52 protein-coding genes and 1 tRNA gene (1 of these 53 cut by a window edge) are annotated in these 57,671 nt (G+C 49.4%); 38 read left to right on the top strand and 15 right to left on the bottom strand.

The annotated features are described in order from the left end of the window. Together OCV80_RS03305 and OCV80_RS03300 are read right to left on the bottom strand one after the other, a co-directional pair. Positions 1 to 61: the start of a sodium:solute symporter family transporter gene (locus tag OCV80_RS03305; protein ID WP_025543855.1), read on the bottom strand. The gene continues 1,523 nt to the left of window position 1, outside the view; the window shows 61 of its 1,584 coding nt (coding positions 1-61); it begins with the start codon at positions 59 to 61; its stop codon lies beyond the left edge, outside the window. Beyond that, positions 58 to 414 carry a DUF997 family protein gene (locus tag OCV80_RS03300; RefSeq protein ID WP_025543856.1) on the bottom strand — a complete coding sequence of 119 codons (357 nt, stop codon included), beginning with the start codon at positions 412 to 414 and terminating at the stop codon, positions 58 to 60. The genes OCV80_RS03305 and OCV80_RS03300 overlap by 4 nt, the downstream gene beginning before the upstream one ends. Before the next feature lie 309 nt (positions 415 to 723). Between OCV80_RS03300 and OCV80_RS03295 the strand changes: the two genes are divergently transcribed. From OCV80_RS03295 to OCV80_RS03275, 5 genes are all read left to right on the top strand, one after another. Next, positions 724 to 2,133: a sigma-54 interaction domain-containing protein gene (locus tag OCV80_RS03295; RefSeq protein WP_158629698.1), complete on the top strand. Its 1,410-nt coding sequence runs from the start codon at positions 724 to 726 to the stop codon at positions 2,131 to 2,133. 71 nt (positions 2,134 to 2,204) lie between these two features. Beyond that, positions 2,205 to 3,149 carry an AEC family transporter gene (locus tag OCV80_RS03290; RefSeq protein WP_136890881.1) on the top strand — a complete coding sequence of 315 codons (945 nt, stop codon included), beginning with the start codon at positions 2,205 to 2,207 and terminating at the stop codon, positions 3,147 to 3,149. Positions 3,150 to 3,299: 150 nt separating this feature from the next. Then, positions 3,300 to 4,214 (top strand): hydroxymethylglutaryl-CoA lyase, encoded by a 915-nt coding sequence (locus tag OCV80_RS03285; RefSeq protein ID WP_158629700.1) that lies wholly within the window; start codon positions 3,300 to 3,302, stop codon positions 4,212 to 4,214. Between the two features lie 294 nt (positions 4,215 to 4,508). Next, positions 4,509 to 6,362 carry a sigma 54-interacting transcriptional regulator gene (locus OCV80_RS03280; protein WP_267288217.1) on the top strand — a complete coding sequence of 618 codons (1,854 nt, stop codon included), beginning with the start codon at positions 4,509 to 4,511 and terminating at the stop codon, positions 6,360 to 6,362. Between the two features lie 316 nt (positions 6,363 to 6,678). Beyond that, the gene (locus OCV80_RS03275) at positions 6,679 to 8,124 is read left to right on the top strand and encodes an SLC13 family permease (RefSeq protein WP_119311484.1); all 1,446 of its coding nucleotides are present in this window, start codon (positions 6,679 to 6,681) and stop codon (positions 8,122 to 8,124) included. Positions 8,125 to 8,529: 405 nt separating this feature from the next. Here OCV80_RS03275 and OCV80_RS03270 read toward each other — a convergent pair whose 3' ends face one another. Beyond that, the gene (locus OCV80_RS03270) at positions 8,530 to 9,444 is read right to left on the bottom strand and encodes a hydroxymethylglutaryl-CoA lyase (protein WP_119311485.1); all 915 of its coding nucleotides are present in this window, start codon (positions 9,442 to 9,444) and stop codon (positions 8,530 to 8,532) included. A gap of 22 nt (positions 9,445 to 9,466) precedes the next feature. Beyond that, positions 9,467 to 10,666 (bottom strand): CaiB/BaiF CoA transferase family protein, encoded by a 1,200-nt coding sequence (locus OCV80_RS03265; RefSeq protein WP_119311486.1) that lies wholly within the window; start codon positions 10,664 to 10,666, stop codon positions 9,467 to 9,469. 1,123 nt (positions 10,667 to 11,789) lie between these two features. On the opposite strand from OCV80_RS03265, the gene OCV80_RS03260 reads away from it, so the two are divergent. Next, complete coding sequence (locus OCV80_RS03260) at positions 11,790 to 12,836, top strand: Fic family protein (RefSeq protein WP_136890884.1); 1,047 nt, start codon at positions 11,790 to 11,792, stop codon at positions 12,834 to 12,836. Positions 12,837 to 12,982: 146 nt separating this feature from the next. Here OCV80_RS03260 and OCV80_RS03255 read toward each other — a convergent pair whose 3' ends face one another. Beyond that, positions 12,983 to 13,597 (bottom strand): LIM domain-containing protein, encoded by a 615-nt coding sequence (locus OCV80_RS03255; protein WP_267288216.1) that lies wholly within the window; start codon positions 13,595 to 13,597, stop codon positions 12,983 to 12,985. A gap of 279 nt (positions 13,598 to 13,876) precedes the next feature. On the opposite strand from OCV80_RS03255, the gene OCV80_RS03250 reads away from it, so the two are divergent. The 12 genes from OCV80_RS03250 to OCV80_RS03195 all read left to right on the top strand — a co-directional run bounded on the left by OCV80_RS03250 (position 13,877) and on the right by OCV80_RS03195 (position 25,262). Further along, on the top strand, positions 13,877 to 14,095 hold the full coding sequence (locus OCV80_RS03250; RefSeq protein WP_136890886.1) for a helix-turn-helix domain-containing protein: 219 nt from the start codon (positions 13,877 to 13,879) through the stop codon (positions 14,093 to 14,095). 34 nt (positions 14,096 to 14,129) lie between these two features. After that, on the top strand, positions 14,130 to 15,602 hold the full coding sequence (locus OCV80_RS03245) for an ATP-binding protein (RefSeq protein ID WP_267288215.1): 1,473 nt from the start codon (positions 14,130 to 14,132) through the stop codon (positions 15,600 to 15,602). After that, positions 15,599 to 18,418: a Z1 domain-containing protein gene (locus OCV80_RS03240; protein WP_267288214.1), complete on the top strand. Its 2,820-nt coding sequence runs from the start codon at positions 15,599 to 15,601 to the stop codon at positions 18,416 to 18,418. Before OCV80_RS03245 ends, OCV80_RS03240 begins: the two co-directional genes overlap by 4 nt. Next, on the top strand, positions 18,402 to 19,421 hold the full coding sequence (locus OCV80_RS03235; protein ID WP_136890889.1) for a PD-(D/E)XK motif protein: 1,020 nt from the start codon (positions 18,402 to 18,404) through the stop codon (positions 19,419 to 19,421). The genes OCV80_RS03240 and OCV80_RS03235 overlap by 17 nt, the downstream gene beginning before the upstream one ends. Then, on the top strand, positions 19,411 to 21,183 hold the full coding sequence (locus OCV80_RS03230; protein WP_136890890.1) for an AIPR family protein: 1,773 nt from the start codon (positions 19,411 to 19,413) through the stop codon (positions 21,181 to 21,183). The genes OCV80_RS03235 and OCV80_RS03230 overlap by 11 nt, the downstream gene beginning before the upstream one ends. Positions 21,184 to 21,186: 3 nt before the next feature. Next, a complete protein-coding gene (locus tag OCV80_RS03225; protein WP_136890891.1) occupies positions 21,187 to 22,803 on the top strand; it encodes a DNA cytosine methyltransferase in 1,617 nt (538 codons plus the stop codon). Beyond that, positions 22,796 to 23,218 (top strand): very short patch repair endonuclease, encoded by a 423-nt coding sequence (locus tag OCV80_RS03220; protein ID WP_136891766.1) that lies wholly within the window; start codon positions 22,796 to 22,798, stop codon positions 23,216 to 23,218. Before OCV80_RS03225 ends, OCV80_RS03220 begins: the two co-directional genes overlap by 8 nt. Before the next feature lie 279 nt (positions 23,219 to 23,497). After that, entirely contained in the window at positions 23,498 to 23,821 is a 324-nt protein-coding gene (locus OCV80_RS03215) for a DUF6809 family protein (protein ID WP_249390804.1), read from the top strand. Beyond that, positions 23,818 to 24,234: a DUF6550 family protein gene (locus tag OCV80_RS03210; RefSeq protein ID WP_136890892.1), complete on the top strand. Its 417-nt coding sequence runs from the start codon at positions 23,818 to 23,820 to the stop codon at positions 24,232 to 24,234. The genes OCV80_RS03215 and OCV80_RS03210 overlap by 4 nt, the downstream gene beginning before the upstream one ends. A gap of 30 nt (positions 24,235 to 24,264) precedes the next feature. Next, positions 24,265 to 24,480, top strand: coding sequence for a hypothetical protein (locus OCV80_RS03205; RefSeq protein WP_136890893.1), 216 nt, complete (start codon positions 24,265 to 24,267; stop codon positions 24,478 to 24,480). A gap of 366 nt (positions 24,481 to 24,846) precedes the next feature. After that, positions 24,847 to 25,068 (top strand): hypothetical protein, encoded by a 222-nt coding sequence (locus OCV80_RS03200; RefSeq protein WP_136890894.1) that lies wholly within the window; start codon positions 24,847 to 24,849, stop codon positions 25,066 to 25,068. Positions 25,069 to 25,085: 17 nt separating this feature from the next. Beyond that, the gene (locus OCV80_RS03195) at positions 25,086 to 25,262 is read left to right on the top strand and encodes a hypothetical protein (protein ID WP_170180087.1); all 177 of its coding nucleotides are present in this window, start codon (positions 25,086 to 25,088) and stop codon (positions 25,260 to 25,262) included. Between the two features lie 111 nt (positions 25,263 to 25,373). Here the strand turns inward: OCV80_RS03195 and OCV80_RS03190 are convergent, their stop codons facing one another. Next, positions 25,374 to 26,243 (bottom strand): hypothetical protein, encoded by an 870-nt coding sequence (locus OCV80_RS03190; RefSeq protein WP_136890895.1) that lies wholly within the window; start codon positions 26,241 to 26,243, stop codon positions 25,374 to 25,376. Beyond that, the gene (locus OCV80_RS03185) at positions 26,236 to 29,316 is read right to left on the bottom strand and encodes an RNA dependent RNA polymerase (RefSeq protein ID WP_249390805.1); all 3,081 of its coding nucleotides are present in this window, start codon (positions 29,314 to 29,316) and stop codon (positions 26,236 to 26,238) included. The genes OCV80_RS03190 and OCV80_RS03185 overlap by 8 nt, the downstream gene beginning before the upstream one ends. Positions 29,317 to 29,444: 128 nt before the next feature. Here OCV80_RS03185 and OCV80_RS03180 point away from each other — a divergent pair, with 128 nt between their 5' ends. From OCV80_RS03180 to OCV80_RS03145, 8 genes are all read left to right on the top strand, one after another. Next, entirely contained in the window at positions 29,445 to 29,654 is a 210-nt protein-coding gene (locus OCV80_RS03180) for a helix-turn-helix domain-containing protein (RefSeq protein WP_136890896.1), read from the top strand. Continuing rightward, entirely contained in the window at positions 29,654 to 30,094 is a 441-nt protein-coding gene (locus OCV80_RS03175) for a helix-turn-helix domain-containing protein (protein WP_249390806.1), read from the top strand. The genes OCV80_RS03180 and OCV80_RS03175 overlap by 1 nt, the downstream gene beginning before the upstream one ends. After that, positions 30,091 to 30,453 (top strand): hypothetical protein, encoded by a 363-nt coding sequence (locus tag OCV80_RS03170; RefSeq protein WP_136890898.1) that lies wholly within the window; start codon positions 30,091 to 30,093, stop codon positions 30,451 to 30,453. The genes OCV80_RS03175 and OCV80_RS03170 overlap by 4 nt, the downstream gene beginning before the upstream one ends. 193 nt (positions 30,454 to 30,646) lie before the next feature. Next, entirely contained in the window at positions 30,647 to 30,952 is a 306-nt protein-coding gene (locus tag OCV80_RS03165; RefSeq protein WP_136890899.1) for a hypothetical protein, read from the top strand. After that, positions 30,945 to 31,253 (top strand): plasmid mobilization protein, encoded by a 309-nt coding sequence (locus OCV80_RS03160; RefSeq protein ID WP_136890900.1) that lies wholly within the window; start codon positions 30,945 to 30,947, stop codon positions 31,251 to 31,253. Before OCV80_RS03165 ends, OCV80_RS03160 begins: the two co-directional genes overlap by 8 nt. Beyond that, on the top strand, positions 31,214 to 32,185 hold the full coding sequence (locus tag OCV80_RS03155) for a relaxase/mobilization nuclease domain-containing protein (protein WP_136890901.1): 972 nt from the start codon (positions 31,214 to 31,216) through the stop codon (positions 32,183 to 32,185). Before OCV80_RS03160 ends, OCV80_RS03155 begins: the two co-directional genes overlap by 40 nt. Before the next feature lie 96 nt (positions 32,186 to 32,281). Continuing rightward, the gene (locus OCV80_RS03150; RefSeq protein WP_136890902.1) at positions 32,282 to 33,484 is read left to right on the top strand and encodes a tyrosine-type recombinase/integrase; all 1,203 of its coding nucleotides are present in this window, start codon (positions 32,282 to 32,284) and stop codon (positions 33,482 to 33,484) included. Further along, positions 33,448 to 34,944, top strand: a complete 1,497-nt coding sequence (locus OCV80_RS03145) for a tyrosine-type recombinase/integrase (protein ID WP_136890903.1) — start codon at positions 33,448 to 33,450, stop codon at positions 34,942 to 34,944. Before OCV80_RS03150 ends, OCV80_RS03145 begins: the two co-directional genes overlap by 37 nt. Before the next feature lie 295 nt (positions 34,945 to 35,239). Here OCV80_RS03145 and OCV80_RS03140 read toward each other — a convergent pair whose 3' ends face one another. The 5 genes from OCV80_RS03140 to OCV80_RS03120 form a co-directional block, all read right to left on the bottom strand. After that, positions 35,240 to 37,240 carry an ATP-binding protein gene (locus OCV80_RS03140; RefSeq protein WP_267288213.1) on the bottom strand — a complete coding sequence of 667 codons (2,001 nt, stop codon included), beginning with the start codon at positions 37,238 to 37,240 and terminating at the stop codon, positions 35,240 to 35,242. A 239-nt stretch (positions 37,241 to 37,479) separates the two neighbouring features. Then, positions 37,480 to 37,553: transfer RNA gene (locus OCV80_RS03135), tRNA-Val, on the bottom strand. A gap of 593 nt (positions 37,554 to 38,146) precedes the next feature. Beyond that, on the bottom strand, positions 38,147 to 38,368 hold the full coding sequence (locus tag OCV80_RS03130) for a hypothetical protein (protein WP_238045026.1): 222 nt from the start codon (positions 38,366 to 38,368) through the stop codon (positions 38,147 to 38,149). Positions 38,369 to 38,474: 106 nt separating this feature from the next. Beyond that, a complete protein-coding gene (locus OCV80_RS03125; RefSeq protein WP_267288212.1) occupies positions 38,475 to 39,113 on the bottom strand; it encodes a helix-turn-helix domain-containing protein in 639 nt (212 codons plus the stop codon). Further along, the gene (locus OCV80_RS03120; protein WP_216494642.1) at positions 39,079 to 39,771 is read right to left on the bottom strand and encodes a DUF3990 domain-containing protein; all 693 of its coding nucleotides are present in this window, start codon (positions 39,769 to 39,771) and stop codon (positions 39,079 to 39,081) included. The genes OCV80_RS03125 and OCV80_RS03120 overlap by 35 nt, the downstream gene beginning before the upstream one ends. A 957-nt stretch (positions 39,772 to 40,728) precedes the next feature. On the opposite strand from OCV80_RS03120, the gene OCV80_RS03115 reads away from it, so the two are divergent. The 6 genes from OCV80_RS03115 (at position 40,729) to OCV80_RS03090 (ending at position 46,368) form a co-directional block, all read left to right on the top strand. Further along, positions 40,729 to 40,941, top strand: a complete 213-nt coding sequence (locus OCV80_RS03115; RefSeq protein WP_267288211.1) for a helix-turn-helix domain-containing protein — start codon at positions 40,729 to 40,731, stop codon at positions 40,939 to 40,941. 82 nt (positions 40,942 to 41,023) lie between these two features. After that, a complete protein-coding gene (locus tag OCV80_RS03110) occupies positions 41,024 to 42,523 on the top strand; it encodes a class I SAM-dependent DNA methyltransferase (protein ID WP_267288210.1) in 1,500 nt (499 codons plus the stop codon). Beyond that, positions 42,513 to 43,709: a restriction endonuclease subunit S gene (locus OCV80_RS03105; protein WP_267288209.1), complete on the top strand. Its 1,197-nt coding sequence runs from the start codon at positions 42,513 to 42,515 to the stop codon at positions 43,707 to 43,709. Before OCV80_RS03110 ends, OCV80_RS03105 begins: the two co-directional genes overlap by 11 nt. A gap of 58 nt (positions 43,710 to 43,767) precedes the next feature. Continuing rightward, on the top strand, positions 43,768 to 44,805 hold the full coding sequence (locus OCV80_RS03100; protein WP_267288208.1) for a helix-turn-helix transcriptional regulator: 1,038 nt from the start codon (positions 43,768 to 43,770) through the stop codon (positions 44,803 to 44,805). An 85-nt stretch (positions 44,806 to 44,890) separates the two neighbouring features. Next, positions 44,891 to 45,877: a site-specific tyrosine recombinase/integron integrase gene (xerA, locus tag OCV80_RS03095; RefSeq protein ID WP_267288207.1), complete on the top strand. Its 987-nt coding sequence runs from the start codon at positions 44,891 to 44,893 to the stop codon at positions 45,875 to 45,877. An 11-nt stretch (positions 45,878 to 45,888) separates the two neighbouring features. Next, a complete protein-coding gene (locus tag OCV80_RS03090) occupies positions 45,889 to 46,368 on the top strand; it encodes a restriction endonuclease subunit S (protein WP_267288206.1) in 480 nt (159 codons plus the stop codon). Here OCV80_RS03090 and OCV80_RS03085 read toward each other — a convergent pair. Then, the gene (locus OCV80_RS03085; protein ID WP_267288205.1) at positions 46,365 to 47,054 is read right to left on the bottom strand and encodes a restriction endonuclease subunit S; all 690 of its coding nucleotides are present in this window, start codon (positions 47,052 to 47,054) and stop codon (positions 46,365 to 46,367) included. The two genes, OCV80_RS03090 and OCV80_RS03085, sit on opposite strands and share 4 nt — an antisense overlap. On the opposite strand from OCV80_RS03085, the gene OCV80_RS03080 reads away from it, so the two are divergent. Genes OCV80_RS03080 through OCV80_RS03055 form a run of 6 tightly spaced genes read left to right on the top strand, consistent with a single transcriptional unit; the run spans position 47,053 to position 56,189 of the window. Beyond that, on the top strand, positions 47,053 to 47,412 hold the full coding sequence (locus tag OCV80_RS03080) for a hypothetical protein (protein ID WP_267288204.1): 360 nt from the start codon (positions 47,053 to 47,055) through the stop codon (positions 47,410 to 47,412). The genes OCV80_RS03085 and OCV80_RS03080 overlap by 2 nt on opposite strands. 23 nt (positions 47,413 to 47,435) lie before the next feature. Continuing rightward, positions 47,436 to 49,259: a GmrSD restriction endonuclease domain-containing protein gene (locus OCV80_RS03075; protein WP_267288203.1), complete on the top strand. Its 1,824-nt coding sequence runs from the start codon at positions 47,436 to 47,438 to the stop codon at positions 49,257 to 49,259. A 17-nt stretch (positions 49,260 to 49,276) separates the two neighbouring features. Continuing rightward, on the top strand, positions 49,277 to 52,357 hold the full coding sequence (locus OCV80_RS03070) for a type I restriction endonuclease subunit R (RefSeq protein WP_267288202.1): 3,081 nt from the start codon (positions 49,277 to 49,279) through the stop codon (positions 52,355 to 52,357). A 35-nt stretch (positions 52,358 to 52,392) separates the two neighbouring features. Beyond that, entirely contained in the window at positions 52,393 to 55,098 is a 2,706-nt protein-coding gene (locus tag OCV80_RS03065) for an AAA domain-containing protein (protein WP_267288201.1), read from the top strand. Between the two features lie 2 nt (positions 55,099 to 55,100). Beyond that, positions 55,101 to 55,307: a DUF7695 domain-containing protein gene (locus OCV80_RS03060; RefSeq protein ID WP_267288200.1), complete on the top strand. Its 207-nt coding sequence runs from the start codon at positions 55,101 to 55,103 to the stop codon at positions 55,305 to 55,307. 30 nt (positions 55,308 to 55,337) lie between these two features. Beyond that, positions 55,338 to 56,189 (top strand): BRO-N domain-containing protein, encoded by an 852-nt coding sequence (locus tag OCV80_RS03055; protein WP_267288199.1) that lies wholly within the window; start codon positions 55,338 to 55,340, stop codon positions 56,187 to 56,189. A 90-nt stretch (positions 56,190 to 56,279) separates the two neighbouring features. Here OCV80_RS03055 and OCV80_RS03050 read toward each other — a convergent pair whose 3' ends face one another. Continuing rightward, a complete protein-coding gene (locus tag OCV80_RS03050) occupies positions 56,280 to 57,248 on the bottom strand; it encodes a DUF6076 domain-containing protein (RefSeq protein WP_267288198.1) in 969 nt (322 codons plus the stop codon). Positions 57,249 to 57,443: 195 nt separating this feature from the next. Further along, the coding region (locus OCV80_RS03045) for a hypothetical protein (protein WP_267288197.1) at positions 57,444 to 57,671 on the bottom strand (228 nt) is incomplete at its 5' end.

Below are 57,671 nucleotides of genomic sequence, written 5' to 3'. Positions count from 1 at the left end.
TGATCAACATGACCCGAGATGTGGACGCGGTTACAGAGAATCCGCCCAGATCATAACTCATGCTTGTTCCCCTCCCTCTTTCTTGTTCATACTGTCTTTCTTAAACCTTGCGGTCAGCGGAAACTCCTCCCATTTGACCAGCCAGATCATGCCCACCACAAACATGGCCAGATAAATCACGATTGCGCCAGACACCCACATGGGCATGCCCAGAAAGTACCTCATCTCTGCGGGATCGCCGGTTCCGAAGGCGTACATCCAGATGGTGGCGATCACTGTGGCCACCACCCCCAGCACGTGAAAGAACACGGCGTCTTTTTTGCCCACCTCCAGGCGGCGGTCCAGATTGCCCACCTGGGCGGGGTCATAGTCGGTACTCTCCAGATCGACATTTGACAGTTTTTTGTTTTCCATGATTCTCACTCCTTTAAAATTCTCTTCCGGCCGGCAGATTCCGGTCCGGCTTGCTGCTCTTCTTTTTAGCAAAAGATATGCCATTCATTTATTGTCCGTTTTGCCTAAATTGTCCTTGCAATTTTGTCGTTTTCCAAGATATATTAGAAAAAATGCCCTCTGATTTTCTCTGATTCGCGAATTTGTTTTTCGCATTTCGGCGAAATGCAAATTTTTCAGAAAGGAATTGACCACAGCATGGTACAGAGACCGGAAACACATCTGGCCGGGGATCTGGCTTCAACCCCCGCAGCTCAGAAGGAATATGAGTTGTTGAAGATCTTGGCGGAGCACTACTTCGGCAGCATGCTGGTCACGGATGACCGGGGCCGTTTTCTCTATGTCAGCGACGGCACCTGTCGCCTTTTGGGTGTCGACCGTGAGACGCTGCTGCAGCTCTCGATCTATGATACCCTCAAGGGCTACTGCTTTGCCACCAGCGCTTCTTCCATCAAGACGTTGGAAACAAAGCAGGAGTGTCTCAGCAACCACACGCTGACCGCCTCCGGCCGACAGGTGCTTGCCCTGTCCCGGCCTCACTTCGGCCCGGACGGGGAGCTGCAATACGTCCCTACATACAGCTGGGATGAGGAGGAGCTGTACACCTTGCTGGAGAAGTTCGACCAGGAGCGGGACAACGTCCGCAACGTCATTCGCTTCATGCAGGGCACTGACAAAACTCCATCCATGATCATCGCGGAGAGTGATGCCATGGTGAAACTGCTGGAGTATGCCGATCATGTAGCCGCGGTGGACAGCACCGTCATTCTGTACGGCGAGTCCGGCAGCGGCAAGGAGATGTTCGCCAAATACATCCATGCCCGCAGTGACCGAGCCGATCAGGTTTTCATCCCGATCAACTGCGCCTCTCTCCCCCCCTCTTTACTGGAAGAGGAGATGTTCGGTTACGAACGGGGCACCTTTACCGGCGGTTCCAAGGACGGCAGGATCGGCCTGTTCGAGTTCGCCGACAAGGGCACTATCTTTTTGGATGAGATCGGCGAAATGTCTCTGGAACTCCAGGCCAAACTGCTGCGGATCATCGAGACCGGCGAAGTCAAGCGTCTGGGCAGCAACCGAATCCAGAAATGCGACGTACGGATCATTGCCGCCACCAATCGGAATCTGCGGGAGATGGTAGAGGAAAAGGCATTCCGGGCAGACCTGTATTACCGATTGAACGTATTGACCATCCACGTGCCGCCTCTGCGGGAACGAGTGGCGGATATCGCCCCACTGACCCGGTACTTTGTCCAGCTTTTCAACAAAAAGTATGGCTTTACAAAACATCTGATGCCCGCTCTGATTCGGGCTCTGGAACAGTGGTCCTGGCCGGGCAATGTCCGAGAGCTTCGCAACACCGTGGAGCGGATGATGGTGGAGAGCCGGGATTCCATCATCGATGCGGCGGCCTTCCGGGAAATCCCACCGGGCATATCCTCTCCAAAAACCAGCGAATGCCCAGTCCCGGACCTTCTGCCCTATCAGCAGGCCATGAATATCTATGAGCGGGAATACCTCTCCGCCATGGTGGCATCCTGCGGCGGGGACCTTCGAAAAGCCGCCGGAAAGATGGAGCTCCACCTTTCCACCCTGTACCGGAAGCTGGAGAAGCTGGGTTTGAAGCCACCCCGGACATCCGGGAACTGCCAGGGCCCCGGAGAAGAACCGCTCCACTGAAAAAGCCGGCATGAAAATTGCTTAATAATTTTGACGCGGTGTTGAACACCGCGGGAGAGAAGGAACCGATTTTGCTGGAGAATCTGCTGTTCAGCCTCAATATGAGCCTGCCCCTCTTCATCGTCATGGGGCTGGGCTGTATTCTCACCCACAAGGGGTTTTTCACAGAGAATTACATTGCCCATACCACCAATCTGGTGTACTACGTACTGCTGCCTGGAAAAATGTTTCTGGACATCGCCACCAGCGATCTCAGCACCGCCTTTGACATCAGATATGTCGCGGTGGCAACGGGCGGCGTGGTGCTGCAGTTCGCGCTGGCCTGGGCAGCCGGCTGGCTGCTGTGTCCGGACCGCAGCAAGCAGAGCGCCTTTTCCCATGCCGCCTACCGGGGCAATTTCGTCTATCTGGGCACGGCTCTTCTGCGAAATATCTATGGAGTCTCCCATGTGCCCAGCGCAACGCTGATCCTGGCGCTGGTGATCCCCCTTTACAATATTCAGGGCGTTGTTCTGATGACTGTCAAGGAGCGCCAGGGCCGGTTCCGCCTGTCCACCGTGCTTCTGAACGTTCTGAAAAACCCCATGATCCTGGCTGTGCTTGCAGCCATCCCCTTCGCCTATTTCAAGATCCAGCTGCCCTTCGTGGTCTCTGAGAGCCTGGGCTATTTCCAGGCCGCCACCAATACCATGGCGCTGCTGGTGGTGGGCGGAAGCATCCGTCTCAGTGCCCTGAAGAACGATCTGCCGCTGCTCATGCGTCTCTGCGGTGTCAAGCTGTTGCTGATGCCGGCCATCTGGGCTGCCATGGGGATCGCCGCCGGCCTTCCGGCGGAGCAGCTGGTCACCCTGATCATCGTCGGCGCCATGCCGGCCGCCGTCAATGTCTACATCATCACAGACAAGATGGGCGGCGACGGAGCCCTGGCCTGCAGCGCCGTAGTAGTGACCCACTTGATGTCTCTGTTCACCATGACAGCCATCATCTTTGCCATGCGCACAGCGCGGCTCATATAGGGCGTACGCCGTAACGTTTTGAAACATTGTCTCTGTTACATAAGACACGCCATGCAACTCTCCGGTGGTCAAGCGTATCCTCTGCGGACTATATCCGCAGGTCGAACAAATATCATGCCAATCAGCAAATATGGAAAGGAGTTTTTCACAATGGATCTACCGAAACGCATTGAGCTGATCGAAGTCTGCCCCAGAGACGGCTTCCAGAACGTCCATGATATCATTCCCTTTGAGGGCAAGGTCGCTATTATCAAGAAGCTGGCAGAGGCCGGCTTCAAGCGGCTGGAGGTTGTCTCCTTCGTCAGCCCCAAAGCCATCCCCCAGATGGCCGACGCCAAGGAGGTTGTGGCCGCTGTGCGGGATACGCTGAAGGCGCACGGCGTCCGCACGGTAGCGCTGGTCCCCAACGCCCAGGGCGTGGAGACCGCCGTGGAGTGCGGCATCAACGAACTGACCTATGTCATCAGTGTCAGCCGCTCTCACAACATAGCCAATGTCCGCCGGACGCCGGAGGAATCCATGGAACAGTTCAAGACCCTGATTCAGGAGTACGGCCACAAGATCGACTTCCGCCTGGCTCTGGCTACCGCTCTGGGCTGTCCTTTTGGAGAGGAGATCCGCACCGAGCGGGTGGCGGAAATGGTGCAGTTCGGCCTGGATCTGGGCTGCAAGGAAATCTCCATTGCCGACACGGTAGGCATGTCCAATCCCAAGCGCACCTATGACCTGATGAATGCGCTCACCGCCCAGTTCGGAGCGGACAAGTTCGTCATGCATCTCCACGACACCCGGGGCCTGGCTCTGGCCAACACCCTGGCCGCCATGCAACTGGGCGTCCACAAGTTTGAAACCGCGGCCGGCGGCCTGGGCGGCTGTCCCTTCGCCCCCGGCGCAGCCGGTAATGTTGCCACAGAGGATACCCTGAACATGATGCATGAGATGGGCATTGAGACCGGCATCGACAACGATGCACTCCATGAGGCGGTGCTGCTGCTCCAACAGTATGTCCACGCCCCTATCGTCAGCCATCTGATGTCCCTGTACAAGACGAAGCCCTGCGTCTAAGGGATCAGCGGCACAGAATGGCACCAGCGGCGTTTCACTCGCTGCTGACGCCGGTCCTTCCCCGGACTTGGGAGCCTTTTAGGGAAAATCACTCCCATCCCAGTGCAACGTTTTTCTGGTGCATCCCTTCGCTGGCGCGTAGTGCGGACAGATTTCAGTCGGTCCATCCGTATCTGCGTTCAAAACGTAGAGCAGAGAGGTATATATGTGGAGATATTGAATTGGAAAGACGTTCAGCATGTCAACGATATCTGTGTTATGGCCCCGACCCTACAGTTGGCGGAAAAAGCTGAGATGCTGATCAAACAGGAGAATTATCAGAACATTGATGTAGTGGTGGCCGCCAGCGGCCGCCAGGAGACGGTCAAGTGTGCACAGACACTGGCAGCTGCGGGTGCCGAAATCATTATCACCCGCAAAGGGACCCGCCGGATCGTGGAAGAGGTCACCAACCTGAAAGTCGTGAGCCTGAACAACTCCCTCTCCGACTATCTTTGGATGCTGAAGGAGCGTGGTCTGCACACACCTGGACTGATTGCTTTTTTTTCCTATGATCCCATGAGTTCTGATATTCTGCAGATGTGTGAGATGCTGGAGGTGCAGACAAAGAACTACATCTTCAAAAGCTTTGCCGACTGCCGGGGCTGCGTGGAGCGTGCCCTGAAAGACGGCGCGGTGTTTAGTGTGGGCGGTGCCTGGACCGATCCGTGGGCCAAAAGGTTGGGACTTCCCCATGTGATCGTGGAAAATTCCGTGGGAACCATTCTCAATGCACTGGAGAGTGCCACTCAGTTGCGCCGTGTCCAGGTGGAGGAAGCAGAAAAACAGTGCCTCTTTAAGACTCAATCAGAGATGTATCAGGCAGTACTGGACTTCACGCATGACGCCATCCTGGCCATTGATGAAAACGGCCGGATTCAGGTCCTCAATCCTCCGGCAGAGCGGATCATGGGCTGCCGGGCCGCGGATTCCGTGGGACAGCCGGTGGAGGCGGTCCTGCCCAATACCCTTCTGCCGGATGTGCTGGAGAGCGGCGAGAAGCAGCTGGACCAGATCATGCAGATCCACCAGACCCTGTGCAACACCAACCGGATCCCCATCCTGGTGGACGGCCAGCGCCGGGGCGTAGTGGCCACCTTTCAGGACGTGAAGCAGCTGCAGAACAGCGAACAGAAGATCCGCCTCAAGTTGCACGAAAAGGGCTTGGTGGCCAAGTACGCCTTCAACGATATCCTGGGGGACTCCCCAGCCATCCGCAGCACCATCCAGATTGCCCGGAGCTATGCCGCCTCCCGTGCCTCCGTGCTGATTCTGGGGGAGACCGGCACCGGCAAGGAGCTGTTCGCCCAGTCCATCCACAACGCCAGTGACCGCCGGGACGGCCCCTTTGTGGCCATCAACTGCGCCGCTGTCAGCAACAGCCTGCTGGAGAGCGAGCTGTTCGGCTATGAGGCCGGGTCCTTTACCGGCGCCTCCCGGGGCGGCCGGGAGGGCGTGTTTGAACTGGCCCACGGCGGTACCCTGTTTCTGGACGAGATCGGCGAGATCCCCCGGGAGACCCAGGTGGAGCTGCTGCGGGTCCTGCAGGAAAAAGAGATCCGCCGGGTGGGCGGAAGCCGGGTGATCCCTGTGGACGTGCGCATCATCGCCGCCACCAACAAGGATCTGCTGCAGGAGACCGTGGAAGGCCGCTTCCGGGAGGACCTGTATTACCGTCTGGACGTGCTGGACCTGAAGCTCCCGCCTCTGCGGGAGCGGGGTGACGATGTGAAGATCTTAGGCCTCCATCTGTTCCGCCAGCTGCCCGGCGGCAAGGACCCCATCATGCAGAGCCAGTTCTTGTATCTGCTTGAACAGGCCGGTCCCTATCAGTGGTACGGCAATATCCGGGAGCTACAAAACTTTGTGGAGCGGGCCAATATTCTGATGAGGAACGCCGGAGCCTCCTCCGTGACGGTGTCGGATATTCTGCGCCGCCGCGCTGAGCCTGCGCCGGAACCCTGCCAGGAAACGGAATCACGTGACCGCCGCGCCATCGAGGCCGCTCTGCACAACCACCCCGGCTCTATGGCGGATGCCGCCAGAAGCCTTGGCTGCAGTCGACAAACTCTATGGCGGAAGATGAAAAAATACGGCATCCAACGGTGATCGTTTCATTTTCTGCTGCGCCTTTAACCGTTTGCAACACACGTTTAACAAATCGCGTTACACTCCCCCGGCCAAACGCCTTGTCTGCCTATTTTCATTCGCGGGCAAGGCGTTTTTTGTGCATTTTTACCTCCTTTTTGTAAATTTTCTACAGCTTTTTCAAATATTTAGTCAAATATATGAATTTTTCCCGAAGGATTGGCACATTTTTTGCTATATCTGTAATAATAGCTTTTGACGTCGTGGGCGAGCTGCGTCTGGGCAGGTCACAGGGGATCCTGTGGCAAGACTCTACTATCTTTTAGGAGGAGATTCCATGGGTAAAACAAAAGTCCAAAAAATCGGCTTCCTTGTCGGCATCGTTGCCATGCTGGTCATCGGCTTCATGCCGACGCCTGAAGGGCTGTCGCTGGTGGGGCAGCGGGTGCTGGCCGTCACCGTACTGATGGTGGTCTTTTGGATCACTGAGGCCATGCCGATCCCGTTCACAGCGCTGTTGCCGATCTTCCTGTTCCCGGTAATGCAAATCACCGGCTCCAAGGGACAGAATGACATCACGCTGTTCGCGCACTATGCCTACTCCACCTGCTACCTGCTGGTGGGCGTGGGCTTCCTGTCCGGCGCCATGGTGAAGCACGGCCTGCACAAGCGTATTGCTCTGGGCATCGTCAGCAAGGTCGGCAAGAAGCCCACCACTCTGATCCTGGGATTCATCATTGCCGTAGGCTTTGTGTCCATGTGGATGTCCAACACGACCGCCACTGTCATGATGCTGCCTGTAGCTCTGGCTATTTCCAGCACCTTGGGCGATAATGCCGCCGGTCTAAAGAAAGCCATGGTCCTGGCCATCCCCTACGCCGCCACCATCGGCGGCATGGCAACTGTCATCGGCACCACCACCAACCCCACCGGCATCGGCCTGATCCGTGAGACCATTGGCATCGACATCGACTTTCTGGACTGGATGAAGATCGGCCTGCCTTTCACCGTCATCCTGATCCCCTTCTTCTGGCTCTATATGGTGAAGTTCTTCAAGGTCGACAAGATGCCCCCTACTGACATCTCCATCGCCCGCAGGCAGTATGAGGAACTGGGGCCCATGAACAAGGGCGAGAAGTGGGTTGCCGCCATCTTCGTTCTGTGTGTCATCCTGTGGGTCACCCGTTCTCTGGTCTGGGGTGACTGGTTCCCCTATGCCACGGATGAAACTATCGCCATGTTCGGTGCAATCTTGGTTATGATTGCACCTATGGATTATAAGAAAGGTGAGTACGTCTGCGACTGGAAGACCGGCTTCAATGACATCCCCTGGAACGCCGTTATTCTGCTGGGCGGCTCCATGGTCATGGGCAACGCCTTCCGGGATGCCGGTTGCGCGGAGTGGATCGCCAATATGCTCTCCGGCTTGGCGGGCATGAACTCCATCCTGATTGTAATTCTGGTTGGTATTGTCACCGCTGTTCTCACTGAACTGACTACCAACGCCGTGGTCGTGGCCGCCTTTATCCCGGTCCTGGCCGGTGTGGGCGAGGCTATCGGAGTCAGTCCCTTTGCCATGATGATCGCCTGCATGTTGGCCTGCAACTTTGCTTTCATGCTGCCTCCCGGAACGCCCCCCAACGCCATTGCTTATGGCTCCGGCGAAATCGAGCTGAAAGATATGTTGAAATGCGGCCTTGGCCTGAAGCTCATCGCTCTGATCATCTTCCCCATCGTTCTGTATTTCATCACCATGGGCATCTTCGGTGTCGGCACGGTTTGACCGTCCCTGGTACATCTGTCACAAGGGCTCCGCACAGTATGTGCGGAGCCCTTTCCTGTCCCCCCGCTCCTCCGCTCCAGCGATCCAGCTGCTGGAGTTCACAGGCACAGCACAGGTGTGCGGACCGATCCACACCGTCTCTTCCAGCTGTCTCACAGGCGGCCTCAGGAGAATCATAGGGTACATACACCCCCGAGTACAGAGTCTGTAATCCCCAGGGCCAGCCCGTCCAAAGCCCTGTGCGTCAGCCCTTTCTCGTGCGATCCCCCTGTGTTCTTCTCTCTGTACGGGCTCTGCGTAAGCCGCCGCAGAATCCCCGCCTGCATCTTCTTCGCCCAGCCCTGCAGAAAAACCCCGCCCCCTTCCATTTGGGAAGGGGGCGGGAAGGAGTGTGTGTTAGATGACTTATCGCTCAGGCTTGCAGGGAGTTTCTTTTTCTACATGGATATGGTGGCCGCTGTATGTACCGGGGATGGCCTGCATCTGGGCCTTCGCAGCAGCCAGCAGCTTGGAGAAGGAAATGCCAGTGTCGCAGCCCATCTCATTGAGAGTCCACACCACATCCTCTGTGGACAGATTTCCAGAGGCACCGGGGGCAAAGGGGCAGCCTCCCAGACCACCCAGAGCAGCCTGCACCTTGGTAACCCCCATATCCATGGCCGCCAGGGTGTTGGCCATGCCCAGGCCGCGGGTATCATGGAAGTGGACCATCAGATCCAGACCGGGATATGCGTTCTTCACGGCGCCGATCACTGCGCGCACCTGGGCGGGATCGGCAATGCCGATAGTATCGCACAGGCAGCAGGTCTTCATACCGGCGTCCACATAGTCTTTCAGAAAATTTACCGCGGCGGAGGGATTGTCGTATTTCCCCTCAAAGGGACAGCCAAAGGTGGTGGCCAGATCCACGATGATGTCCAGGTCGGGATAGGCAGCCCGGATTTCCTTGTACGCCTCCAGAGACTGCTCGTGGGTGCGGTTGATGTTGGCCTTGTTATGGCTCTTGCTGAGAGAGACCACATAGCACACCCGCCGCAAGCCCAGCTCATAGGCGTTCTGTGCGCCCCGCAGGTTGGGGATCAGTGCGAACAGATCCATGTCTGGATATTTCTCCAGCACCACCCGGGTCACGTCAGCCGCGTCTGCCAGCTGGGGAATGGCCTTGGGGCTGACGAAGGAGGTATACTCGATGTGCTTCACTCCGGCAGCCACCAGTTGATCGATGACGGTCAGCTTCTGCTCCGTGGTGATCGGGGTGCATTTGACACTCTGGAATCCGTCCCGGGGCCCCACTTCGATGACTTCAACTTGCTTGCTCATGACAGGAAATCCTCCTCTAAAATCAGATAACGCCTTTCTCCTTCAGCTCGGTCAGTTTGGCCTCGTCGAAGTCCAGCATCTCACCGTAGATCGCGGCATTGTCCTCGCCAAGCAGGGGCGCCCCCTTTCTGGGGCAGGACTTGGTGCGGGTCAGCTTCTGGGCCATGGCCGTGATCTGCAGCTTGCCCATGCCGGGCTGGTCGATCTCCGGGAACATTCCGCGGTCGCCGGCGATCTGGGGGTCCTTCACCAGACGGTCAATAGTGTTCACCGGACAGGCCGGGCAGCCGGCGTCATTGAGCATCTTGTCGATTTCGTCAATGGTATGGTTTCTGGTCCAACTGCTGATGATCTCCCGCAGCTCCTCGTGATTTGCGATGCGCTCCTGGATGCCTGCAAACTTGGGGGCATCAGCCAGCTCGGGGCTGCCCATCACACTGCACAGGATCTTCCAAAGCTTGGCGTTTCCGGCGGCGATGACCACGTCGCCGTCACTGGCCGGGAACACATCATAGGGATAGGTGGACTCATAACGGTTGCCGATCCGCTGGGGGATACGGCCGGTAGACTGATAGATCATGGTGATATTCTCCATAGCGGAGGCCACAGAGTCCACCAGTGCCACGTCGACCTTTTCACCCAGACCTGTCCTCTGCTTGTTCACCAGGGCCGCCAGCACGCCGACGGTCAGGTTCAGCCCTCCCAGCACGTCGCCCATGGGGGTGCCGCAGCGGGTGGCAGGGCCGCCAGGCCAGCCGGTGGTGCTCATCAGTCCGCCCATGGCCTGACCTACAATATCATAACCCGCACGCTTGCTGTATGGGCCTGTGTGGCCGAAGCCGGAGCAAGCGCCATAGATGATGCCGGGGTTGATCTCCTTCAGCACATCATATCCCAGGCCCAGCTTCTCCATGGTGCCGGGACGGTAGTTCTCGATCACCACGTCGGCCTTCTTCACCATCTCCTTGAAGATCTCCTTGGCCTCGGGGGCTTTCAGGTTCAGGGTGACGCCCATCTTACTGCGGTTAAAGTTGGCAAAGTAAACGCTTTGATCATTGATAAAGGGGCCCATGCTCCGACTGTCATCACCCTTGCCAGGCTGCTCGACCTTGATAACCGTAGCGCCCATATCCGCCAGCAGCGCACCGCAGTAGGGCCCTGCCAACACGCGGGTCAGATCCAGAATAACAATGCCTTCCAGCAGGCCTTTTTCGTGCTCCATGATAAACCTTCCTTTTCCGTCAATAATATGCCTTCAGAATTGGCCTATCGCTCTGGGGGCGAGACCAGAGGAGGGCCTTATCCTATCGGGATATTAAGCAATTTTTGTGCCAACATTTTGGAGCAGCCCAGACGTCGTAATACCACAGATATCGGTCTGTTTTTTTGAACCGTCCGCTATCAAGCTGCTAATTTGTATCAGTAAGTATTAAATGTACCGTAACATATTGTTACATCCCGTAACACTTCAAGAAGACCTACTGCGGAGCCAAATTTTCCGGTCGGATGCGCCTATCGTCCGCAGCTTTCAACTCCTGAGAGCATGGCGTTCATGCGCCTGGGAAATGCCACATTCGCTCCCATCTGGTTCTATTGGCAGTCATGCCGATATCTGAGCAATGTTCCGGTCGATAGAATGCTGCTCCTTTATTTTACAGTAGATATTGAAATGAAGAAAATAGCGCCTCATCCGCCTTCTCCCCCACCAACCTGCGGCTCTTCCTTGATCATTCCTGGAATTATGTGGTGCCAGACATTGATCTCTCTGGCTGAATGAGCTATCAGTGTCGACAGGTTCTTCACACAGCTCCTCTCAATTTGCAGCCTGCTGCCGGCAACATACAACTGCATTTTTGACAAACTTTTCCCGCTGAGATGGGCGAGCCCTTGCCCTCATTTCCCAAACTTATCGGGAATACTTTTTCCGCTCGTTTATAGCGGTTTTCGGCGCTTTTTAATTTGTTTCACTTACTCTTTGACGCTCTTATCTCCGCTGTTTCCGAGTGTTCCGGAGCCGTATGTGGTAATCTATGTGGTCAAAAACGCTTCCCGCCCGGTTTCCGGTGAACTGTCACCGGGGCCGGACGGGAAGCGTTTTGTGTTTCAAATCGTCTGCATTGTAACTCTGCGGAGGGTGTTATGCAAGTGGTTTCTGCAAGGGTGCGGCTCAAAGGTTGAGCCGCTATAGACAAAGAATAGGCAGGAAGATAAGCGAGGTACTTTTCGTGCTCCCTGAGTATAAATTCCTTAATACAGGCATAATAGTAAGGGATTTATGGCACAGTCTATTGACTATTCCCTTATTTCGTATTACTATTTAAGGGAAAGCGAATGGAGGTGAGGGAATGAGAACCTTCAATTACTCTGCAATTAAGGAACAGAAGTGGGACTCGGATGTTCTTGGCCTAATTGCGGCCATATACAAGGAAGCCGGAAAGCAAGAATTGTATTTGAAGCAGCGTCCGGAGGAACTTGAAAAGCTCGTGGAGATTGCCAAGATACAGAGCACTGAGGCATCGAATGCCATCGAGGGCATCGTCACCACGAGTACCCGAATCCGGCAGCTCGTCGAGGAGAAAACCACGCCGAGGAACCGAGATGAGCAGGAGATCGCTGGATACCGCGATGTGCTGAGTATCATTCATGAGAGCTTTGACGCGATACCAATTACGCAGAACTATATCCTGCAGCTTCACAAAATCCTGTACAGCCACATGAATAACCCGCTTGCGGGCCGCACAAAAAGCGTGCAGAATTATATCACTGCCACCTATCCGGACGGTCATGTGAAAACGCTGTTCACGCCGCTTGCCCCTTATGAAACGCCGGAAGCGCTGGACAGAATCTGCGAGGAATACAACCGTGTGATTGGAAATATGGAGCTGGAGCCGTTGATTGCAATCCCGGTTTTCATCCATGACTTCCTGTGCATTCATCCGTTTAATGACGGCAACGGAAGAATGAGCAGATTGCTCACAACGCTGCTTTTGTACCGGAGCGGATTTTATGTCGGCAAGTATATCTCACTTGAAGCCAAAATCGCCAAAAACAAGGATTTGTACTATGATGCGCTTGCACAGGCGCAAACCGGCTGGCACGAAGGCACAGAGGATGTAGTGCCTTTCATCAAGTATCTGCTCGGGACAATTCTTGCGGCGTATAAGGACTTTGAGGATCGCATGGCGCTTGTGGAAACCAAGCTGCCCGCACTGGAAATGGTGCGCAGAGCAAGCAAGAATAGAATCGGGCGGTTTAATAAGCAGGACATCCGGGAGCTCTGCCCGACGCTCAGCGACAGTTCCATTGAGGGTGCTCTGCGGAAGTTAGTCGCCGTTGGTGAACTGAAAAAAGAAGGAAAAGGTAAAAACACCTGCTATTTCAGACTGAATTAAATTTCCGTCAATTAGAGGGCCGCACCTGTTCATACGAGCAGGTGCGGCCCTTTTAGTCGCTTTATAGTAGTTGGCGCACAGTTTAAGGGTTGAGCCGCTATAAACAAGGAATACACCAAAGTCTCCTGCCGGAACACACACTTGCCTTACCCGAAGAAATACTGCTTCATATCTGAGACAGCGCCATCCTTATCGCAGAACCATTCATAATTAGAGAGACAATTTCGGCAGTGAGCAATCACATCGAAGCCGCCGGGTGAATGCCAGTTGTCGGTAATGCTCATGATCTCCAATGGTTTTCCGCAGGCTGGACATAGTCTGATTTTCCTTGCCTTACGAGTGGCACGCTCTCTCTGTTCTGTCTCAAGTGCATCTAAAAGGTCATGCCAAAGATTCGGATTCGGCTCGTGTTCTGCGTAATCTTCAAGATGCCGCCTAATCTCATCGGCAGCCAGTACGAGAAACTTATCATCCAGAAGCTGAGTGTGACGCTTGATATAATCAGCGACTACCATGGGCATACAAGTATTCCTGCCCATCGCATACCGCATTGCCGACAGCAGAATCAAGCGAAAGTCAGAGTCGCAGATTGGGGCGAGCAGATCCTGAGGGAACAGCAGAAACTCCTTGCCATTATTCATGCATACGCGCAGCGGCCGCTGTTCTTCCGTTACCAGATTCAGTAGACTGTTAGCTTGATCCTTTAGCTCATCAATGGTGATCGATTCGTAGTCCTGAAACGGGTTTACTTCATAATTCATCATTTAACCTCCAATCAGTTTGTCCTCACGATGAGGTGTTGGCATTGTAGCTCTGACTGCCCGGAGGTTCAACCGTTTCTTTTGCAGCTCGAAAAGAAATCCAATAGGGTCGGAATTCGTGCGGATTTATCATTTTCTTGCTTTTCCTGCCCAAATGTGCTATCATTATAAACAACGCTGTCAAGTGTTGGAATAGGCCTTGGCAGTATGGCTGCAATAGACCGAATGCTCTGCCAAGTGGCAGAGCATTTTTCGCATATCGGTACGGAGGAGATATTTATGTCTGTGAGTTATAAAAAACTCTGGAAACTGCTCATCGATAAGGACATGAAGAAAAAAGACTTATATGAAAAGGCGGGTATCAGCCCAGCATCCGTCACTAAGATGGGGCGGAACGGGCATGTTACCACGGAGATTCTTGCGAAGATTTGCGCTGCGCTGGATTGCCGGATAGAAGATATCGTGGAGATTGTGCCGGATCCTGATAAGAGTCGTTAAATAGTAGAATATTCTTGATAACAAAGGGATACATATGGGAAACATCATTCAGTCGATTCCGGAAGCAAAGCTTCTATTGGCCTCTTTACGCTCCGTTGGATATACAGAGGAAACCGCAATTGCGGATATTGTTGATAATTGTATTTCTGCTAAAGCCAAGCATATTGATATTATCTTTGAGACTGAGAAAATGCGAATTCTAATTCTTGATGATGGTATTGGTATGACAGCACAAGCCCTAATAGAGAATATGAGAATTGGGTCTTCTGATCCGTCGAAACAGCGGGATGATACTGATCTTGGGCGATTTGGTATGGGCATGAAAACTGCCGCCTTTTCATTGGGGAAAAGGCTTACTGTTGTAACCAGATTTGAGGAATCTACCAGTAACGCTGCATGGGATTTAGACAAAATACCTGATATTGGGTGGAATCTTATTATCGAGGAAAGTGACTCAATAGCCGAGATTTCATCCAGGCTTGGAGCGCAAGGTACTGTTGTTTGTATTGAGAATCTTGATCGAGTAATCGGTTCTTTAGATGAAGCGAAGGCCAAAAAGAAGTTTTACAAAACAGCGGAAAAAGTTGAAAAGCATCTCGCCCTTATTTTTCATCGGTTCATTGAGGAAGATGGCCTTGTTATTCGCATCAATGGAACAGAGATTCAACCATGGAACCCGTTCGTTATCAATAATAATGCCACTCAAGAGCTTGCAGATGAAACTATATGGTCAGACGATGGTGCATCTGAAGTTGTAATTCAGCCATATGTTCTTCCCCATAGAACCAAGTTTGCCTCGGATGATGACTATCAAGCTGCGGGCGGTGCAAAAGGGTGGAACTATCATCAGGGTGTGTATGTCTATAGAAATCGTAGACTTATAATTTGTGGTACATGGTTTGATTATATCAAGAAAGAGCCAGCATACAATCTTGCAAGGATTAAAGTTGATATATCTTCTGTTAGTGATGAAGAGTGGAAAATTGACATTAAAAAATCAACAGCCTCTTTACCTGGGTATGTTCGAGACACTGTGGAACGGGCTATTGATATTTGTACGGAGGCGTCCGCTCGTGTCTATAACTCCCGTGGGACATACTCAAAATCTAATATAAGTGCACCGAACCTAAGTTATGTTTGGGAACAGCGAAAAAAGAATGGGCGCTATTCCTTCCATATTAACCGTAAACATGCCTTGCTCACCGAGGTCAAAAAGCATCTTGACACAGATGGCGCAGCTGCGTTGTCAGCGTATTTAACTCTGGTAGAAAATTTTGCACCGTTTATGCTGTCTGGTGTAACAGACTCGCTGCAAAAATCGACTGAAACTGCAGTAAATAAAGCCTCACTTGAATATCAAGTGGAGATATCCGAATTAAAAGAATACATCGCGTTGTTTCTGTCTCAAGGATTTACAAAAGAAGAAACAAGGTCCACCTTACTGGATATGGTGAATTACCGTCATCTCCGTAATGAGATTATTGAGTTGTTGGAGGAAGCCGAATGATAAACGTGCCTAAGGGCTTAGCCCCGCATGAAGTTGATCTTTACATAAGTGCCTTCAAGTTTTGCGAAAAGTTAATTCAGGAACAGAATACTGATATTGGCGCTGCAGTAACAGAGACAACGGAGAAATACAGCTTTATTATTTCGGATAAAGAGTTATTTGCACAGTTTCTTTTTAGAGAAATCACTGCATATACCGAGCCATCAATAGGTGTTGTGTCCCCAGAACTTGATGATAAAACTTGGTGGAGTAAACTTAAAAAAACGGAAAAATTCATACCTGAGTATTGGCAGCGATATTATGACTACTTAAATAGAAAACCTTCTTGGAGTTTAACTGCAGTGCAGGATATTGATTCGTCCACTGACGAGATAATGAACGCACTTGCAAACCCACGAAGTGGTAGAGCATGTGATCGCATGGGCATGGTCTTTGGTTATGTACAATCTGGTAAGACCGCACATTACATTGGGCTGATCAATAAAGCGGTTGATGCGGGGTATAGAATTGTAGTAGTGTTGACTGGCATTCATAATAGCCTACGCAGCCAGACGCAATCACGTATTGATGAAGAAGTTTTGGGCTATGAGACAAGCTTGGAAAACTTGGCCGATATGATTAGGGAACCGAATGTTATTGGTGTTGGGATAGGTGCGCACAACCGCGTGAAAACGATAGTGCAGTCCATTACAACCCGTGATGAAAAAGGCGATGTAAATAAAACTACAGAAGGCGTCTCCATGGTTCCGCCGTTTATTATTGTTACAAAGAAAAATGCAACGGTTTTGCGTCGTATCCTGCGCTTTTTCCGAAAAAACCAATGTGCCGAAGTAATTGACGGCAAAAAAATTATAACAGCTAAATATCCGGCGCTCATAATTGATGATGAAGCAGACCAGGCCTCCATTAATACAAACGATAGTTATGATGAGAAGGGTAATCTTCTTGATGATTATAATCCTACAACAATAAATGGACTGATTCGAGAAATTCTTAAAACATTTGAGTGCAGATCTTATGTTGGATATACAGCTACTCCGTTCGCCAACATTTTTATACCACCGCATATTAACTCTGAGCGATATGGAACAGATCTCTTCCCTCGCAACTTTGTTTTCAGAACACCGCGGGCGGATCAGTATATCGGTGCCCGAGAGTTTTTTGGATTAAGCGGCGATGAAAATACGCCGGTAATGCCTTTGTGCAGAGATATTATCGCGGGAGCTTCTTACCTTGGTAAGGGTACTAAAGCAGGAGATCCTGTTGGCAACATACCAGAAGAGCTAAAAAAAGCAGTGAAATGTTTCTTGATATCCACCGCGCTTCGTAATTGCAGAGGACAAATTAATAAACCCAATACGATGTTGATTCACATTGTGCGTTTCGTTTCTCAGCAAAATGCAGTAAAAAAGAAAGTTGCTGCATACTACCAAGATGAACTTGCCAACTTCATCCGATATGGCGACTCAGGTATCTATGATGAACTGAAGACGATTTGGGAAAATGATTACCTTGAGACAACAGCTGCATTACGTTCTCAATTCAGTAAATATATGTCTGATTGTGCAGATATTGAATGGGATGATATTTGGGATGAAATTAGGAGAATCGTAGCAAAGAAAGAAATTAAAATATACAGTGTCAACGGAAAAAGCGAGGATGCTCTGCTATACAAAAACAACGAAGGAAAGCCATTTAATGTTATTGTCATTGGCGGGGACAAACTGTCCCGAGGCCTGACGCTTGAGGGATTAACTATCAGTTACTTCACGAGAAGCTCTAATACTTATGATACTCTTATGCAAATGGGGCGCTGGTTTGGCTTCCGTCCTGGCTATTTGGATGCGTGTCGCCTATATACAACGCCAGGGCTAAGAGGACTTTTTTCTCACATTTCTATGGCAACCGAGGACTTGGCTGGACAGTTTGATTTTATGAATGATGTAGATCAGACTCCAGCAGATTTTGGCCTGCGTGTCGCAAGTCATCCCTCTTTAGAGATTACAAGTAAAAACAAACTAAAGACGGGTCTTGAGGTAAAAAGAGACTTCAGCTGCAAGCTTAGCCAGACACGCGTTTTCGATATTGACGGTTCCCAATATGACCGCAATTTTGCAACAGTTGAGAATCTGCTGTATTCCATAGCGGGATGCAGAGTTTCAAGTGAACAGTATGAAGCTCGTCTTAAGAGAACGCACCCAGGTGATCATTATTTTTGGATGGATGTATCGGCTTATGATGTTGCTAATTTCTTCGAAGGCTATGAAACATCGAAAACGGCTACTCGCGCCAATAGTAAGTATATGGCAGACTATGTGCGTGCGATGAATGTAGATGGTCTTGGCGGAGTAAAAAATTGGACCGTCTGCCTTATAAATGTCAGCGGAAACGGAGAGCCATTTTCTATTGCGGGACTTGATGTTGGTGCGGGTATTCTCAGAAAAGAAGGTGCTGGTGTATCTTCTTTTGAGACAACCTGTTCAATACACACCATGACATCCGCTGGGCACGAGTATTTTGATTACAGTCAGGCACAGCTCGACAAGGAACATGAGCTCCGAGAAATGTACTCGGCTGATCCATCCATTAATCGGGTCAACGAAAAAATTCGAAAGGAAACGCGGTCTTTTGATCAAGGATTGTTAATCCTCTATCCAATTGCAGATGCAGGAAAACTAACTGCTCAGAAAGAAGATCACAATACCCCATTTGGCTTCGCAGCTGTGTTTCCTGATAGAAAAGGAAAAGGTAATCTAAAGTCTTATCGGATGAACGATATAGCACTGGAGAAAGATAACGATGAGTTTTACGGCTGACATCTATAAAGAAATATGTACGGATATTGCAAAAAACTCTCGGCCTAATTCTGTTTACGCCATGAGAATGTTGAAACTCTCCAACGGAATTAATATTGCATTCTCTATTAATACACTTACATACATGCGGGGAGCGTTTTTCTCAGTTGACGCTAAAGCAACGGCAAATCAATTCCCTCGCTGGAAAGGCGTTGACATCGTCATCGCTAAACTTCCTGCCTATGGTACTGATCAGGAGTATGTAAATGTAATGCAGTTACCAGGAAGTGCAACTGATATTTTCGAAATTGTCATTGAGAACTTGCGAAGCGAACTGGAGAAATGCTCCGTTGCAGAAGACTCCTTTGCAGTTATTGCTGCGGTTTTGACCAAATGGAGAGAATTCTTCAAGACAGATAAAGATCTTATTATGTCTGAAGAACGCCAGCAAGGGCTGTATGGAGAACTGCTGTTTTTAGAAGAATGCCTTGAAGTATTTGGACCAATGGCTGTTTCTCAATGGGCTGGCAGTAATGACGAGACTCATGATTTCTACTTCTCGTCTAATGCGGTTGAGGTGAAAACAACTTCTTCTCAGGCTCCGTACTATGCACATATCAGCAGTGAATATCAACTTGACAACAATGATATTCCCGGAAAGTTATTCCTGCGTTTTTATGCGTTTCGAAAAAGTCAAAGTGCAGGGGATAAGCTGCCAGACATTATAGAGCGGATCCGTCGGGCAATTTCACATATTCCACAGACAGCACAGACCTTCACAGAAAAAATTCAAAAGTATGGGTACTATGATGCGGCTGCGGATTATTATGGTGCCGGTTATTTTGTCCGTGATCAATACTATTTTACTGTTAAAGATGGATTTGCACGAATCACAAAAGCTGCGGTGCCCACAGGTGTAACAGATCTAACTTATACGATTAGTGTTGCTCAGTGCATGCCATTTGCGGTCAACAAAAATAGCGTGTTTGCAAAGTTGAAGGGAGGGGTTAACAATGTTGAATGATAAAATATTGGAGTTTTACAGCGAACTGCGCGAGGAAGTGCAAGATTATGTGAAAACCAACGGCCCCGTCTCTGTTAACACAGCGTTTAAGACACTTTTCTTGTCATATCTGACTGAAACCGGAGAAACACTTGTTTCGGACTGCACTCTCGTTGATTTCAAAAAAGATTCTGAGAATATGCGTTTGGACGGTTATGCCTTCAGTGAGTATTTTCGTTCATTGACGCTACTCGTCAGCAAGTATCAGGCTAAAGCCATACCAGATAAAATCAAAAAAACAGAGCTTGATAAACTGATGCGAAAAGCAGTAAAATTCTATAAGACCTGCCAAACGAATTATTTCGAGGAATTAGAAGAGTCCAGTGATGGGTATCAAGCCTATGAGTTTATTAAGGCACATAGAGCGGATATTGAGACAGTGAATATTATTTTTCTGACGAATGACGAAGTGGTACAATTCGTTCCAGAGGATATTTCTTACGGAAAGATTTCCATTAAGTTTGATGTCTGGGATATTGAACGCCTTTATCAGAGTATATTCAGCGGAACAGCAGTAGAACGTCAGCTTGTTATAAAGCTAAAGAAGAAGTATGCTGCTCCGTTGCATCTAATTAAAGTAAATGGGAGCAATGATATCTATGACTGCTATATTGGTGTCATTTCCGGGGAACTACTGGCTCGCATTTACAAGGATGAAGGGCAAGAACTAATTCAAAAGAATGTTCGTTCGTTTCTGCAAGCAACTGGCAAGGTCAATAAGGGTATTAAAATGTCCTTGGCAAGTAGTCCCGAAATGTTTATGGCATATAACAACGGTATTTCTACAGTTGCAGATAGTATTGTTATTGACGAAGCAAGCAGCCATGACGATTTAGTGACCATCACCGAAATTACTGGGTGGCAGATAGTAAACGGCGGACAAACAACGGCGTCTATTTATAATGCATTTCAAGCAAAACTGCCTCTGGAAAAAGTGCATGTTCAAATAAAGCTATCTGTCATTAAACAGAAAGAGCAAGCGGATGGTATTATTCAGAATATATCTAAATATGCCAATAGTCAGAATAAAATCAATATGTCTGACTTTAATGCAAATGATGTCTATCATGTGAAAATGGAACGGCTGTCCAGAAGTACCTATATTCCAGTAGCAAAAGGTAAGCCTACCGATCAGTGGTTTTATGAGCGTGCCCGAGGTCAGTACCTTGTTGAACTGAGCAGACAGCCAACCAAAGCGGCAAAAGATCAATTCAAAAGTCGATGCCCCAAGAATCGCTGTATTTCAAAAACTGTTGCCGCAAAGTGCGTCATGGCGTGGTCTGGATATCCATATATCGTAAGCAAAGGGCTGGAAACAAACTTTGTGTTTTTCTCAGATATGGTTTCCAAAGGCGAATTTCCAGAACCGTCTGAACAGAGTTACATCGAAATGATTTCAAGAGTGATTTTATTTAATCGATGTGATGATATTATAAAAAGCTTGAAATTCGGTGGTTTCAAGGCTCAGCAAGATTACTATACTGTTGCGCTTATCGGGAAATACTATTCGGATCTTATAAATCCTCAGGAAATTTGGAACAATCAAGATATTAATGCAGAAACAGCGAAGATAATCGAAACCTTGGCTTATTTTGTATGGGAGCATTTCCAAAATCCCAGTGTACCCGGTGTGAATATCGGTCAATGGTGTAAAAAAGAGGATTGTTGGGAACTGCTGCAAAAGCGCTTTGAAGCACAAAAAGATAAAGCAGGAGCAAGATAAGATATGTACACAGCGGTAGATCTGTTTGCCGGAGCGGGGGGACTCAGTCTTGGGTTCATGCAAACAGGAAAATATGATATTAAAGTGGCTTTTGAGAATAGTCCCTATATGCAAGATACATATCGCTTGAATCATCCAGGCGTAGAAGTTTTAGGTGATGTATGCTCGGCCAACTATAGTGACATTATGCGCAAATATGGCGCTATTGATGTTGTAATTGGTGGCCCTCCATGTCAGGGATTTTCCAATGCTAATCGCCAGAAAAACCATGCGATTAGCCAAAATAATATGCTTGTGAAGCAATATTTACGTGCAATTTTGGAACTGCAACCAAAGGCTTTTGTTATGGAAAATGTAAGCATGTTGAGTTCCGAAGTACATCGATTTTATATGGAAAAGCGCGATGAAGAGACCATTGAGCGCTGCAACATCCCAGTAAAGGATACTCTTCTGCATTTGCTGGATGCGAAGTTTATGTTCGAAAAAGCACTGACTATTGTGCAGTCGGAAAAAGAAATTTCGAAGTATCTTTGGGCAGAAGAAGATTATTACCTGTTGAATGTTATTTACAAGGCATCAAGAAGCGCCGCTAAAATGCAAAAAGCATTGGATAAACATAAGAAAAAATTACTTAAAAGAGCAGAGCGGTATTTAACGATTGCAGAGAATGATCATGTTTTTGCAGAAGCAAAAACAGCATTTCAGGCGGTAGTGGACTTCTATGAGGGAAGACTGGCTATTGATAGAATAAAAGATAAGATTGAACCGTCCATAATGATCCAGCGAATGCTGAGCAAGGCTCAAGAAATATTTGAGAATAACATTGTTGTAGACAAATATGTTCAAGATAATGGCTTAGCCGCCCAAATACGTTCATTCGCAGTTTATGATTACCTGAAAAAAATCCTCGAAGCTCCAGAAAATGATTACGTGATTTATAGCGATGTTCTTTGCGCTGCTGATTATGGTGCACCTCAAAAAAGAATGCGTTTTGTTGTTATAGGAATAAAACGTAGTATTTCTGCAAAAATTGCTTTGCCCAAGGGGCATTTTGACGCAGATGAATATCGTACAGTAAGGGATGCAATTAGCGACCTGGAAGATGTCAAGCCGGTTATTGATCTTGCTGATGACCAAAATGGCATTGTACTACAGCCCAAGGAAAACCTTAGTGAACTTGCTTCATCTTTGCGTAACTCCTTAATCCTAAGAAATCACATGGTCACGAAAACAACTGATACTGCGATGGAGCGCTTTCGTGCTCTTAAACAAGGGCAGAATTTTCATTCACTTAAAGACTCTATGAAAACGAATACCTATACAGATGCTGCACGGACTCAGAATACAATCTACCTTAGACTAAATTATGATGAACCAAGCGGGACAGTGGTCAACGTTAGAAAGTCAATGTGGATTCATCCAACGCAGGATCGGGCGATAAGTGTTAGAGAAGCCGCGCGATTGCAGACATTCCCAGATAGTTTTGTGTTCTGTGGGTCAAAGGATAAGCAGTATCAACAAGTTGGCAACGCTGTTCCTCCAATTATGGCTAAGTCGATAGCAGAAAAACTCGCTCAGATTTTGGAAAAGAATTTAGCTGGTCGTGAAAGAAATGGCTGATAATCACTCTAAAGAAGTCCGGAGCATGAATATGTCCCATATTCGCAGCACAAATTCAAAACCGGAAGAAATTGTGAGGAAATATCTTTTTTCACAAGGGCTCAGATATCGAAAAAATGTGAAGAAGCTCCCAGGGTGTCCGGATATAGTGCTGCCTAAATATCATACTGTCATTTTTGTTAACGGGTGCTTTTGGCATAGACATGATTGCTCCAGATTTGTGTGGCCGAGTTCAAATCAAGACTACTGGAGACCTAAAATCCTGCGGAATGTTGAGCGCGATAAAAAGAATACCGAAGAATTGAAGGCCTTAGGGTGGAATGTCATTACAGTTTGGGAATGTGAACTGAAAAGAGCTGTGCGAGAAGAAAACTTAAATCTGCTTATAACAAAAATCCAACAGAGTAAAAGCTAACAAACAGAGAAATGTTTTGATTCTGAAATCTTGCTTCTTGAAGGGGCATAGTTAACCTGCGAGCCCGGTTGAAGCGGTAAACAACCCCCGCACTTAAAACTCAATATTTACATTCTCTTCCATATGGGGGTATAGCTCAGATGGGAGCCCGCATCATGAGTACCCCACATCCCAAATAGCGACTGAAATGCAATGCTTCAGTCGCTATTTTTCTTAAAAATTTCAGTAGCTATTCCTGCTGACCTGTGGTATATGTTTGTGCTGCAAGGAGGCGAGCACATGAACAAACTGCTGAAGGATCTGTACGACTGCTTCTACACCCCGCCGGAGCTGGCGGCGACGAAGCGGGAAATCGAAGAATGCCACCGCGCGCTCATTGAGGCGCTGGGCAAGCCGGAGCGCCGATTGGTGCTGAAGATCATCGATGCCAAGGATCATATTTCGGAGGACACTTCGCTCGACAGCTTCATCTCCGGATTTCGGCTGGCGTGGCGGCTGTCCGCAGAATTGAATCACTATGACGATGAGCGTCCGGCGCGCTGCCAAGCGGCAGAGAAACCGGGCGCTCGTTTTACGTTCAAAAAGGAGGATGATGAACAATGAAGAAGCGCATCGTGACAGCTGTGATTACCGCTTGCTTGGCCCTGTGTGCCGCTGTGTGGCCGCAGCCAGACACACGGGAGGAACGACCCGCCCCAATACCAACGCACGCCGCAGCTGCTCCGAAAACGGATGCTGTGACAACGGCAGAAAGGAAAAATACGGAAACGCCGCGGGCAGAGCCGGACGAGGAGCTTGGCGCCGTTCCTGTCCCCACACCGGCAGAGCCGACACCTGCGGTCGAAACGCCGCAGCCGGAGCCTGCGCCTCCCGCACCGCAGCCGACCATAGAGCTGCAGCCCGGCGACGAGGTCTATATTCCGGGCTTTGGTTGGGTACCATACGAGGGGCCGAATCACCGCGAGTATGCCGCGGATATGTACGAAAATGGCAATAAAATCGGGAGCATGGGCTGAAACAGGAGCTGCTGGGAGCGGTTAAGCTGCTTGATTACGAAAGTTGCTGCACCGAAAAGTGGTTGGTATCAAAATGTGATACCAACCACTTTTTTTGTCGGTGTGGAATTGAAAAGCGCCATCCGGCGCACGATGAAAGAACTCATGTGCGCACCTGCTTGCGGGGCGATAGTGTGGGGATTTGTAATAGAAACCGCGGAAATCGGCAGTATCGTTTCTCAATTTGCAGTTGCCTATTGCATTTGATTTCGATTTATGTTACCATGTTAATGCTGAATTGTTGGACTATCCTAAGCTTCAACCATTCGTATCATGAGAGTACGAATCATATTGAACCTATGTAGTGATATAGACAATTTAGCGGACAAATGAGTAAATCCTCGAAACTATTGATTCCAATCAAATTCTCATTATGGAATTGAGAAAGCAGTTTGCTGGTTGACTGTCGTTGTCCCCCTGTTGTTTCGATGCTTTGCACCACAAAATCGAACCGGAGAAAGTGTTCTTTCGTCGGGTTTGTTTTGTTGCGTGCAAAGCGGTCTTCCGGATGATCGCAGTCCACGCACGAAGCAAAGTGCGTGGGCTTTTTTCGGTTCAGAAAGGAGGCTGATTATGGGAAAGGTATCAGGAAAAACACATACCAAAGCACAACTGGATCACTGGGCAAATCTGCATAATCCCAATAACAAGGCATATCAAGCTGACGCTGACAATCGGGCCAATCAGATGAATCCGAACCACAGATCGTACCAGAGAACTCACAATGCAAACCGCAGAAACAAAGCGCATTGGATGCCCGAGTGGGCGCCTGACTATCCGGAATACGATGATTAAAATTGGAGGTGCACGGTATGTCAAAGTACATTTTCGACTACGATGACGGCGACTTCGCCATGAGCATTTCTGACAGCATGGCGATGGACTCCGATGGGAATCTCATGATGCGCATGGGAGATCACATGGCGATGGACATGGACACCGGGGATATTCACATGATCTCCTCGTGGCCCGATGATGACGAGGAGTAGAGCATAGGCGGCAGCTCAGCGATTGAGCCGCCATAGACAAGGAAAACACTTTCAATCCGGGCAGAGAAAGCAGCGGGACAGGCCGTAAAGGCTTGTCCCGCTGTCTGTATCCTATGGCAGATATTCTTCTGTGATCCGATACCGGCTCATGCCGAAGGCGCTGCTCCGCTCCACGATCTCCGGCGGGATCTTGGGCAGATATTTCTTGCTGAAGCTGGTGTCCCCGAAGTAGGCGTCAAAGCTTGCCACCGGCAGGACGACCCATTCGCTATCATCCTGACGGTTGGCGAGGTAATAGCGGATCAGCGTACAGACGACCTCGGCTGGAATTTCCTTCGGAAGCGCCGCTTTCACTTTCTCTGTCAGTTCAGGCGGCAGCTCCGGCTCCTCTCTGCGCAGCGGTCCCAGCTCCAACGCATCGGCAAGGACATCATCAAAGCGCAGTGTCCAGGCGCCCTTGGTTTGGGACGCAAAAATCGGGATCTGATATTGCATCACCTTGCTTCGCCATGCGGCGGCAAACTTTGAGCGAATGACCTCCACATACTTGAGCGAGGTGCTGCGCACCTTTTCCGGGTGCGTCAGCATGAAGTCCGCCGCACGGAGAACATGACGGAGGAACCAGCCGACCCCATCCGCATCCACCAGCTCCGGGAACTCTGTATGCAGCTCCGAAAAGTCCGTCTGGAACTGCCACTCCTTGTCCTGCACACGCTTTCCGTCCTCTGGCACACTGCACCAGGCGCAGAGCGCACGGCGGGCGTGGTCGATCCGATTATGCGAATCACCCGAAAGGATTGCTCCATCCTCCCCGTGGAACAGGTATCCGCGGGCCAGGATGGTCAGAATCCGAGCCATTCCCTCAAACTCCAGGATCGTGGCAAAGGTGAAACGGCCCAGCCATGTCGTATCGCTCTTCCTGCTGGCGGTATAGGAAACCGTTCCGGTATATGCGCAGAATTCCTCCCGTTCGTTAATCATCCCGCACCTCCAGAACATTTTTCTCGATATACTCCGGCAGTAGATCCCACAGCAGGTCACGTCTGCCGAGAGCGACCACATAGCGCACGGCCAGAGCCGGTCTTACAATCGCGGTCAATAACTCCCGGCACTTAGCCGTCACCGCATCACGGTAGCTCTGGGAGGCGGATTTGTCCGCGAAGGCGCTCATCATGGCGGTGAAGGCTTTCGAGTCGCTTTCGCGGAACAGCTGCTTTTTCTCCCTGCCGGTGTTCTCTTCCTCTATATCACAGACAATGTCTCCGAGGATGCGGTAGCCGCCGAAGCGGAAATCGGTCAGCAGATCGTAAATATCCTCAAACTCCGGCACCGGCAGCCATTCCCGCAGGAAACGCTCCCGTGCATCCTCGTCCATGAGGTGCCAGGCCTGCTCCCGCATGGCATACAGCAGGGCGGACACCTTTTCCGGCGGCAGGCTGCCGAACAGAGCGTACAGCTCGTCAGGATCGTATGCATCCTCCTGCCCTCTGGCATATAGAATGCGCTCCACATCGCTCTTCCGCTTTTTCTCCTTCAACGGAACGCGGCAGGCCCGGATGCGGGAGAGGCAGGCATCGTAATCCCGCAGCAGCGCATCCACTGCCGCCAGCTTATCGGAGTTTAACTGTTCCTTCCAGTCCGGCTGCCGAGCGAAGGAAAACAATTCTTCGTCCTTGGCGGGCTTTGCCTTGATGCGCGGCGTGTTCTTTTTCAGCTGCTGTGCCAGATACGGCAGGCGCTCCACATTGGAGTCCACCTCGTCCCAATCCACCTTTTTGAAAAACGCCTTTACCTTGGCCGCATGGGTAGGCTCGTACCAGGCGCGCCGGGTCTCCGCCTCCTCTACCAGCGTCTTATATTTGAGGAAGGCACTGCGCTTGACGGTCTTGTGGGTCAGGTACTCATCCAGATCGGGGCGGATGCCGCTCTTAGCCGAGTCGATCTCCAGCCCGGTAAGGATGGCTAATGTTTCCGTCTCCTCCCGGCAGCGCTCCCGCTCCTCGGCGTCGGAGTTTTCGTTGTAGGCAATGATGCTGCGATCCAGCGCGGCATTGCAGATCTGACCGACGCGGGAGGAAAAGGTGCTGCGAACGGTCTCAAAGCGTGCCTCCCAGTCGTCGGCACTGCGGATCTGGGGCTGGGCCGTAGGGATCATCAGCAGAGGAATGTTCTCTGTGTTGGTGAGGGATTTGTGTTTCTCGTAGCGGTAGAGGTTGTAGTTGCGGCGGACGCAGGCATTCAGGATTGGATCAGATATGGTCTTGATCATATCACCGTCGTAGTCAGCGCCGCCCAGCCGCTCCGCAGCCAGCATATTGGAATCCACCATCACCACATCCGTCAGGTGCCCGAAATAGTAATGCCGCATCTGCTTTCTCTCTTCCTTCGCGTCGTAGAAGGAAAGCTGTAGCTCCTCGTTGCGGGCAATGTGCGGATTGCGTAGCAGCGTGCAGGCGTCGTCATGGGCATAGGCCGCTTGGGGTGCATAGAAGGAACTCTCCGGGAAGTGGTCGGTCATGACGGTGCTGTAAAACATCCGTTGCCTGCGTTTGCGCGGCGGAACAGTCGGGAGCAGAAATGCCAGAAAGTCCAGAAGATCACCGGAAAGATAACGGTTGTCTCCCGCCACGATCAGGCGGCCGACGGCGTACTGCTCCACGATCTTGTCCGCTTCGTCCTCCAGCCGCCTGGCATAGACCGGTTCGTTGATGAAATGCGGATTCTTTTTCAGCACGGCAGCAAGAATCTGGTCTTTGCCCTGATGCCGTTCCCACCAGCTGATCCAATCCGCTTTCTCCAGAAAGTAGTTCTGCCGAAATTGCGGGTTTGCGCAGAGGTTATAGTACCGTAGCTCCGTCTGCTTGGTGAGCCAATTTCGCTCGTCCGTCTCCGGGCTGTGATCCCAGCCGTCCGGCAGATCGGCGGGGCGGAACTCGTCACCCTGAATGGAAACGGTGGTCAGAAACTGATAGTTCAGCTCGGTGGTCTGTTCCGGTTTCTCCTTGCTCACATTGGTGATGTACAGCGCATGGCGGTACTTGCGAAACACCGCCCGGTAGTCCTCCCAGTTCATGCCACTGGCAGTGAGCCAGCCGTATCCCTTGAACATGCTCTTGGTGAGGATGACGTCCACATCCCGGACGGAATGCTCCATGCCCCACAGATCGGTGATGGTGTCCGTCCCGCAGAGGGTCAGGAAGTCTTTGAAGTCCACCTCGTGCAGCATACCCTTGACATAGGGCATACGGATCTGGAATGAGGTGTGGACTTTCTTCCCGCACAGCTTCTCGTCCACGACGCGGGCATATTCTTTTGAGATCAGCCCCTCGCCGTCGAAGCAGGTGATTTCGATGTCCTCTTTTTTCTCCACCCGGTGATATTTGCGGGTACTGCTCTGCGTTCCGTCGTCCTCTACGGTGATGACGCTGACATTCCGCTCTGTGCGCGTAGGATTGTCGATGACCACCACCCGGTGGGGCCGGTCAATGCCGATGCCGTCAATGCGGATACCGCTGGACAGCATCAGTCCGTTGTAGGCGTAGAGTTTGCTGAGCTGACAGTCACCGATGGTCATATCCATCATGATGCGTCGACGCACGGCGTCAAAAAAATCTTCCCGAATGAAGGACAGCCGCGCCTGCCGGCTCATGCTGCCTGACCGCTCAAAGGCGAGATATCGATGCGGGTCGGAGCCAAAATCAAGGCTCACGCCCTCGGGACGGAACAGGGCCTTGGCCTTCTCCTGTCGAATCAGGTGTTTCTTTCTGGCACCGCTCCGGTCGAATATGCCGGAGAAGTCCATATAGAAAATGACATCCGAAAGGTCGGTCACCAGCTGCCCTTCAGGTGCTCCGGTGAAAGCGTCGCCGTGCAGCACGCACATGGTCTGATAGAACAGTGCGTTATCGTCCTGCTCATGGGGCGCGGAAAGTGATTTGCATTTCTCTGTCTCGGCGGCGCTGAGATGGAAGGTATATGTCCCGTCCTGCTGCCTGCCATAGCTGATCACGGCTCTGGCGGACAGCTCGTAGATCCTGTATTTCATCAACGGCATCGGCTCACCTCCTGATGCTTCTATTCTATCATGAGGTTCCAAATTTGCAATATGGATACTGCTCCCACTTTTTCAGTGGGAGCTTTTTGCTTGCAGCTCTCAATAAAAAATTATAAAGGAGGAATCCAATGCAAGAATCCACATTCACCAACTATGACCAGCTGCCGCTGTTCCTCAACGCGAACACGGTGGCGCAGGTGCTGGGCGTGTCCATCTCCAGCGCCTACGAACTCATGCACGAGACGGGCTTCCCCGCACTGCGGATCGGCAGCCGCATCGTGGTACCAAAAGAAAAATTCCGCCGATGGGTCGATGCGCAGACAGGAGGTGATGCCTGATGTTCCAGCGCTGGCCTAAGCGGGATCCGAACAAGCACTACTATCTCGTCCCAAACGAAGTCTTCAATCTCGGTCTCACTTCTCACGAGATTGCCGTCTACAATTACCTTCTGCGCTGCGAGGATCGCAGGACCTATCAGTGCCATCCCAGCTACCGCACCATCGGTCGGTCGGTGCAGCTGAGCGAAAACACCGTGCGAAAATATGTGGCCGGGCTGGAAGAGAAGGGCCTCATCCGCACGGAGCCCAGCACCATCACCACGAAGGACGGCCGCGTGCGCAACGGCAGTCTCATCTATACCATCCGTCCCATTCAGGAAGCGCTGGAGCTGAACTACCAGCGGCAATTTCTGCAGGCGGAGCGTGATATGGAGCGGGCACAGGCAGAGAAGCGGCTGGTCGAGTTGAATCAGCAGAACAAAAAGGAGGAAAGCGCATGATGCAGCAACTTGCGAACTTCATTGTAGACCATGACCCGATGATGGTTCTCCGTCGCACGCACGACACGATGCACTACATTCGGTGGGCGTGGAACAAGGATCATGCCGACCCCATCGACGAAGAAGAGCTTCGCCTGTTCCTCTGCGATGAGCACTACGGTGATCTGACCGATGAGCAAAAAGCCGTTGCCCGTCGGAGCCGGGACGAGATGCGAAGTGTCTATGCGGAGCTGTGTGTGCGCTTGCTGCAAAGTGAGATCATGCTGGAGCGTGGCATGGTGCCGGACAGCGGTACCTACCGCAGCGTGTTTTGCCCGGAAGGGGGTGATGCGCCATGGATGCTTGACCAAGCGGGATGACTGCCTTTTCCGCAAAGCGCCGCAGAGCGGCTGAAGTGCGCGTCAGCGCCGAAAATTCTCGCTTCGAGAATGACAAGTTTCGCCTTCGTGGTACGGAACGGGGCGATTGCCCCGTTCCGACCCCTTCGGCAGGCGGGCTAAGCCCACACCCCTATCAACACAAAGAAAAATGAATTTAAAGGAGATAAAGATTATGACGAAGAACACCTATAATCCCTATGAAATTATGATGGACAAGTACGATAAGGAAGAGATGCTCAGCGATGTACGGGAAGCCATGCTCTATCAACTCGGCGTGGATGTCTCCTGTGAAGAGTTGAATCACTTTTTCACCGGCAAGGGCAAAGCCGCACTATCTGGCTGTGCGGAGTGGCAGCAGTGCTTTGCAGTCGAAAAGATGCTGGAGTTCTATTATGTGCATGCGCGGGACGAGACTCTGGCTAAGCAGATCGAGACGATGACTATGCTGGCAAGCAGAGGTAACGAGCACCATGGCTAAGAATCAATTTATCCGCGCCCGCGTTGCCGGGTGGGAAAAGGACTGCATCCGCCGTAAGGCGGATGCAGCTCATATGACCGAGAGCGAGTTTGTGCGCCGGGCGGCTATGGATCGTGAGGTCACGGTCATTGAAGGTATGGATGAACTTCTGCGGGAGCTGCGCTATCAGGGAAATAACCTGAACCAGCTCACGGTCATGGCTCGGCAGGGGCGTATCACGCAGGTGAACTATGAACCCTTTACGGAGGTGTACCGGAACGCATGGCAAACATTAAATTCATTGCTGTCTCACGCAGTCTGAGCGGTATCCTGGACTATGTTACAAACCGTGAGAAAACGGTGGAGCGTCTCATATCCGGTGTCAACTGCATGGCTCAAACAGCTCAGGATGAATTCGAAGCGGTAAAGAAACAGTTCCGCAAAACAGATGGCCGCAGCTACTACCACATCGTCCAAGCCTTCGCCCCGGACGATCCGCTGGATTTTGATACAGCGCATGAGATCGGGTTGAAGTTTGCGGAATACTTCAAGGGCTACCAGTGCGTGGTGGTCACGCATATGAATACAGCGCACATCCACAATCACATCATCATGAACTCGGTAAATTTTGAAACCGGTCAGAAGTTTCATCAGAGCGCCAGGGAGATGCAGCAGGCAAAGGAGTACAGCAACCAACTCTGCCGGGAGTATGGCTTGTCCTTCACCGAGAGCAAGGCGGATCCGTTCCGTATTCCTGCTTGGAAGAAACGGCTGTGCCGTACCATTAAGGAAGCTATGGAGAACTGTGCTACCCGTAAGGAGTTCATCGCATTCATGGCGGAGTACGGCTACAAGGTGCGATGGGAGCCGAATCAAAAATACATCACCTACACCACACCGGAGAATGTCCGATGCAGAGACAATAAGCTCTTCGACCAGACGCTTCTGCGCAGCAGCATGGAAGCCTACTTCGATATGGGCGGCTGTGAGTATCTGGAAAGCCGCATCGATGCCACCGAGTACGGTGAACTCCTGCCTACGGTGGACGATGCCGTCTGCGGTTTGATCTCCATTCTGGATGCGATGAACACCGGCGACAATGACCGCTTCCATCTGGAAACACTGCATCACAGCAAGCAGGAGATCCGGCGTATTCTGGAACGCGGCGGCAAGATCGACCGCACGGTGGAATACGCTGTAGATAATGAAGAGGAACAATACGAGCAGTACCACGGGTTTTCTATGCGGATGTAATGACGAACAATTCCAAAGTTCTGATAGCTATTTCCGCAAAAGTGTGGTAGTTGTTTGTGTTGCAAAAAGAAAACGAATTCAAAGGAAGTGAAATGCATGGCAAAACGAAGACCGGCCGGCGACGGCATGGTGCGAAGGCGTGACGACGGCCGCTGGGAGGGCCGCATCGTCATCGGCCACAAGGAAAATGGCGAACCGCTGTTCCGTCACATCTACGCCAAGACGCAAAAGGCGCTGCTGGACAAACTCCATCAGAACATCGAGTGCTACCGTGATGTGGAGCTGACCGAGGACAGCCGCATGACGCTGAGCCAGTGGCTGGATCGCTGGCTCACAGAGTACAAGGCGGGTACGGTGCGCCCCGGTACCCTCGAGGGCTACCGCCGCTACATCGAATACTACATCAAGCCGCAGCTGGGCGACAAGCAGATCTCCCTCCTCTCCCAGCAGGACATCCAGCGGATGTACCGCCGCCTGAAAACGGAGGGGCGCATCCACGAGCATCCCGAGATGGGGCATCAGCTCTCCGACTCCATGGTGCGCCACATCCACTCCACGCTTCACGCCGCACTGAAAGACGCGGTGCAGGCGCATGTCATTCCCAGAAATCCCACCGAAGGTACAACGGCGCCCAAACCCAACTACAAGCCCAAGCGCATCCTGACCGGCGAGGAGCTGGATGCCTTCCGCGCGGTGGTGGAGCGGGACGAGGTGTGGCGGGACTTCTTCCAGACGGAGCTGATGACCGGCCTGCGCCGCGGCGAGATCTGCGGCCTACAATGGAGCGACTTCGATGGGAATACCGGTACGCTGAAGGTGGGCCGCACTCTCCACAGCCAGCGGAAGGGCGAGTATACCGTCGGTGAGACAAAGACCAATCAAGGTATGCGTACCATCATTCTGCCGCACAGCGTGGTGGACATCCTGCGGCGGCGAAAAGCGGATGCCATCAGCCAATGGATATTCCCTGATCCGGTGAAGCCGGAAGATCCCGTCGATCCCAACGCGGCGTATCGCCACATGAAGACGCTGCTCCAGCGGACGGGGCTGCCCAGTATTCGCTTCCACGATCTGCGCCACACCTTCGCCACCCATGCCCTCACCAGCGGCGTGGACGCCAAGACACTGTCCGGTATCCTGGGCCACACCAACGCCTCCTTCACGCTGGATACCTACACCCATGTCACCTCAGATATGCAAAAGCAGGCTTGCGGCATCGTAGGCGGCTTCATGGAGGATATTTTCGGAAAGGAGTTGAAACCGTGGCAAGAAAACGAAAAGCCGGAGACGGAACAGTAAGGCAGCGCAAGGACGGTCGGTGGGAAGGCCGCATCGTCATCGGCTATGACGATAACGGCTATCCCAAGACGAAAAATGTCCTTGCCAAAACGAAGAAGGAATGCGTCGAGAAGCTCCAGAAGCTCAAGGTGGATTGCGGCGGGCTGAAGCCCGAAAAAGTACGGTCTGAGATGCCCTTCGGGGACTGGCTGACATACTGGTATGAGAATCACTCCAAGCCTAAGATCCGCCCAACTACGCAGGAGACCTACGAGAGCCGCATCCGCCTGCATATCATTCCGGAGATTGGGGACATCCCGCTGAATAAGCTGACGCAGAACGACCTGCAGCAGTTCTACGGTCGGCTCAAGAAAAGTGGCCGGAAGCGCTTCACCGACAAGTACGGCGAAGGGCTGTCCGACCGAATGGTGCGTATGTGCCACGCCACCTGCCGCTCGGCGCTGGAGAAAGCGGTGCAGGATGGGCTGATCCGTGTGAACCCGGCCCTCGGCTGCAAGCTGCCGCCGAAGAAGGCGAGGGAGATGCAGGTGCTGACGCGGGAGGAGTTGCAACGGTTTCTCATCCAAGCGAAGTTTGAGGGCTACTATGAAGTGTTCCTCCTGGACTTAGCCACCGGCCTGCGCCGGGGTGAGCTGATGGCGCTGCAATGGGACGACCTGAACTTCAAAACCGGTGTGTTGAATGTGAATAAGCAGGTCTACGATGTGCGTGGCCAGCTTCAGATCAGCACGCCCAAGACGAAGAACTCCGTCCGCAAGATCGTCCTGCCGCCTGCTGTGGTGGCGGTGCTGCGGGAGTACAAAAAGACGGTGAACTCCCGCTGGATGTTCCCGTCGCCGGTGAAGGAGGACTGTCCCATCACGCCCGGCGTGGTGCGGCGCAGGTTGCAGCTCATCCTGGAACACGCTGGGTGCAAGCATGTACGCTTTCATGATCTGCGCCATACGTTCGCGACCTTGGCGCTGGAGAACGGCATGGATGTGAAAACGCTCTCCGCTATGCTGGGTCATGTGTCGGCGGCCACCACGCTGGACATCTACACCCACATCACCGACGATATGCGGCTCACGGCTGCCGCCAACATTGACCGTGGCATCGGCAAAGCAGCGCCGCAGGAGGACGCTTCAGAGTCGGGGGAGGAAACTGCCCCGGCCCAGGCGGAAAAGCCGAGTATGACCGATTTTAAGCCCTACGTGGGCCGCAAGCGCAGGTCCGGCACCGGCTGCGTCAGCGAGATCAACGACCACCTCTTCGAGGGACGCTATTCCCCCAAATGGCCCGACGGCAAGAAACACGCCCGCAACATCTACGCCCGTACCCGCGAGGAATGTGAAGAGAAGTTGAAGGTGTTGATCGTGGAGATGAAAACGGAAATTGCGGAAGCACAGCGGCTGAGGGATATAGACGAAGGTAATGGAAGTCCGCCAGAAGAGCAGAAAAAGCGGGGAAAGAAGACATAAAAAACACCGGTAAGAGTGTGAAGTGATTGGTACACTATTTACTTTACAACACAATGTCTCAAATTCTACACCGCAATAAAACAATGATAGAGAACTGTTTATGATTCTGGTTATGAATACGACCTAACTGATAAACAAGTGCCCTAACACACTTGATTGTGTGTTAGGGCACTTCGGAAATAATGGGGGGACGCTGGTTTCAGCTCGGCATGAGCAAAGAGCGTATTCCGCAACCACTTTGGTTGCGGAATATGACTGTGAATTGGTATTTCATGTATGACAGAATTACAGAAAATTATATCCCCAGTTTATCAAAGAGGATTCTATTGCGCTTCTTTGCGTCATTTATAATTTTGTCATAAGATAAGATTTCGATATATGCATTCATCTTATCATTATACTTATAATACCCAAGTTTATCAGGTGTTTGTGAAAAATCGTGGAAATCCAAAATCTGCTCTAATGTGGTTGTGATGTCACACACGGCATATAAGTAGAATTTGGTGTTTTGTCCGACTCTGATTACACGTCCATCTTTATCCCTTTTTTTGTTGCTCCTCAACTGTGAAACATATTCATATAACTGATTGACAGGATTATTACTGCTATTATAGTCATCTCGCATCGGACGTTTGAGTTCAAACAAGACAATATTCTCGTATTCTCGACCGTCATTTTCTTCATCAGAAACAGCGACTGGAGAATCCAAGATCATTATGTCTGTTCGGTCTTCTTTCGGATTGTTATTAAACGGAATATCGGAGGAAATATAACTGCAATAGGCGAGCTTCTCATCCAGCAACCACAAATTATGATTGCTATAAGGAGTATCCGCAGAGGTTGTTCTCATTGGATAAATGATATTATGGAGAAAACTCTCTTTTTGAAAATGCCCATCATCATTTTGACGTATTGCAAACTCCATCAAGTCGAGGATAACCTTGCGGTGAGCAACATATTCGGCTAATGCGGCCCCATTAGCGCTATTTATTTTTTCGATTTGCAATCCAAATTTCTGTATGTACTCGTCTGAACTGATTACACCTTTATTCAGTTCATCGAGAAGCTGAGTATTTTCTTTGGCTGTTGTTCTATCGAACTCTCTTTTTATACGATGTAGTTCATCATCCAATTTATCCTCACTTAAATTAGGCTTGATTTTCGCAATTGCCTCAGGTGTGTACTTCAACAGATGACGAAACTGTGGGGCCCGATGCGTTACATAATCTGTTATTCTTCGAATTTTTTCTGTGGCAATAGGCTGAAGGTAGTCTTTAAGAAATTCATTTACTTCGACGACAACCGCTCGCATGATCTGATCCATAGTAATCATGTTTGCCATGCTATCTAATGGGCCACCGTCAGGAATGTTAAAGGAAAGCCTGTTCATATCAACGGCCTCATCGAGGTAATGCCCTCTCAAAACACCAACATACCAGAATCCACTTTTTTCGAAGATTTGTCGATCAAGATCGGTAATATACTTATCCAGTTCTTTTGTTTCTACTAAGCGGTTATGTGCACACAAATATAATTTGTTGCCGTTGATAGTGGACTCTTCGGCTTTTACATGGAGCAACTCAAAGGTTTCATCATTCAAGACAATAGTCTTGCTGTTAGCTTCAGATCGAATTTTCTCCTTAAATATATGATTTAAGTTATGAGTTTCATCAATATCCTGCAGGATGATTTGGGGACAATCATCAGAAATGAAATATACAAGACAATGCTGGATTATCCGCATAGCAATGGTAATACTGCGTTTAGGAACATTATCGGCATACGGTTTAATGTAATTGAGCAATCTGACTGTCGTTTGATTATCATTATACCCGGTGCAGTCGGTGAGGGTATCATTGATGCCAGAATTAGAAATGGAGAAATCAAAGGATCGTTTTACATATTCATCTTCCTCGGAATAGACACTCTCTATCTCAGCTTTTTCGAATGCAATCAGCCAAGAAAACCGTCCGACACCCTTGCCGCCAATTTGGGATTTGTATGTTGAGTCCGATTCCATAAACGAAGCAATATTTGCTTCATTGAATCCAATTCCATTATCAATAATTTCGAAGGACTGAATTTGGGGCAATTCACCAGTGCCATCGAGTACAAACTGTCCATCACGAAGAATTCTGATAATTATTTGGCCTTCAAAAGATGGATCGGTGGATTTCCGCTCACCAATGGCATGAATTGCATTCACGATAGCCTCAAAAAGCGGCACAAGTGGCTGATTTTTAGGAAGATTAAAGTTTTTTACGCGACCGCGTATATTGATTGAAAACGGTCTCATATGGTAGCAACCTCCTTGCTGATAGAATTGCTTTGATTGGTTACTTGGACGAGTATCATAGGAAAGCGCCCTATGTCATTTACAGTTTCCATCATTAAAGTTTTCCAAATCGAGTGCCGTGCGGCTTTTTGGCCGCTTTACACTCGAATTGTTGCTTGACATAAAATAACTCCTCTTTTGGAATCAAAAAAGACCAAAAGAGGAGTTGAATACAAATATAAAAAGCAACAGCTTAAAATGATCGTATGGGGGACTCGAACCCCCGTCTACCTCTTAGTCAAGGAGGCGCTCTATCCAACTAAGCTAATACGGCTAATTGGAATATTAAAATTATAACACAGTCAAATTAATACTGCAAGAGGGAAAAATGTTTGATGGAAGGCTTTTGTGTGGGATGGACTTCTGTATATTAAAAGTGCTTCCGACAGGATTTACTACCGAAAGCGGACGGTTTTGCTGTAGAGAGTAACTCAGAAATTGCGCCGCAATAGACAAAGAATAAGAAAATCCCTCTGAAATCAACGATTTCAGAGGGATTTTGGTCCGAGTAGTGCGGCTCGAACGCACGGTCTCCTGGTCCCAAACTTTTGAATAAAAATTTTTCTACTTTTTCCAGTTCTTTATAGCCGTTTTTGCTTTATTATGGCCGCTCTTCGCAACTCTTGACTCCACTGTTTCCACATACTCCACGGCCGTCTGTAGTCAAACATGTGGTCAAAAACCGCTTTCTGAACACCCTCGTGACAGGGGGACAGAAAGCGGTTTTTCATAGTTTGCCGGAGTGCTGCGGACAGATGATTAGTCGCTCCGGTTTGCCGCATTGTACCTCTGACGGAAAGGTTAAGCAAGTCCTTTATACAGGGACAGGCGGCGCAGAATTTGCATCGCTATAGACAAAGAATACCTTCACGCATTTGCCTTCTGGAGATAAAACTCACTCTCCGCAACTCGTGTCACAAAATCATATTCCAGCCGTGTTGCCTTTGAGGGGGAAATATTGTAACGCTTAAACACAGAGCGAAAATATGCAAAGAACTCCCGGTCTTCCTCTGCCATCGGTGCAACCCAGCCATTTTCGGCACCATGGGCTTCGATTTTCTCTAACTCTGCCATACGCTCTTTATCCATGTCAGTTACCCCTCCTGGAAGGAATCACGTTTTTCCCTTAACAGCTATTACATTCCCGTAATACATGTGGTATTTTAAGGGAAAGACTCCCCTTTTCGCTACGGACTTACGTTTCCAGAAGATCCTCCATCGTACAGCCGAGGACTTTTGCAAGGCTAAGAACAGTCTCCGCACTGGCTTTGTTGATGTCCTTGTTGCGCTGTTCGTACATTTGAATTGAGCGAAGACTGACATTGCTTCGCTTGGCAAGCTCTGCCTGCGTGCAGCCATAAAGCGTGCGGATACGCTTGAGGTTGGTATCAGCGAAGTATTCGCGCACTTTGGCATCGACAATATCAGCGAATTTAGTGACATCCGCTTCATGAAGGGGGGAATACATCTGCTGCAAATCTTCAAACGAAAGAACCTTAAAAATATCACTGAACTTTCTTCCGGAGAACCATTGGTAGTAGGCGACTGCCCAGCCGATCCAATACTCTCTGGAACGGCTGAAATTCGCTTGAGGCTTGGCGGTCAGCGCTTTGCCCGTAGTCTCAACGAGAACATCAACAGCAGTTTCAATCCCGCTTTTCCCCAAAAGATATGAAGGTTCACCATTCTCAATCCGATTACTGACGGAACTGACGGAAAACAGCTTTATAAAGCTATCTCCGGCAACTCCGCACGCGTTGATAGCATAATCAAAAGCATCGCCCAGTAATGCCTGCGCGTTACTCAGATAGATTTCTTGGTATGCGTGGGTCATCGTTTTGGATGCCTCCTCTTATGATATCAAGGATATACAGACCATCTGTTTCCTCTTCAAGTATATCCGAATAAAGTTGGTCGGCTTCATCATTTCGAGCCTTGCGGCGGACATAATATTTTTCCTTTTCTGCAATAGAAAATCCATCGTAATGCAGCAGCGAAAAGGCGTATTTAGACTTGATGACAATCTGTTCGCCTAACTTGCCAAGTCGCATAGCGTTTGCGAGTTGCTGTACGGAAATTCCGTTATTTAGGAAAGACGCAGCAAAGTCAAAATAGGAGTCATCGGCACGATATCCGATGATCAGGTCGTAGGCATTGACGTTGACGCCGAAATTGTCGATCAGATATCGTTTTGCCCGCTGTGCGGCTGGGCTTTTGATAGAAAACAGACGATGCGCTACCAGAACAGCAATCCAGTTCAAAATCGTATAGTCTGGATTGTTCAGATTCAGAATTTTCAGGTATTCTGTATCAAGACTGTAACGATTGACGAAGCCGTTACGCAGAGAGGATACAGCCCATTCTTTGGCGAGTTCCTCGCTTTCCGTGCAGTAGAAGCCCAGTCCGAAGTCATTGTTCTGCTTACCCAACCCAAAGGTTGGAGATTCTACGATCTGTTCGGAGCCATGATATAGGGTAATTTTCTGATTCATCTCCGCATCCTCCTAAGTATCACTGTAAAAATAGTATCACCAAAGTGATATAAAATCAAGCAATATTTGTAGAGAAAAAAGAGAGCATTTCCCGCTTGAAAAATGCAGGCTCTTCAGACGAATATTTCCAAGAGAAACATAAAGATAATCAATGATATTGAGCATCCATTTTGCTGGTGGTATAATTAAATGCAGCTAAGTAGGATATTGCAGAACTGCTGGAAAAATACAAATACTCCGCAGCAAAGCGAAAGAGAAGCACCGCACCAATATTTGAAAATATTTAAGAGCTTCCGGGTGGTAGTGCGCCACTTGAAACCGACTTGATACTAACTTAAAACTAACTTGCGTGTAACTTGCGACCTAACACACAATCTGACGTTCAAATTGTTGGATGGATTATTGATATGGGAAGACTGATTTCCAAGAAGACTGTGGAGAGAAAAAATGAATTCGATTCTCGACAGCATAAGAGTAACCTCCGCAACATCTGCGGGACATTTGCTGCTGAGGGTATGACGATCAGCAAATATACCCGCAGAAATCTTGACCGAATCGCCAGCGGGCAGACCAGCTATCAGCAAGTTCTGGCCGAGCTGAGAGCGAAGTACGAAAAGAGAGGATAGTGGTGCAGTGTCCGGACACTGACACCGGCCAGTTTGCTGACTTCGTGAATGGTCATCATGGGCATCCCTCCTGCGTGTGAGCTTACCATACACTATGACGTAACGGAAGAGTCAAGAGAAAAATCCTCTATTTGCGAAAAAATCTATGCGCTGTGATTGCTGCAAAAATCGTGCAAATCTATCATTTTCTTGCTTCCTGTGTCAAAATGTGCTATTATTATAAACAACGCTGTCATGTGTTGGAATAGGCCTTGGCAGTATGGCTGCAATAGACCGAATGCTCTGCCAAGCGGCAGAGCATTTTTTGTATATCGGTACGGAGGAGATATTTATGTCTGTGAGTTATAAAAAACTCTGGAAGCTGCTCATCGATAAGGACATGAAGAAAAAGGACCTGTGTGAAAAGGCAGGCATCAGCCCTGCATCCGTCACCAAAATGGGCAGGAATGGGCATGTCACCACAGAAATTCTCTTGAAGATATGCACCGCGCTGGATTGCAGGATTGAGGATATCGTGGAGATTGTGCCGGATAAAAACGACTAATTGGATTCATCCTCATTTTTTGAACGAATTTCAAATGACTATAAACTTTTGGTAGGCATGAGATATATGGGAGGAAAACACTATGGCTGGAAATACAAGCAATATCGGCTTTGAGAAGCAAATCTGGGATGCAGCTTGCGTCCTTCGCGGCAACATTGACGCATCGGAGTATAAGTCCGTTGTCCTCGGTCTTATCTTCCTTAAATACATATCGGATCGCTTTGAGGCGAAGTACCGGGAACTGGTTGAAGAAGGCGATGGATTTGAAGAAGATCAGGACGAATACACTGCCGAAAATATCTTCTTTGTCCCAGAGAATGCAAGATGGAGTGCGATTGCTGCTGCCGCTCACACGCCGGAAATTGGCACGGTGATTGATGATGCAATGCGCAGTATAGAGAAAGAAAACAAGCGTCTCAAAGATATTCTTCCTAAGAACTTCGCCCGTCCAGAACTGGACAAGCGGCGGCTTGGTGAAGTGGTTGATCTCTTCACCAACATTCAGATGATCGAGCATGGGAGCAGCAAGGACATTCTCGGTCGCACATACGAATATTGCCTTTCCAAGTTTGCCGAGCAAGAAGGCAAACTTGCTGGTGAGTTCTATACTCCCTCTTGTGTTGTGCGTACCCTTGTTGAGGTGTTGCAGCCGTTTAATGGACGTGTTTATGACCCGTGCTGCGGCTCTGGCGGTATGTTCGTTCAGTCCGCAAAGTTCATCGAAAATCATGGCGGCAACATCAACAAGATTTCCGTCTTTGGTCAAGACTCCAACCCGACCACATGGAAGATGGCTCAGATGAATCTTGCTATTCGTGGTATTGAAGCTGACCTCGGCAAGTTCAATGCGGACACGTTCTTTAACGATTGTCACCCGCTGCTCAAGGCAGACTTTATTATGGCAAATCCGCCCTTCAATCTCTCCGGCTGGGGCGCGGATAAACTCGTTGATGATGTCCGTTGGCAGTATGGTACGCCTCCTGCTGGCAACGCAAACTTCGCGTGGTTGCAACACATGATCTGGCATCTCGCTCCGAATGGACGTATCGGCATGGTGCTTGCAAATGGTTCGCTTTCCTCACAGTCCGGCGGTGAAGGCGAAATCCGCAAGAACATTATCAACGCTGACCTTGTGGACTGTATCGTCGCAATGCCGACGCAGCTCTTCTACACGACGCAGATTCCGGTATCACTCTGGTTCCTTGCAAAGAACAAGAAGCAAAAAGGCAAAACGCTGTTCATCGACGCCCGGAAGCTCGGTACTATGGTCACACGAAAGTTGCGCGAACTGACAGATGAAGATATCAAGAAAATTGCTGATACCTACAATGCCTTCGTCGAAGGAACACTTGAAGACGAGAAAGGATTCTGTGCGGTTGTTACTACTCAAGACATTGCAAAGCAGGATTACATTCTCACGCCGGGACGGTATGTTGGCATTGAGAAACAAGAAGATGACGGTGAGCCGTTTGAAGAGAAAATGGGACGCTTGACTTCTGAACTTTCTGAGCTTTTCGCTAAGTCTCATGAACTTGAAGCTCAGATCAAAGCGCGACTGGGGGCGATTGGATATGAGATTTAATCTATGGGAAGATTGCAACAGGGTTCCTCTAACCGAGCTGTTGTCTTTTATTGTAGACAATCGCGGCAAGACTGTTCCTACTGCGCCAAGCGGACACAAGCTGATAGCAACGAATTGCGTGACAAACAACACCCTGTTTCCGGTGTATGAAAAAATTAGATATTTAAGCGAGGAAACTTATCAGACATGGTTTCGGGCACACCCGATTCCCGGCGATATTCTTTTCGTGAACAAGGGAACTCCGGGACGAGTTTGCCTTGTTCCTGATCCCGTTGATTTTTGTATCGCGCAAGATATGATTGCATTGCGCGCTGACGAATCGAAGATTTATCCCAAATATTTGTTTGCAGTGCTAAGAAGCAGAGAAATTCAACAACAGATATATAACACAAACGTGGGAGACGTTATTCCACATTTCAAGAAGCAATTTTTGAATCAGTTGTTGATTCCCATACCTGAGTGGTCTATACAAGAGTCAATCGGAGACTTGTATTATGTGCTTAGCCTCAAGGCAGAACGTAACAAAAAGGTAAACGATAATTTATACGCTCAAGCCAAAGCTATCTTTGACAACCATTTTATCAATATTGATGCCATCCCTGCTGGATGGAGAAAAGGCAATCTCTTAGACATTGCCAATTACTTGAATGGACTTGCCATGCAGAAGTTCCGTCCTCAGGGGAATGAAATAGGTCTTCCAGTATTGAAGATCAAGGAACTCCGCCAAGGTTCATGTGATGATAGTAGTGAACTCTGCTCCTTGAGAATCAAACCTGAATACATCATTCACGATGGCGATGTCATCTTCTCTTGGTCTGGAAGTCTACTTGTTGATATATGGTGCGGGGGAACTTGCGGATTGAATCAGCACCTTTTTAGGGTTACATCAGACATCTATGACAAGTGGTTTTACTACCTGTGGACGGCTCACCACCTTGCCCGTTTTATTGCAATCGCTGCTGATAAGGCAACAACAATGGGGCATATCAAACGTGAGGAACTTGCCAAAGCAGAGGTCTTAATTCCTTGCGAAGAAGATTATACAAGTCTCACCTCTATCATGCAGCCCATTTTTGAGCTGATAATCTCGAACCGGATTGAGGGTCGTAAGCTGGCTGTACTTAGGGATGAACTGCTACCAAAGTTGATGTCCGGCGAGATAGATGTCTCTGCCGTCCAGCTCTAAGCCGCTAAATTATCGTTTATAGCTGAGAAAATGCGAAAAAACAAGATGGGGGTTGAATATGAGTAAGTATGTTGCCTTCCTTGATATATTGGGATTTAAGGAAAAGTTAAAAAAACTCAAACAGCAAGATGCTAAATCATTTATTGGACGGTTTTCTACAACTGCCTTTGAACAGTGGGAAAACATGAGTCCTACATTGGTAGAAGGATATATTGTAAGTGATTCCTTTATACTTTATACGCGTGATACAAGCACACAAGCTGTCTCCCAACTACTTACATTAGTCGAGAAGATATGCCAACAAGAATTCATAGACAACGGTATTTTGATTCGAGGCGCTATTGCAAAGGGTGAATTTGATAGGGTCGAAGCGAGAGAAATTCCATCCTTGCGAAAAGGTTTGATTGTTGGTCAGGCTTATGTAGATGCGTATTTAATGGAGGGAAGTATCAAAACTGCCGGGATAGCCTTAACCGATGAGGTGTTTCAGGATATTGAAGCATATGTCTACCCAATTGACTGCTTTCGAGAAAACATAAACGGTAAAGACATTTGCGTTATGCGATATTTTAATTTTGATTTTCTAAATGAGCCAGAAAACATAATCAACTTTACAAATATGGCAATAGATGCAGGATGGATCCCACATTATTATAATACGTTATACTGGGCGCTATTGAATGAGAAACCAACTAAGGCGATAAGCCTCTTTAATGGCATAGTGAACTGTGTAAATAATGGGAATCCGGGAGAAAATTGGCGTTCTCTTGATATGTTCATTAAAGGTGCCTTCCATGACGAAGTTAACACACACTTTCAAACGCGTTTCTTGGCATTTCTTAGAAGCTATATTGTTGTTGAAGGTAATGACCAGAGATTTTTGAGCAGCAGAACAGGAAATGAGGAACGAGTGTTGCGGTACATAGACTCCTGCGGCAATGTAACGCTAAAGCAGATTTCATTGGGCGTGAAATTATCACAAGCCACAACCTCACGTATTGTTAAAAATCTCGTTAAGGATGGACGGGTGAGGATTACGAATAATGGGCGAGTACAAGTGTACTCATTGGCTGTCATCAACACAAATACCAGATAAATAATTTTCTCTCACCAGTGGCGAGAGTTTTACAAAAGGGACTGCCACTGAATGTCGTTCTCTTACCTTGAAAGGAGACACGACAATGACAGAACAACTCATCACGGAGATACAGCGAAAAATGCTGCCGTATCTCAACAACGAACAGCTCATGCACCTTCGGGATGCAATGGCTGAGACATTGGAAGGGGCAACGATCACCTATGATGGCAGCGCAATTCCAGCAGCAGAAGAGACGGATGCAGTCGAAGCATTTATCACGGCAAAGCGGATCGAAGGCTGTTCGGAGAAAACCCTGAGCTACTACCGGAAGACGATTGAGACTCTGATTGCCGGAGTCGGAAAGGCTGTGCAACAGATCACCACAGATGATTTGCGTCGCTATCTGACCAACTATCAGGTTCAGCGTAGGTCGAGCAAAGTGACCATAGACAACATCCGCCGGATCCTGTCCAGTTTCTTCTCTTGGCTTGAAGATGAGGATTTCATTGTGAAAAGCCCGGTACGCCGGATTCACAAAGTCAAGACCGCAAAGGTGGTTAAGGACACCTACACCGACGAAGCGTTGGAGCTGATGCGCGACAACTGTACAACGGCGCGAGATTTGGCAATGGTTGATCTTCTGGCTTCGTCCGGAATGCGTGTTGGAGAACTGGTCACGCTAAACCGCGAGGACATCAACTTTAACGAACGCGAATGCGTGGTTATCGGCAAGGGCAATAAGGAACGATTGGTCTACTTTGATGCAAGGACGAAGATCCACCTTCAAAACTATCTTGAGGGTCGAACGGATGGAAACCCAGCATTGTTCGTTTCACTGAAAGCCCCATTTGACCGGCTGATGATCGGCGGTGTGGAGACACGCCTTCGGGAATTGGGAAAGCGTCTGAATATCCCGAAGGTTCATCCCCACAAGTTCAGACGCACTCTGGCTACTACTGCCATAGACAAGGGAATGCCCATTGAGCAGGTCCAGCAGCTCTTAGGACATCAAAAAATCGACACCACCATGCACTATGCAATGGTGAAACAACAGAATGTGAAGCTGGCACACAGAAAATACATCGGATAGGATGGTTTGAAATGGAGTACACAGTACGGTCGCTGGGCAGCTTTTCAGAGATGAAATACGGGAAAATGCCCAATAAGAAAATGTCCTCAGACAAAGGGAAATACCCGATATTTAGTGGATATAGAGTTGTTGGCTATTGCGATGAATGCAATATAGGCGAACAGCAGCTTGTTGTTGTCGCACGAGGCGTGGGTGGAACTGGTGATGTCAAATTATCTCCTGGTGCGTGCTTTTTAACAAATCTCTCAATTGCCGTATCGGTTGATGAAAGCGTGGCTCTAAAAAAGTATCTGTATTACTATTTCCTAAAAAACAACCTCCGTTATTTGGACTCGGGATCGGCACAATCTCAAATAACTATTGGTGACTTGAAAAATGTTGAAGTTCCGCTGCCCTCTATTGAAACGCAGAAAAAGGTTGTTTCGATTCTCGATGCTATAGATGAAAAAATCAACAACAATATTGCCATAAACGATAATTTAGCGGCTTAGAGCTGGACGGCAGAGACATCTATCTCGCCGGACATGAGCTTCGGCAGTAAACTATCTCTCAATTTCGCAAGCGATTGATTCTGCTCTTCCAAAGTACGTTGCTGTTTAAAGATAGGTGCGCAAAAGTCGCTGAATTTGGCAAGAGTTTCAGCGTCAGGAATAACCGCCGGGGCATTTTTCATAGTGCTGCCAGATACTTCTTTGAATGTTGACCCGGATGCCATGCCTTCAATAACCGGGAGAGTGTTTTTCAAGAAGAAGTAAACAAATGGTGTTCCAATTTCCGGCTTAGGCACAACCGATTTGAAACCTTGATTTGTTGTTACTTCACCAGCGGCGATAGCAATATAACCTATTGGCGCACGAGATGAGAACAACACTGTTCCTTCTGGCATGATTGCTGCGCTGCTGTTCTTCAAACCGAGTTCAGTTATGTCATTCTCACCATGAGAAACGAACTTCGACTTGTTGATAGATAAATCTTTCGGGGTTATCCATGCTATACCGGACTCCGTGTAATACTCAGGTTTAGCTTTTGAAGGTGTACTGCCTCCAACAACAGTACCAAGATCGCTAATTGTTCCGGTAGTCCATTCTGGACTGGCATTATCAACAAATAATTCTTGAAAATAGGACTGTACTTGCTGCTCTAAATTATCGTTTACCTGATATGGAGGATATACCATGTTTGATAAAGTTCAGGAGAGCTTGAAAAGAAGCAAAGACGAGCGCCAGAAAAAGCGGCTTGAAAAGGAACGGCTTCGTCTTGAGAAAGCCGCAGCAGAAGCAGCTCGTGAGGAAGAGCGGCTTCAACAGGAGGCTCAAAAGATACAGACTGAAAAAGAACGCCTTCTCTCCCTTGATGACAAGGGGTTGATGGTTGAGCTAATTCTGGCGATGCGTGGCTTATACGCGCAGATCGAGGATATTCAATTTCAGCAGATGACATTAACTTCGAGAATCGAAGATATTGAGTCGGACATCTCTTCCATCCGCAGTGATATTTCAGATTTGGAAAGCAGACTGGGCTCGTCCGATCAGTAAAATTCAATGAAGGAGGCGCAGACGTGATTATTTCACCGCAATCTCTTGATACAAACCTCAGTCAGCTTTTAGCGGAGGTTAAGTCCGGCTCAATGCAGTTGCCGGAGTTTCAGCGTGACTGGACTTGGGATGATAACCGAATTAGGGGCATTATCGCCAGCTTATCACAGGGTTATCCTATGGGTGCCATCATGCGGCTGCAATACGGCAATCCGGACATCCAATTCAAATACCGTACAATTACGGGCGTAAAAGGCGTTTCTGTGAAGCCGGAGCATTTGATTCTCGATGGTCAGCAGCGGCTTACTTCAATTTATCAGGCAACATCCTCTAAAGAGCCAGTCTCGACCAAAACAGAAAAAGGCAAGGCTATTAAGCGTTATTACTATCTCTCAATGGAGAAGTGCCTCGACGATGATGAGGATCGTTTTGATGCTGTCCTCTCCATCCCCGAAGGCCGCAAGATTAAAGAGAACTTTGACCGGGATGTGAAGCTCGACCTCTCAACCAGAGAGTATGAATACGAGAACAAGTTATTTCCGGTCAATATTGTGTTCGATAGCAATGCCGTAATGGACTGGTTCATGGGCTACATGACGCACTATGGAATGAAGCCGGAAGCAATGGACGAGTTCAAGCGTTTTCAGGCGGATGTGCTGAATACAATTTCCGGGTATAAGCTGCCTGTGATTACGCTGGACAAGTCCACGCCGCGGGAGGCAGTGTGCAAGGTGTTTGAGAACGTCAATACTGGCGGTGTTCCTCTCACGGTGTTTGAGCTTGTTACCGCAACTTATGCCACAAGAGACTTTGACCTGAGAAAAGACTGGGTGCAGTGTCGAAATACAATTTGCGGTTTCGGTGACACGCTGAGAACAGACCTGTTCGATGGGATTGATGAGACTACATTCCTGACAACTGTATGCCTCTATACAAGCTATTTGGACAAGCAGTCTGGAAAGACAAACACAATCTCCTGCAAAAAGAAAGATGTTCTGGGACTTCCTTATGAATCGTACATAGCGAACCGGGATGCAGTGCTGTCTGGGTTCAAAATAGCAAAGGAGTTTCTTCTTCGGGATCAGTGCGTTTTCCGTCAAAGAGACTTGCCATATACAACGCAGTTGATTCCACTTGCGGCAATCTGTGCTGTTCTCGGAAAATCCAAATGCAATGAGCCAAACACAATCAAAACACTTTCTCGGTGGTATTGGTGCGGGATTTTGGGTGAGATGTATGGCGGTGCGAACGAAACCCGCTATGCCTATGACATTGAGGACATGGTTGAGGAGGTCAATGGACGTCCAAATGCGATGCACACGATCAACAGCGCAGTCTTTTCTTCTGCGCGGCTGCTGACCCTTCAAACCCGTTTGAGTGCGGCATATAAGGGAATTATGGCTCTTCTCTACAAGGAGAAATGCCGTGATTTTATGAACAACACGACGATTGACATTGTGAACAGTATGCTTGAGTCTCCGGACATTCACCACATCTTCCCGGAAGCATATTGCGAGAAACTGGGCATCAAGCGCGAACGGTATAATTCCATCATTAACAAGACCCCGATTCTTCCAGCCACCAACCGCTCGATTGGCGGAAATGCGCCGAGTGAGTATCTGGGGGCAATTCTAAAGAAGGTTGATGGACTAACCGAGAACGAGTTGCAAGCACGGGTGGAATCGCACTTTATCAACTATGCAGAATTGAAGGCAGATGACTTCAATGGCTATTTCATCGACAGAGCAAAAAGCCTTCTCAACCTAATTGAAAAAGCGATGAATAAGCCCGTCACTGACAGAGATGCAGAAAATACGCTGGATCAGTTTGGGGCGAGTCTGGCGTAAAAGGGAGTGACAAAACTATGGCAGGATATTTTACAGAATCAAACTATGAGAACGCTGTTTTGCAGCTTCTCAATGAAGAACTGGGCTATAACTATATTTATGGACCAGATGTGGAGCGCGATTATCACTCGCCGCTTTACGAGGATGTTCTGCTACCTTCCTTGCAACGGATCAACAAGAGCTTGCCTATGGACGCTCTGACGGAGGCAATCTACAAACTCAAGAACTTTGAAACCGGAACGCTCTTGCAGAAGAACATGGTCTTTATGGACTACCTCCAAAACGGAGTTCCGGTAAAATACTATGACAAGGGTGAAGAACGCTCTACCCTTGTTTACCTTGTAGACTTCAAAAATCCCGCCAGTAACGAGTTCACAGTTGCGAATCAGTGGACTTTCATTGAAAACTCCGAAAAAAGACCAGATGTGATCCTCTTTGTCAATGGTTTCCCGCTCGTCATTGTGGAGTTAAAGTCTCCATCCCGCGAAGAAACCGACGCTTCCGCAGCATACCGTCAGCTCCGGAACTATATGTATGAGATCCCCTCTATGTTCATTTATAATGCGGTATGTGTCATGAGCGACTTGACCACTTCAAAGGCTGGCACAATCACTTCCGGCGAAGACCGCTTTATGGAGTGGAAAACAACCGATGGAAGCTACGAGAATACGCAACACGCTTCGTTTGACACATTCTTTGTAGGACTATTTGAGAAGAACCGCTTCCTTGACATCGTGAAGAACTTCATCTGCTTTAATGTGGATGGACAGAATACATTCAAGATACTCGCTGGGTATCATCAGTATTTTGCAGTCAAAAAGGCGATTGAGTCTACGAAGCACGCGACTGTGACAGACGGCAAGGGTGGCGTCTTCTGGCATACACAGGGCAGCGGAAAATCGTTGTCTATGGTCTTCTATGCTCATTATCTGCAAGAAGCGTTAGAAAGCCCCACTATCGTTGTCATTACTGACCGTAACGATCTGGATGACCAGCTTTACGGGCAGTTCGCTCGTTGCAAAGACTTTCTCCGGCAAACGCCGCAACACGCAGAGAGCCGCAAGAATCTGAAAGAATTGCTTGCAAACAGACAAGCAAACGGCATAATCTTCACGACCATGCAGAAGTTTGAAGAAAGCAACGAAGCGCTTTCAGAACGCCGGAACATTATCGTAATGGCAGATGAAGCGCATCGCGGGCAATATGGTCTCAATGAGAAGGTTGTGGTCAAGCAGAAGGACAACGGCGAAGTTGAGGCGAAGACGGTCATAGGCACTGCCCGAATTATAAGAGATACGCTTCCGAACGCGACCTACATTGGTTTCACCGGAACACCAATCTCCACGAAAGACCGCAGTACACGAGAAGTCTTCGGTGATTACATCGACATCTATGATATGACACAGGCAGTTGAAGACGGAGCTACAAGACCCGTCTACTACGAGAGCCGTGTGATTCACCTGAAACTCGACGAGAACACCCTCCATCTGATCGATAATGAGTATGACATTATGGCTGACAACGCCGATCCGTATGTCATTGAAAAGAGCAAAAAGGAACTTGGTCAGATGGAAGCAATCCTCGGTGCCGACCAGACGATCAATTCCTTGGTAAATGACATTCTTGATCATTACGAGAATTACCGTGAGAATATCCTGACCGGCAAGGCGATGATCGTTGCTTATTCGCGTCCCATAGCAATGAAGATTTATAAGCGCATTCTTGAGCTACGCCCAGCGTGGACGGAAAAGATTGCAGTGGTCATGACGCAAGGCAATAACGATCCTGAAGAATGGCGTGAGATTATCGGCAACAAAGCTCATAAGGACGATATGGCGCGGAAATTCAAAGACAACAACTCTCCGCTGAAAATCGCCATCGTCGTGGATATGTGGCTGACCGGCTTTGATGTTCCCTCCCTTGCTACGATGTATGTCTATAAGCCGATGGCTGGACACAACCTGATGCAAGCTATCGCCCGCGTCAATCGTGTCTTCAAAGATAAGGAAGGCGGTTTGATTGTTGATTACGTCGGTATTGCGGCTGCACTGAAACAGGCAATGAACGACTATACTGCCAGAGACAAGAAGAACTATGGTGATACAGATGTAAGCAAGGCTGCATATCCGAAGTTCCTTGAAAAACTCTCTATTTGCAGAGATTTGTTCCACGGATTCAGTTATGAGAAATTCATGACCGGAAGCGACCTTGACCGTGCAAAGCTCATCAGCGGCGGTGTGAACTTCATACTCGGCAAGAGTGTTGCAGAGTATGAGCTTCCCGACAATGAAAAGACACAGAATGTGTTTATCAAGGAGGCTCTGCTTCTCAAGCAAGCACTCTCGCTGTGCAGCAGCTTGATAGATGAGAAAACCCGTATGGAAGCAGCTTTCTTCGAGTCCGTAAGAACGATGACCGTGCGCTTGGTTTCAGGCGGTACCGGAAAGAAGTTTACGCTTCCAGAAGTAAATGAGCGCATTAACGAGCTTTTGAAGCACAGCATCAAGAGCGAAGGCGTTATCAACCTCTTCTCCAATGTCCAGACTGAGTTTTCGTTGTTCGATCCAAAGTTCCTTGAAGAAATTGCAAACATGAAGGAAAAGAACCTTGCAGTCGAACTCTTGAAAAAGCTGATTGCTGAACAAGTATCTGTTTATCGTCGTACAAACATTGTCAAATCCGAGAAGTTCTCCGAAATCATTCAGAGTGCGATGAACCGTTACCTGAACGGAATGCTCACCAATGAGGAAGTTATTCAAGAACTACTCAAGCTGGCAAAAGACATTGCTGCCGCTGCTGCCGAAGGAGAAAAACTCGGATTGACAGCGGACGAACTTGCCTTCTACGATGCTCTCACAAAACCACAAGCCATCAAAGATTTCTATGAGCATGATGAGCTTATTGCAATCACGAAGGAACTGACGGACTTGCTTCGTAAAAACCGCACAATAGACTGGCAAAAGAAAGAAAGTGCAAGAGCTGGAATGCGGCGCTTGGTCAAAAGGCTGCTGAAAAAGCACAAATATCCGCCAGAGGGCATGGATGATGCCGTTCAGACTGTCATGAGCCAGTGTGAAATGTGGGTGGATAACACGTAAATCAACAGCTTGTATTGGGGAGGGAAGAGATGCCTATGGACGCACGAAAGCACTTAATCATCATAAAAGGAAAAGACCAGACGGACTCGGTTGCGAACTTTCAGTTCCGCAACGGAAAGTGCGAGGTCGTCTATACCAGTGCGCCCAATAAGACATACAGCTTTCAGAGTAGCAATGTGGAGATCCTGCCTCTGAAAAAGAAAATTGACCCTGCGCAGGTGATTGTCATCGCAAATGGGCAAGCCATCAGCGGAATTGATGAGATTCTCGATTTCGGCGGGTATTATCGTATTGTCCGCAACGGAAAGAGAGATTTATCGTTCTACAGGAGCGAAGTGCAGTTCCAGCAGAATTGTCTGGCGGACGGTAAAAATCAAGAAGCATTCCAATATTTCAAGGAGACTGCCGCTGCAATCAGTCTGGTGGCGGAAAACGGTATCAACATTCTAAGCATGCAGTATGACAAGATCCAGCAGGTCAGCGAGGATACCGTGTTGGCAAGCTATCTTGCACCGCAGAAAGACGTCAAAATGCCCCAGATGCCGGAGGCAGTGATCTATCCGTTTGGCCTGAACCAGAGTCAAAAGCTGGCGGTAGAACGGGCGCTTTCCTCCAAAATCAGTATCATTCAGGGGCCACCGGGTACTGGAAAGACACAAACGATCCTGAATATCATCGCCAATGTTGTTCGCAGCGGAAAAACCGTGGCGGTTGTCTCCAACAACAATTCCGCAACGCATAATGTTGTGGAAAAGCTGGAGAAGAAAAATGCCGCTTTTCTGACTGCGTTTCTCGGCAGCCTTGCCAACAAAGAGAAGTTTCTGGATGCACAGACAGGCACCTATCCGAATATGAGCGATTGGGAAATGCCGCCGGAGGAACGACAGCAATTAAATCAGGAAACGACTGCGCTCTCCAAAGAATTGAACGAAATGCTCAATGCCAAAAACCGCATTGCGGAAATTGAGCAGGAGTTCTTGCAGCTAAACCCGGAGCAGCATTATTTTGAGGAATATTACGCAAGTTACAGTGACGCGCCAATGGAGAGCTTGGACAAGCTGTCCTCGCAGAAGCTTCTTGCGCTTTGGATGGAATTTGAACAGCACGCAGAGCGTGAGACTCACTTGAGCCTGTTGCAAAAAATCTCCATCATGTTCCGATTCAACCGTAATGCACTCAAATTGTTTGCCTGTTCCCCGGAACAGGTCATTCCCTATTTGCAAAACCAATTCTATTTCGTAAAGAGGCGGGAACTGGAGGCCGAAAAGCAGGAATTGAACCGAAAGCTGGAGTGCTACGCTTTCGACGCGAAGATGGATGAGCTCACACAGAAGTCCCTGCGGCTGTTTCGGGCGGAGCTGGCAACACGGTATCATTGGCGGAATAATAGACAGTGCTTTGAAAAGAATGATTTCCGCCGGAATTCTGTGGAGTTCACCCGTGAGTACCCGGTGGTGCTCAGCACGACCTATTCCATTAAGGGGACGCTGAGCATTGAACATATCTATGATTACTTGATTGTGGATGAGGCCTCGCAGGTTGATCTGGCTACCGGGGTACTGGCCTTCTCCTGTGCGCGGAATATCGTGATTGTTGGGGACTTGAAGCAGCTCCCCAATGTGCTGACGGAGGATGACATTCGTACCAGCGATGCCATTTGGCAAAAGTATTCCTTGGATGAGCGGTATCGCTTTTCTACGCACAGCCTGCTGTCCTCTGCATTGAAAATATGGCAGGACGCACCTGTTACGCTGCTGCGGGAACACTACCGTTGCCACCCAAAAATCATCAACTTCTGCAACCAGAAGTTCTACCACGGGCAACTGATCGTTATGACGAAGGATCATGATGAGCCGGATGTATTGACCATGTACCGGACAACTGCCGGTAACCACGCCCGTGGACATCTCAATCAGCGCCAGATCGATGTCATCCAGCAGGAGGTGCTTCCGCGGCTGCATCAGCAGAATTTCCAGAGCATCGGCATTATCACACCATATCGGGATCAGGTGACAGCCATCCGCAAGCAGCTGGGAGATACTTATGAGGTGGATACCGTCCACAAGTTTCAGGGGCGGGAGCAGGATGCAATCATTCTGACTTCGGTCGACAATGTCATCACAGATTTTGTGGATGATCCCCATATGCTGAATGTGGCGGTTTCCCGCGCGGTTCATTCTCTGGCTGTGATCACATCGCAGGACCCACGCAATGACCAGACCAACTATGGTGACTTGGCCCGGTACATCGAATACAACAATTTCGAGATCATCCAGAGTCAGATCTATTCTGTATTCGATATGCTCTATCAGGGTTATGCCGAGCAGCGCAGAGAATATCTGCAAAAGCATAAGCGGGTGTCTGAGTACGATTCTGAGAACCTAATGCACTCGGTAATTCAAGAGATATTGTCCGATGAGCCTTTTTCCTCTATCGGCTGTGCGGTGCATTTTTCTCTTGCCACGCTGGTGAAGGATTATGCGCCACTGACAGAGGAAGAACGCAAATATGCCCGCAATCCGCTGACACATGTGGATTTTCTACTGTTCAATCAAATGGATAAGCAACCTGTTCTGGCGATCGAAGTAGACGGCGGATCTCATAAATCCGGGAGCAAGCAGGCAGAGCGGGACGCGAAAAAGAACTCCATTCTGGATAAGTGTGCTATTCCTCCGCTGCGACTGCGCACAGATGGCAGCGGGGAGAAAGAGAAAATCAAAAATGCGCTAAAGAAGGAATGACTATGCCGAGAATTATCAGGAACGCAATCAGATGCAAAAAATGCGGAGAAGTCATCGAAAGCGAAACCGTTCATGATTTTAAGTTTTGCAGCTGTGGTTCGTGCGCCGTGGACGGCGGTCACGATTACCTTCGCAGATGCGGAAACCTTGGAGATTGGGAAGAACTGTCCGAAGTGGAAAAGGCGGAAGACAACGGCGCATTGACTTGATCCTGGGTGATTAGGAATTGGGGTGATAGGATGTCTCTTAAAATTCAGCTTTTTGAAAACCAACGCATTCGCACGGCGTGGGACGAGGAAAAAGAGGAATGGTATTTTTCTATTGTTGATGTGGTTGGCGTACTGACGGACAGCGTTGATCCCACGGCGTATTGGCGCAAACTCAAACAACGGTTGAAGGCCGAGGGCAATGAAACCGTGACAAATTGTCACGGTTTGAAAATGGCTGCTCCAGACGGAAAAAAACGCCTGACCGATGTGGCCGATACCGAGCAACTTCTCCGCATCATCCAATCTATCCCGTCACCCAAAGCAGAACCGTTCAAACTCTGGCTGGCGCAGGTCGGTCGGGAGCGCATTGAGGAAACCATCGACCCAGAGCTGACCATCGAGCGGGCATTGGAAACCTATCTCAAAAAGGGCTATACCCGCGAGTGGATTAACCAGCGGCTGCAAGCCATCCAAGTTCGCAAAGAATTGACCGATGAATGGGATGCCCGCGGCGTGCAGAAGGGCGTGGAATACGCCATCCTCACCGATGAGATCTCCCGTGCATGGTCGGGGATGTCCACCCGGCAGTACAAAAACCTAAAAGGCTTGAAAAAGGAAAACCTACGTGACAACATGACCACGCTGGAGCTGGTGCTGAATATGCTGGCGGAGGCCACCACCACGGAAATTTCCAAGCAGAAGGCACCGGCAACCCTTTCGGAGAACATCGACGTGGCCCGTGCCGGTGGCAAGGTGGCCGGTGACGCACGGAAGGCCATTGAGACGCAGACCGGCGTTCCTGTCATTACTTCCAAGAACGCCGCGCAGCTCAGCGAAGTGGTTACAAATCTGCTGGAAGATGCGGGGAATAAAGAAAAATAGCATTCAGATCCCGCACGAGGCGGTTTAAAATCTGCCTCGCTATAGACAAAGAAACACCGTGTGCTGACCGCAAGGTCAGCACACGGTTTTTCATTTGGATTCCTTCAGCCACTGCTGAAATTCCGCTAACGAGATAATATCTCGGTCACATTTCTGTTTCTCTTTTCTAGCTTTTTCGCTCCATGCATAGAACGCCTCGTCCGTGATGCGCCCCGCCTTGATCCACGCAAAGCGCCGCTTATACTCTTTGCGGTATGCCTTGAAGATTGGGTCATCCGACTGCTTCTTTGTCCACTGCTTGAAAGCCCCGATCTCCCGACAGACCTGCTCTCCTCTTGGAACAGGCCGCTCGCAATACTCCGCGCTGACCCGCCCGGTCTGCGGAAACCATCGTCCGCAGTTCTTGCAGCGCCGCACGGTGATGTTCCGTTCCACGCAACTCCGCAGAGAGTAGTCGATCATGTCCCGGATGCTGGAGGAATACAGCACCGGCGAACACCGCCCCGGCTCCACCGGCTCAAAGCTGAGGGGGATAGGGTGGAAACAAAACAGGTCGGGATCTTTCGGAGAGTCGTGAAAGTAATTTTTTGCCGCCTGTGCCTGCGGCTCCCGTCCTGCGCTGTCTACATCCAGCACCAACTCAAAAAATCGCTGGATCTGCTGCTGATACAGCGGAAGCTGCTCGGGGAGCTGGCGCAGCTCGTCCAGTATCTGCGCATCCTCCGCACTGCCTCGGTCATTTTGAATGTACATCGCTGACTGGCGGTAGCGGCAGTGAACATAGAGAAGTCGAAAATAAATGTGTATGGAGGCTAACCTCCCCAGTTTTCTCTTGAAATTCTCAAGTGCGTCCCTGTCATCCTCTGCGATAAACCGGCTCCAGTTATCAGTGATGCTTTGCAGTATCGGCGTCACTTCCGCACAGTCCAATTCCTGAAAGGCAAGCAGGCTTTCCAGAAAGGGGAACTCCTTCTGGACGTCCGGAACGCCTTGCGTACCAAGGGAATCATACTGGAAAATCTCTCTGTCCTCAGAGAAATACATTTTGGCATACCACATGGCAGATCACCTCAAAATAGACAATCGTAATATAGAAATAAGGACAGTCTTGACAAGGAGTAAAAAGTATGTTACCATACAAACACGGAAAGATTGTCAAAAGTAATTTACAGTTAGTCTAACATGAGGACTGCGGATTGTCAATGAAAAAGACGGTCACAAATCCGAAAAAGCACCTCGACAACTGAATACCCATCACCGGAGATGATACACGCCGGAGAAGTAACGCCAGGACGCCGCGGTAAAGCGGTCGAGCGTGCCAGGGCAGATGAAAACGCCGTGCAGGTCAAACAAGGCCGCAGGGCAGGAACGGGTACGGTGCGTGGCAGAGAACAAAGAAAGGGGGAAGAAACATACATCGTTCCTACAAAAAGGAAAACCGCTGAACTGTTGCAGCAGTCCAGCGGTGTGCCGCGTTTCGGA

The organism is Oscillibacter acetigenes, from assembly GCF_025567605.1.
Lineage (GTDB): Bacteria > Bacillota > Clostridia > Oscillospirales > Oscillospiraceae > Oscillibacter > Oscillibacter welbionis.
The sequence above is the reverse complement of the archived record's forward strand: the minus strand, read 5'-3'. Positions and strand labels throughout refer to the sequence as shown.

Coding starts and splice junctions, on each gene's coding strand:
- OCV80_RS03300 (WP_025543856.1), bottom strand. CDS start 414: ATGGAAAACAAAAAACTGTCAAATGTCGATCTGGAGAGTACCGACTAT.
- OCV80_RS03285 (WP_158629700.1), top strand. CDS start 3,300: ATGGATCTACCGAAACGCATTGAGCTGATCGAAGTCTGCCCCAGAGAC.
- OCV80_RS03280 (WP_267288217.1), top strand. CDS start 4,509: ATGCTGATCAAACAGGAGAATTATCAGAACATTGATGTAGTGGTGGCC.
- OCV80_RS03275 (WP_119311484.1), top strand. CDS start 6,679: ATGGGTAAAACAAAAGTCCAAAAAATCGGCTTCCTTGTCGGCATCGTT.
- OCV80_RS03270 (WP_119311485.1), bottom strand. CDS start 9,444: ATGAGCAAGCAAGTTGAAGTCATCGAAGTGGGGCCCCGGGACGGATTC.
- OCV80_RS03265 (WP_119311486.1), bottom strand. CDS start 10,666: ATGGAGCACGAAAAAGGCCTGCTGGAAGGCATTGTTATTCTGGATCTG.
- OCV80_RS03260 (WP_136890884.1), top strand. CDS start 11,790: ATGAGAACCTTCAATTACTCTGCAATTAAGGAACAGAAGTGGGACTCG.
- OCV80_RS03255 (WP_267288216.1), bottom strand. CDS start 13,597: ATGAATTATGAAGTAAACCCGTTTCAGGACTACGAATCGATCACCATT.
- OCV80_RS03250 (WP_136890886.1), top strand. CDS start 13,877: ATGTCTGTGAGTTATAAAAAACTCTGGAAACTGCTCATCGATAAGGAC.
- OCV80_RS03245 (WP_267288215.1), top strand. CDS start 14,130: ATGGGAAACATCATTCAGTCGATTCCGGAAGCAAAGCTTCTATTGGCC.
- OCV80_RS03240 (WP_267288214.1), top strand. CDS start 15,599: ATGATAAACGTGCCTAAGGGCTTAGCCCCGCATGAAGTTGATCTTTAC.
- OCV80_RS03235 (WP_136890889.1), top strand. CDS start 18,402: ATGAGTTTTACGGCTGACATCTATAAAGAAATATGTACGGATATTGCA.
- OCV80_RS03230 (WP_136890890.1), top strand. CDS start 19,411: ATGTTGAATGATAAAATATTGGAGTTTTACAGCGAACTGCGCGAGGAA.
- OCV80_RS03225 (WP_136890891.1), top strand. CDS start 21,187: ATGTACACAGCGGTAGATCTGTTTGCCGGAGCGGGGGGACTCAGTCTT.
- OCV80_RS03220 (WP_136891766.1), top strand. CDS start 22,796: ATGGCTGATAATCACTCTAAAGAAGTCCGGAGCATGAATATGTCCCAT.
- OCV80_RS03215 (WP_249390804.1), top strand. CDS start 23,498: ATGAACAAACTGCTGAAGGATCTGTACGACTGCTTCTACACCCCGCCG.
- OCV80_RS03210 (WP_136890892.1), top strand. CDS start 23,818: ATGAAGAAGCGCATCGTGACAGCTGTGATTACCGCTTGCTTGGCCCTG.
- OCV80_RS03200 (WP_136890894.1), top strand. CDS start 24,847: ATGGGAAAGGTATCAGGAAAAACACATACCAAAGCACAACTGGATCAC.
- OCV80_RS03195 (WP_170180087.1), top strand. CDS start 25,086: ATGTCAAAGTACATTTTCGACTACGATGACGGCGACTTCGCCATGAGC.
- OCV80_RS03190 (WP_136890895.1), bottom strand. CDS start 26,243: ATGATTAACGAACGGGAGGAATTCTGCGCATATACCGGAACGGTTTCC.
- OCV80_RS03185 (WP_249390805.1), bottom strand. CDS start 29,316: ATGCCGTTGATGAAATACAGGATCTACGAGCTGTCCGCCAGAGCCGTG.
- OCV80_RS03180 (WP_136890896.1), top strand. CDS start 29,445: ATGCAAGAATCCACATTCACCAACTATGACCAGCTGCCGCTGTTCCTC.
- OCV80_RS03175 (WP_249390806.1), top strand. CDS start 29,654: ATGTTCCAGCGCTGGCCTAAGCGGGATCCGAACAAGCACTACTATCTC.
- OCV80_RS03170 (WP_136890898.1), top strand. CDS start 30,091: ATGATGCAGCAACTTGCGAACTTCATTGTAGACCATGACCCGATGATG.
- OCV80_RS03165 (WP_136890899.1), top strand. CDS start 30,647: ATGACGAAGAACACCTATAATCCCTATGAAATTATGATGGACAAGTAC.
- OCV80_RS03160 (WP_136890900.1), top strand. CDS start 30,945: ATGGCTAAGAATCAATTTATCCGCGCCCGCGTTGCCGGGTGGGAAAAG.
- OCV80_RS03155 (WP_136890901.1), top strand. CDS start 31,214: ATGGCAAACATTAAATTCATTGCTGTCTCACGCAGTCTGAGCGGTATC.
- OCV80_RS03150 (WP_136890902.1), top strand. CDS start 32,282: ATGGCAAAACGAAGACCGGCCGGCGACGGCATGGTGCGAAGGCGTGAC.
- OCV80_RS03140 (WP_267288213.1), bottom strand. CDS start 37,240: ATGAGACCGTTTTCAATCAATATACGCGGTCGCGTAAAAAACTTTAAT.
- OCV80_RS03130 (WP_238045026.1), bottom strand. CDS start 38,368: ATGGATAAAGAGCGTATGGCAGAGTTAGAGAAAATCGAAGCCCATGGT.
- OCV80_RS03125 (WP_267288212.1), bottom strand. CDS start 39,113: ATGACCCACGCATACCAAGAAATCTATCTGAGTAACGCGCAGGCATTA.
- OCV80_RS03120 (WP_216494642.1), bottom strand. CDS start 39,771: ATGAATCAGAAAATTACCCTATATCATGGCTCCGAACAGATCGTAGAA.
- OCV80_RS03115 (WP_267288211.1), top strand. CDS start 40,729: ATGTCTGTGAGTTATAAAAAACTCTGGAAGCTGCTCATCGATAAGGAC.
- OCV80_RS03110 (WP_267288210.1), top strand. CDS start 41,024: ATGGCTGGAAATACAAGCAATATCGGCTTTGAGAAGCAAATCTGGGAT.
- OCV80_RS03105 (WP_267288209.1), top strand. CDS start 42,513: ATGAGATTTAATCTATGGGAAGATTGCAACAGGGTTCCTCTAACCGAG.
- OCV80_RS03100 (WP_267288208.1), top strand. CDS start 43,768: ATGAGTAAGTATGTTGCCTTCCTTGATATATTGGGATTTAAGGAAAAG.
- xerA (WP_267288207.1), top strand. CDS start 44,891: ATGACAGAACAACTCATCACGGAGATACAGCGAAAAATGCTGCCGTAT.
- OCV80_RS03090 (WP_267288206.1), top strand. CDS start 45,889: ATGGAGTACACAGTACGGTCGCTGGGCAGCTTTTCAGAGATGAAATAC.
- OCV80_RS03080 (WP_267288204.1), top strand. CDS start 47,053: ATGTTTGATAAAGTTCAGGAGAGCTTGAAAAGAAGCAAAGACGAGCGC.
- OCV80_RS03085 (WP_267288205.1), bottom strand. CDS start 47,054: ATGGTATATCCTCCATATCAGGTAAACGATAATTTAGAGCAGCAAGTA.
- OCV80_RS03070 (WP_267288202.1), top strand. CDS start 49,277: ATGGCAGGATATTTTACAGAATCAAACTATGAGAACGCTGTTTTGCAG.
- OCV80_RS03065 (WP_267288201.1), top strand. CDS start 52,393: ATGGACGCACGAAAGCACTTAATCATCATAAAAGGAAAAGACCAGACG.
- OCV80_RS03060 (WP_267288200.1), top strand. CDS start 55,101: ATGCCGAGAATTATCAGGAACGCAATCAGATGCAAAAAATGCGGAGAA.
- OCV80_RS03055 (WP_267288199.1), top strand. CDS start 55,338: ATGTCTCTTAAAATTCAGCTTTTTGAAAACCAACGCATTCGCACGGCG.
- OCV80_RS03050 (WP_267288198.1), bottom strand. CDS start 57,248: ATGTGGTATGCCAAAATGTATTTCTCTGAGGACAGAGAGATTTTCCAG.